Genomic DNA, 57,671 nt, shown 5'->3' with positions numbered 1-57,671 from the left:
CCCGGCCGGCTCACCGCCGCCGCTGATCAGCAGCCGAGGGCGCCGGCGAGCTCCTCGAGGGAGCCGACGTTCAGGTCGGCGTGCGGGTCGGTGGCCGGCGGCACCCGGTGCCCACCGAACTCGCCGGGCCGGTGCACGTACGCCGTCCGCAGCCCCCGCGCCCGCGCGGCGGCGAGGTCGTCGTCGTGGGCGGCCACCATGCACACCGCCGCCGGCGGCAGGTCCAGCAGCCGCGGCGCGGAGTCGTACACCTCGGGGTCGGGCTTGTAGTGCCCGGCGACCTCGGCGCCCAGCACCGCGTCCCACGGCAGGCCACCGCGGCGGGCCAGGTCGACCGACATCCGCACCCCGCCGTTGGACAGCGGCGCCAGCAGGTACGACCGCCGCAGCCGGGTCAGCCCCGCGACGACGTCGGGCCAGGGGTCGAGCCGGTGCCAGGCCAGGACCAGCTCGTCGGCGACGTCGTCGGGCACGCCGTCCACCCCGACCTCGGCCAGTGCCGCCGGCAGCGACTCCCGGTGCAGCGCGTCGAGCACCACCCACGGCCGCTCGCCGGAGCGCACCCGCTGCATCGAGGGCACGTAGCGCGCCCGCCAGGCGTCGGCGAACGCGGCCGCGTCCACGTCCGGGCCGAGCAGCCGCGCCGCCTCGCGGGCCACCCCGCCGCGCCAGTCGACGACGGTCCCGAACACGTCGAACACCAGCGCGTGCACGTCCACGGTCACAGCCCCAGCGCGTGCGCCATCTCACCGCGCAGCTGGTCGAGCTCGTCCATGCCCCGGCCGCGGGCGGCGATGACGCCGGCGTCGTCGTGCACCGGGACGACCGTCTCCAGGTAGGCCTTGAGCTTGGGCTCGGTGCCGCTGGGCCGCACGACCACGCGCACGCCGTCGCCGAGCAGCCGGACGGCGTCGACCGGCGGGTCCTCGTGCCGCAGGTCGGCGGCGCTCACCTCGCGGCCGAGCAGCCGGGCCGGCGGGGCGGCGCGCAGCCGGGCCATGGCGTCGGCGATGACCGAGAGGTCCTCCACCCGCACCGAGAGCTGCCCGGTGGCGAACAGCCCGTGCTCGACGGCCAGCTCGTCGAGCCGGTCGACCAGCGTGCGCCCGTCGGCCTGCAGCTCCGCGGCCAGCAGCGCGACGGCCAGCGCCGCGGAGATGCCGTCCTTGTCCCGCGCGACGCCCGGCGTCACCGCGTAGCCCAGCGCCTCCTCGTAGCCGAAGACCAGCGGCTCGTCGTCGGTGCCGGCCCGGATGATCCACTTGAAGCCGGTCGGCGTCTCGGCGAACCGGACGCCGTGCGCCTCCGTCAGCGCGTGCAGCAGCGAGCCGCTGACCAGCGAGGCCGCGTAGGTGCCGCGCACGCCGCGGCGCAGCAGCCAGTCGGCGAGCAGGGCACCCACCTCGTCGCCGGTGAGCTGGCGGCCGTCGCACACCACCGAGCAGCGGTCGGCGTCGGGGTCCTCGGCGATCGCGACCGCGGCACCGGACCGCTCGGCCAGCGCGAGCAGCAGGTCGACCGCGCCGGGCTCCTCCGGGTTGGGGAAGGCGACCGTCGGGAACGCCGGGTCGGGGGAGTCCTGCTCGGGCACGCTCACCGGCGGCGCGAGCCCGGCAGCGGCGAACACCGCCCGCGTCGTGGCCGCACCGACGCCGTGCATCGCGGTGTAGGCGACGACGAGGCGGTCCCGGCCGGGCACCCGCTCGGGCGCCAGCGCACCCACGACGGCGGCGACGTAGTCGGCCTCGACGTCGTCGCCGAGGGTGTCCCACGCGTCGGAGGCCGGGACCTCCCGCGCCGGGCCGACGGCGGCGATCGCGGCCTCGATCTCGCGGTCGGCCGGCGGCACCAGCTGCGCGCCGTCGGCGAGGTAGACCTTGTAGCCGTTGTCCTGCGGCGGGTTGTGGCTGGCGGTCACCATCACGCCGGCCACGCAGCCCAGGTGCCGGACGGCGAAGGAGAGCACCGGCGTGGGCAGCGGCCGCGGCAGCACCCGGACGGCGAACCCGGCCCCCGCCAGCACCGCCGCCGTGACCCGCGCGAACTCGTCGGAGCGGTGCCGCGCGTCGAAGCCGACCACCACCCCGCCCCCGCCGTGCCCGGCCGCGGTGAGCCAGGCGCCCAGCCCCGCCGCGGCGCGGGTGACGACGGCGGCGTTCATCCCGGCCGGCCCGGCGCGCAGCGGGCCGCGCAGCCCGGCGGTGCCGAAGGTCAGCGGCCCGGCGAAGCGGCGGCCCAGCTCGGCGGTGTCCCCGGCCGCGACGAGCGCCTCGATCTCGGCGCGGTCGCCGGGGTGGGGGTCGTCGGCGGCCCAGGCGCGGGCGGTGTCGAGCAGGTTCACGGCGCCTCCTCCTCGGCGTCGTAGGCCGGCAGCGTGAACTCGCCGCCCACCCGCGCGTGTACCGGGTCGGCCGGGTCGGGCTCGCCGTGCGCGGCGACCAGGGCCGCGGCGAACTGCTCGGCGTCGTCCTGCGGCTGGTAGCCCAGCTCCCGCGCGGCGGCGAGGTCCCACCACCCGCGGGTGTTGGCCGAGGTGCCCCACACCACCCGGAAGCCGGGGGAGGGGGCGCGCAGCGCGGCGTCGACCAGGGCGACGGTGTCGCGCGGCGAGAGCCAGGTGGCCAGCGCGCGCGTCGTCGGCGGCTCGGGGGCCTGCGTGCCGATGCGCAGACAGACGACGTCGAGGCCGTAGCGGTCGGCGTAGAGCGAGCCCAGCGCCTCCCCGGCCACCTTCGTCACCCCGTAGAACGTGTCCGGCCGCGCCGGGCCGTCGTGCTCGCCGAGCGGCCCGGACGCCGGGCGCCGGGTGAAACCGGTGGCGTGGTTGCTGCTGGCCAGCACGACGCGGCCGACGCCGGTGCGCCGGGCGGCCTCGAGCACCGTCCAGGTGCCCTGGATGTTGGCGGAGGAGACGGCGGCCCAGGTGGACTCGCCGGAGACGCCGGCCAGGTGGACGACGGCGGCGGCGCCCGCCGTGGCGGCGGTCAGCGCGCCGAGGTCGGTGACGTCGGCGACCAGCGTCTCCTCGCCCGGCCGCGGCTCGGGCAGCTCGACGACGTCGAGGCTGCGGACCGGCCAGCCGCGCTCGGGCAGCCCCTCCCGCAGCACGGTGCCCACCCGCCCGGCCGCACCGGTCACCAGGACCGGACCACTCACGGCAGGCGGCCCAGCACGTCGACGAGGAAGGTGCCGAGCCGGCCCGCCGCCGCCCGGCCCGCGGCGAGCACCTCCTGGTGGTCGAGCTCCTCGCCGGTGACGCCGGCGGCGGCGTTGGTGACCAGTGACAGGCCGAGCACCTCCATCCCGGCGGCACGGGCGGCGATCGCCTCCAGCGCGGTGGACATGCCGACCAGGTCGGCGCCCAGCGTCCGCAGCATGCGGATCTCGGCCGGCGTCTCGTAGTGCGGGCCGGGCAGCGCGGCGTAGACGCCCTCGGAGAGCTGCGGGTCCAGCGACCGGGCCAGCTCGCGCAGGCGGGCGGAGTAGAGGTCGGTGAGGTCGACGAACGTGGCGCCCACCAGCGGCGAGCGGGCGGTGAGGTTGAGGTGGTCGCTGATCAGCACCGCCTGCCCGACCCGGTGCTGTGGGTCCAGTCCGCCGGCGGCGTTGGTCAGCACCACGGTGCGCACCCCGGCCGCGGCGGCGGTGCGCACGCCGTGGACGACCGGCTCCACGCCGCGGCCCTCGTAGAGGTGCGTGCGGCCGAGGAAGAGCAGCACCTTGCGGTCGCCGGCGCGCACCGAGCGGACCTCCCCGCCGTGGCCGACCGCCGTCGGGGCGGCGAAGCCGGGCAGCTCGCCGATCCGGACGGTGGCGGCGGGCTCGCCGAAGGCGTCGGCCGCGGGCGCCCAGCCCGAGCCCATGACGACGGCGGCGTCGTGCCCGTCGCCCAGCGCGTCGGTCAGGGCGGTGGCGGCGGAGGCGGCCAGGACCGCGGGGTCGGGACCGGGGGACGGTGCGCTCACCCGGGAACGCTAACCCAGCGCCGCGCGCCCCCCACCCGGCGTGGCGCCCGCGGACGCCGGTGGCGACCGGCACCACCGGCACCGTGCAGGCCCCCGGAGGTCGACGGCGTCCCCGTGTTCCACCGGCCCGGCCCGCGGCCCACCACCCTGGCGCTGGTGTCCGGCGTCGGCGGGCGCGACGAGGTGCCCGCGACCCGCGAGGCGGCCCACCTCGTCGAGCACCGGGTGAGGGGGACGCTGCCCGGGCGCACCACCGGTGCAGCGCGGCCACGACGGTCGACGTCACCCACGTCCACGCCACCGGCCGGCCGGCCCGAGGAGGTGCGCGGCGCTGCCGGACCCGTCCCTCGCCGGTCCGGGAGCTCGCCACCGCCGGCTGACCGCCGCCCGACCCACCCGTCCCAGCCGTCCCCGGCCGCGTGTCGGCCGGGGACGGCGGCCGGGACGCCCGGACGATGGCCGGCGTGCAGCGAACGCAGATCGACGGCGTCCCGGTGTTCACCGCGGGGGGCCGGCAGCGGACCACGGCGGCCCTGGTGTTCGGCGTCGGCCTGCGCGACGAGACGTTCGCGACGATCGAGGTGACCCACCTCGTCGAGCACCTGGCGATGGCCGCGCTGCCGCGCACCCACCTGCGCTGCAACGCCGTCACCGACGTCGACAGCACCGCCTTCTTCGCCACCGGCCGGCCCGAGGCGGTCGGCGCCTTCCTGGAGGGCGTCTGCCGCGCGCTGGCCGACCTGCCCACCGGGCGGATGGCCGCCGAGGCCGGCGTGCTGCAGGCCGAGGGCTGCGGCACCGGCTCCTCGACGGTCAGCGCGCTGTGGGCGGCCCGCTACGGGCTCACCGGACCGGGGCTGACCGTCTCGGCCGGCCCCGGTCCCGAGCACCTGGACGAGGAGACCGTGCGCGCGCACGCCGCCCGCTGGTTCGTCCGCGGCAACGCGGCGCTGTGGTGCCACGGCCCGCTGCCCGACGGGCTGCGGCTGCCGCTGCCTGCTGGCCCCCGGCCGGCACGCCGGACGCCGGTGCCGCGGCCGCAGGACGGGCCGGTGTGGACCCGCACCGACGCGCCCGGCGTCGGCCTGCTGCTGGCCACCGACTCCCCCGCGGACGCCGCGCTGGCCGTCGGCGTCGAGGTCCTGCAGGAGCGGGTGCGCGAGCGCGCCCGGCACGCCTCGGGCCTCAGCTACGCCGTCGACTCGCTCACCCTCGACCTGGCCGCCGACCGGCGGGAGGTCGCCGTCGTCGTCGACGCCCGCACGGGCCGCGACGCCGAGGTGGCCGACCTGCTGTGGCGGACCTTCGCGCAGCTGTGCGCCGACGGGCCGGCGCCGGAGGAGGTGGCGCACGCCGTCGCCGGGCTGGAGGCCGAGCTCGACGACGAGGACGCCGCCGGCACCGAGCTCGCCGACGCGGCGTACTGCGCCGCGGTCGGGCTGCCGTTCCGCACCGCCCCCGAGACCCTCGCCGCCTGGCGCGCGGTGACCCCGGCCGCGGTGACCGCGGCGCTGCGCCGGGCCGAGCCCACCGCGGTGCTCACCGTGCCCGACACCGCCGCCTGGGACGGCCCGGACCCGCGGGTGCCGCGTCGGCCGCTGTGCGGCGTGCTGCCGGCGCTGCCCGGCGGCAGGCGGTTCCGCCCGCCGCTGCACCGGCGGCTGCTCGACCCCGCCGCGCGGGTGGTGCTGGTGGTCGCCGAGGACGGGCTGGCCCACCGCGACGCCGACGGCGACGTCCACGGGATCCCGTGGTCGCGGGTGGAGGCGCTGGTGCCCACCGACGACGGCGCGGGCGTGTCCGTGGTCGGCCGCGACCTGTGCTCGGTGACCGTGCACCCGGCGCTGCACGGCCGCCGCGCGGTGGCCGCGGTGCTCGCCGCGGCCACCGAGCGGGTGCACCCGTCGCTGCTGCTGGGCCGGCCGGTGGCCGCCGTGGCGGAGCTGGCCGCGGTCTGACGCCGTTCCAGGGGGTCGCGGGCGCCGGACCTCCCTATCCTCGTGGGGTGCAGATCCCCTTCGCCTCCTCCGAGCGGGCCAGCCTGGGCGTCGAGTGGGAGCTGCAGCTGGTCGACCGCCAGAGCCGGGAGCTGTCCGCCGGCGCCGTCGAGGTCCTCGAGGAGATCCGGCCCGACGGCGCCGAGGAGCACCCCAAGGCCAAGCACGAGCTGCTGCAGTCGACCGTCGAGGTCATCACCGGCGTGTGCACCACCGTCGCCGAGGCCACGGCCGACCTGGCGGGCACCGTCGCCGAGGTCGCCGCCGCCGCCGACCGCCGCGGGCTGGGCCTGCTGTGCGCCGGCACGCACCCGTTCACCGACTGGCAGACGCAGCTGATCTCGCCCAAGGAGCGGTACCTGCAGCTGGTCGAGCGGATGCAGTGGCTGGCCCGGCGGCTGCAGATCTTCGGCGTCCACGTGCACGTCGGCGTCCGCTCGCCGGACAAGGCGATGCCGATCGTCAACGCGCTCACCCAGTACGTGCCGCACTTCCTGGCGCTGTCCGCGTCCTCGCCGTTCTGGGTGGGCTGCGACACCGGGCTGGCCTCGGCCCGCAGCAAGGTCTTCGAGGGCATGCCGACGGCGGGCCTGCCGCACCAGCTGCCCGACTGGGACGCCTTCGAGGCCTACATGGAGACCCTCATCGCCACCGGCGCCATCCAGAGCGTGCGCGAGGTGTGGTGGGACATCCGGCCGCACCCCGGCTTCGGCACCGTGGAGCTGCGCATCTGCGACGGCCTGCCCACCCTCGAGGAGGTCGGGGTGGTGGCCGCGCTGTCGCAGTGCCTGGTCGAGCAGTTCGACACCCAGCTCGACCGCGGCTACACGCTGCCCACGCCGCCGGAGTGGGTGCTGCGCGAGAACAAGTGGCGCGCGGCCCGCTACGGCCTGGACGCCGACGTCGTCGTCGACGAGCGGGGCACCGTGCGCCCGGTGCGCCAGGCCCTGCTCGACCTCGCCGAGGACCTCGCGCCCACCGCCCGCCGGCTGGGCTGCGAGACCGAGCTGGCCGGGGTGGAGCGGGTGCTCGCCGTCGGCGCCTCCTACCAGCGGCAGCGTGCGGCGGCTCTGGAGTCCGGCGGCGACCTGCGCGCCGTCGTCGACGGGCTGCTGACCGAGATGCGCGACGGCCTGCCCGCGACCGGCCCGGCCACCCGGCCCGACGGACCCGTCCCCGGCCCGGCGTCCTGCGCCGGCGGGCACGCCGCATGACCCGCACCCCCGAGGAGCTGGCCGCCGGCCTGGACGCGTGGGTGACCGGCCGCGCCGACGAGCTGGTCGCCGTCCGCAGGCACCTGCACGCGCACCCCGAGCTGGCCTACGCCGAGGTGGACACGACGGCCTACGTCGAGGAGCGGCTCACCGAGGGCGGGCTGGCGCCGCGGCGGCTGCCCGGCGGGACCGGCCTGGTGGTCGACGTCGGCTCGGGGGAGGGGCCGACCGTCGTGCTGCGCGCCGACATCGACGCCCTGCCGCTGGCCGACCTCAAGGACGTCCCCTACGCCTCCACCCGCGAGGGCATGTGCCACGCCTGCGGCCACGACGTGCACACCACCGTGGTGCTGGGCGCCGCGCTGGCGCTCGCCGACCTCGACGACCTGCCCGGCACGGTGCGCTGCGTGTTCCAGCCGGCCGAGGAGACCGTGCCCGGCGGCGCGCTGCACGTGGTCGAGGCCGGCGTGCTCGACGGCGCCTCCCGCGCGTTCGCGCTGCACTGCGACCCGGCCACGCCGGTGGGCGCGGTGGGACTGCGCACCGGCTCGATCACCGCGGCCTGCGACCGGCTCGACGTCACCCTCACCGGCCCCGGCGGGCACACCGCCCGGCCGCAGCTCACCGTCGACCTGGTCGACGCCCTGGGCCGGCTGATCACCGACCTGCCCGGCCTGCTCTCGCGGCAGGTGGACCCGCGGGCGGGCATGTCGCTGGTGTGGGGCGCGGTCAACGCCGGGGTGGCCGCCAACGCCATCCCGCAGCGCGGCCTGCTGCGCGGCACCGTGCGGGTGCTCGACCGCGACCAGTGGAAGACCGCCGAGGCACTGCTGCGCCGGCTGGTCGAGCAGGTCACCGCCCCCACCGGCGCGGAGGTCGACGTCGACTACGTGCCCGGCGTGCCGCCGGTGGTCAACGACCCGCGCACCGTGGCGCTGCTGCGCACCGCGGCGCTGGCCACCGTGGGCCCCGAGGGCGTGCGGCCGACGCCGCAGAGCATGGGCGGGGAGGACTTCGGCTGGTTCGCCGACGTCGTCCCGATCGCGCTGGCCCGGCTGGGCACGCACGGCGGCGGGGCGCCGCTGGACCTGCACCGGGGCACCTTCGACGTCGACGAGCGGGCGATCGGGGTGGGTCTCCGGCTCATGGTCCGCGCGGCGCTGCAGGCGCTGGCGGCCGACGCCGGGACCACCGGCCCGGCTGCCGGCGCCCCCTCCCCGGGGCACCCCGCCCGCCCCCGGCCGGGGGAACGCCGGTAGAACGGTCCCCTACTGGGAGGAGTCCGCCGATGAGTGCCACCCACACGGCCACGCCGGGCGAGGACGAGGTCCCCGCCGAGCACGAGGTGCCCGAGGAGCTCTCCCTGGCGGGGGACTTCCCGCCGGTGGACCGCGACCGCTGGCGCGAGCTGGTCGCCGGGGTGCTGCGCAAGGCCGGCCGCGAGGAGCTGCCCGACCCGGTCGAGGACGCGCTGCGCCGCACGGTGGCCACCGGGGTCGCCGTGGCCCCCCTCTACGACGCCGACGACGCCGGCGACCTGCCCACGGCGGTCGGCGTCCCGGGCCTGCCGCCCTACGTCCGCGGTGCCCGCGCCGGCGCGTCGCCCGAGGGTGGCGTGCCGGCCGGTTGGGACGTCCGGCAGCGGCACGCGCACCCCGACGTCACCGTGACCCGGGAGGCCGTCGCGGCCGACCTGGAGAACGGCGTCACCTCGCTGTGGCTGGTCCTCGGGGAGGGTGCGGTGCCGGTCGAGGCGCTGCCCGACGTGCTGGCCGACGTCTACCTCGACCTCGCGCCGGTCGCCGTCTCCGGTGGCTCCCCGGCCGCCGAGGCGCTGCTGGCGCTGGTCGGGGACCGCACCGACCTCGCGCCCGGCGGCTCGCTGGGCCTCGACCCGCTCGGCGTGCACGCCGCGTCGGGGGAGGAGCAGGACCTCACCGGCCTGGCCGACCTCGCCCGCCGCACGCCCGCGGGCTGGCGCACCGTCGTCGTCGACGCGACCGTGTACGCCGACGCCGGGGCCACCGCGGTCGAGGAGCTCGGCTGCTCGCTGGCCGCCGGCGTCGCCTACCTGCGCGCGCTCACCGGTGCCGGCCTGCCCGTGGACGAGGCGTTCGGCCGCCTGGAGTTCCGCTACTCGGCGAGCGCCGACCAGTTCACGACCGTCGCGGCGCTGCGCGCGGCCCGCCGGTTGTGGGACCGGGTGGGGGAGGTCAGCGGCGCGTCGCCCGCGGCCCGCGCGCAGCGCCAGCACGCCGTGACGTCGTCGGTGATGACGACGAGGCGGGACCCGTGGGTGAACATGCTGCGCACCACCGTCGCCTGCTTCGCCGCCGGCGTGGGCGGGGCCGACGCGGTCACCGTGCAGCCCTTCGACGCCGCCCTCGGCCTGCCCGACGCCTTCTCCCGCCGGATCGCCCGCAACACCCAGAACCTGCTGGTGGAGGAGGCGTCGCTGGCCCGCGTGCTCGACCCGGCCGGCGGCTCCTGGTACGTCGAGTCGCTCACCGAGTCGCTGGCGCAGGCCGCCTGGGCCTGGTTCACCGAGGTCGAGCGGGCCGGCGGGCTGGCCGCCGCGCTGTCCTCGGGGCTGGTTCGCGACCGGCTGGCCGCCGCCTGGGACACCCGGGCGAAGCGGCTGGCCACCCGCGCCGACGCGATCACCGGCGTCAGCGAGTTCCCCAACCTGGCCGAGAGGCTGCCCGAGCGGCAGCCCGCGGCCGACCTGCACCCCACCGGCGGCCTGCCGCGGGTGCGCGCGGCGCAGGAGTACGAGGAGCTGCGCGACCGCGCCGACGCCGCGCCGTCCCGCCCGCGGGTCTACCTGGCCACCCTCGGGTCGGTCGCCCGGCACACCGCGCGGGCCACCTTCGCCGGGAACCTGTTCCAGGCCGGCGGCGTGGAGACCCCGGCCGGCGACGGCACCTCCGGCTTCGCCGACGCCGGGACGACGGTGGCCTGCATCTGCGGCACCGACGGCGACTACGCGCAGTCGGCGGCCGCCCTCGCCGCGGAGCTCCGCGCCGCCGGGGCGGGGCAGGTGTGGCTGGCCGGGAAGCCGTCGCTGGGGGTGGACGGCGTCGACGGGTACGTGTACGCCGGGTGCGACGCGCTCGACGTGCTGAGGACGGTCCACGAGCAGCTGGGAGGAACGGCATGAGCGACATCCCGGACTTCGGCGGCGTCGAGCTGGGCCGCCCGGCCGCGCGGGCCGGCGCGGACGACTGGGCGAAGGCGTTCAAGGAGGCCACCGGCCGCGGCGTGGAGGAGGCGACCTGGGAGACGCCCGAGGGCATCGCCGTCCCGCCGCTGGCCACCCCCGCCGACCTGGCCGGCCTCGATTTCCTGCGCACCTACCCGGGGCTGCCGCCCTACCTGCGCGGGCCCTACCCGACGATGTACACCACCCAGCCGTGGACGGTCCGCCAGTACGCGGGCTTCTCCACCGCCGCGGAGTCCAACGCGTTCTACCGGCGCAACCTCGCCGCGGGGCAGAAGGGCCTGTCGGTCGCCTTCGACCTGCCCACCCACCGCGGCTACGACTCCGACCACCCGCGCGTCGTCGGCGACGTCGGCATGGCGGGGGTGGCCATCGACTCGATCCTGGACATGCGGCAGCTCTTCGACGGCATCCCGCTGGACCGGATGAGCGTGTCGATGACCATGAACGGCGCGGTGCTGCCGGTGCTGGCGCTCTACGTCCTCGCCGCCGAGGAACAGGGCGTGGCGCCGGGGCAGCTCACGGGGACCATCCAGAACGACATCCTCAAGGAGTTCATGGTCCGCAACACCTACATCTACCCGCCGAAGCCGTCGATGCAGATCATCAGCGACATCTTCGCGTTCACCTCGGCGGAGATGCCGCGCTTCAACTCGATCTCCATCTCCGGCTACCACATCCAGGAGGCCGGGGCGACGGCCGACCTGGAGCTGGCCTACACCCTCGCCGACGGCGTCGAGTACCTGAGCGCCGGCAAGGCCGCGGGCCTGGACGTCGACGCGTTCGCGCCCCGGTTGAGCTTCTTCTGGGCCATCGGCATGAACTTCTTCATGGAGGTCGCCAAGCTCCGGGCCGGGCGGCTGCTGTGGGCCCGGCTGGTCAAGGAGGCCGGCGCCACCACGGACAAGTCGCTGTCGCTGCGCACCCACTCGCAGACCTCGGGCTGGTCGCTGACCGCGCAGGACGTCTACAACAACGTCGTCCGCACCTGCCTGGAGGCGATGGCCGCCACCCAGGGCCACACCCAGTCGCTGCACACCAACGCCCTCGACGAGGCGCTGGCCCTGCCCACCGACTTCTCCGCGCGGATCGCCCGCAACACCCAGCTGCTGCTGCAGCAGGAGTCGGGGACCACGCGGGTGATCGACCCGTGGGGCGGCTCGGCGTACGTGGAGAGGCTGACCTACGACCTGGCGCGCCGCGCGTGGGCGCACATCGAGGAGGTCGCCGAGCACGGCGGCATGGCGCAGGCCATCGACGACGGCATCCCGAAGCTGCGCATCGAGGAGGCCGCCGCCCGCACGCAGGCGCGCATCGACTCCGGCCGGCAGCCGGTGATCGGCGTCAACAAGTACCGGGTCGAGGCCGACGAGGCGATCGAGGTGCTGCGCGTCGACAACGCCGACGTCCTCGCCCAGCAGAAGGCCCGGCTCGAGGAGCTGCGGGCCTCGCGCGACGACTCCGCCGTCCGCGACGCCCTGCGCCGGCTCACCGACGCCGCCCGGGCCGCCGCGGAGGGACGGCGCGGGCGCGAGCTGGACGCGAACCTGCTCAAGCTCGCCGTCGACGCGGCGCGGGCCCGGGCGACGGTGGGGGAGATCTCCGACGCGCTCGAGGAGGTCTACGGGCGGCACGCCGGCCAGGTGCGCACCATCTCCGGTGTGTACCGCGACGAGGCCGGCAGCTCGGGCCCGGTGGAGGAGACCCGCCGGATGGCCGAGGCGTTCGCCGACGCCGAGGGGCGCCGTCCCCGGATCCTGGTGGCCAAGATGGGCCAGGACGGCCACGACCGCGGGCAGAAGGTCATCGCCACCGCGTTCGCCGACCTCGGCTTCGACGTCGACGTCGGCCCGCTGTTCCAGACGCCGGAGGAGGTCGCCCGGCAGGCGGTCGAGGCCGACGTGCACGTCGTCGGCGTCTCGTCGCTGGCCGCCGGCCACCTCACGCTGGTGCCGGCGCTCCGGCAGGCCCTCGCCGACCTCGGTGCCGACGACGTGCTCGTCGTCGTCGGCGGCGTGATCCCCCCCGACGACGTCCCGACGCTCAAGGAGATGGGCGCGGCCGCGGTGTTCCCCCCGGGCACGGTCATTGCCGAGGCGGCGCAGGAACTGCTGCGGACGCTGTCGCAGCGCCTCGGTCACTGACGGACCGGGGCACTGATGCCGGCACCGGACGTCCCCGCGCTCGTCGAGGGGGTGCTCGGCGGCGACCGCCGGTCGCTGGCCCGCGCGATCACGCTGGTCGAGTCGCGCCGCGCCGACCACCGCGAGCGGGCGCAGGAGCTGCTCGTCGAGCTGCTGCCGCACGCGGGGTCGGCGCGGCGCGTCGGCATCTCCGGGGTGCCCGGCGTGGGGAAGTCGACGTTCATCGACCAGCTCGGGGTGGACCTCACCGCGCAGGGCCACCGGGTCGCGGTGCTCGCCGTCGACCCGTCGTCGGCGCGCTCGGGAGGGTCGATCCTCGGCGACAAGACCCGGATGGCGCGGCTGTCGGTGGACCCGCACGCCTTCATCCGGCCGGCGCCGACCGCCGGGACGCTCGGCGGGGTGGCGCAGGCGACCCGGGAGTCGATGGTCGTCGTCGAGGCGGCCGGGCACGACGTCGTGCTGGTGGAGACCGTCGGCGTGGGGCAGTCGGAGGTCACCGTCGCCGAGATGGTCGACTCCTTCCTGTTCCTGACCCTGGCCCGCACCGGCGACCAGTTGCAGGGGATCAAGCGCGGCATCCTCGAGATCGCCGACGTCATCGCCGTCAACAAGGCCGACGGCCCGGCCGCCGGCGACGCGCGCAAGGCCGCCCGCGAGCTGGCCGGGGCGATCCGGATGCTGCGCGGGCACACCGAGTGGGACGTGCCGGTGCTCACCTGCGCCGGGCTGACCGGTGACGGGCTGGCCGAGGTGTGGGCCAAGGTGGTCGAGCACCAGGACCGGGCCCGTGCCTCGGGGGCGTTCGACGAGCGCCGCCGCGCCCAGCAGGTGCGCTGGACCTGGCAGCTGGTCCGCGACGGCCTGGAGCACCGGCTGCGCGCCCACCCCGCCGTCCGCGCCGGCGCGCCGGAGCTGGAGAAGGCGGTGCTGGCCGGCGAGCTCACCCCGGCGCTGGCCGCGCAGCAGCTGCTGGAGACCTTCCTGACCGACCCCGACCCCTGACCCGCTGCCCGCCCCGACCGCGATCCCTGCTGCCGTGATCATGGCGCGGTGACCACGCCATGGGCCGCCGCAGTGGTCACGGCGCCATGATCGCGCGACATCCCCAGGTCGGTGCCCGTCCACAGGTCCCCGTCGAACGGCTCCGGCGGAGGTCGGACGCACCAGGGTCGGCGGGTGCGCTCCGGGCTGCTCAGGGTCATCGACCGCCAGGGCGGTGTCCTCACGAGGGACCAGGCGTTGACCGCGGTCACGCCGGCCGAGGTGCGGGCGCTCCTGCGCCGCGGGACGTGGCGGGGAACGCCGTCGCCGGGCGTCTACGTGGACGGCGGCGTCGAGGACCCCGCCGTGGCGGTGGTGCGAGCCGCCGCGCTCTGGCTGGGCGGCGACCTGGTGGCCTGCCACTCGACGGCGGCGCTGCTGTGGGGCTTCGACGTGCACGCCGACGCCCCGCCACGCGATCGCGTGCTGCACTTCCTCGGCCCGCCGGACCTGGACAACCGGCGGCTCCGCGGCCTCCAGGTCCACCCGTCGTCCCTGGGGACGGACGACGCCGTCCGGCGGCACGGTGTCTGGTGCACCCCTCCGGCCCGAACCGCCTGCGAGGTGGTCCGCCTGGGCCGTCCCGTCGACGCCCTCGCCACGCTGGACGCCGCCCTGCGCTCGGGCTGGTGCACCAGGGACGACCTGGTCGCGGCCTGCGCCCGCCAACGGGGGCTGCGCGGCGTCGTCCGGCTCGGCGGACTGGTGCCCCTGGCTGACGGGGGCGCGGAGTCACCGATGGAGTCGCGCATGCGCTGGCGGTTCCTCGTCGCCGGCTTGCCGGTCCCACGCGTGCAGGTGGAGGTCCTCGACGGAGGACGGCGGCACCGCCTCGACCTCGGGTGGGAGGACCACCTGGTCGGTGCGGAGTTTGACGGGCTGGAAGCGCACATGACGCGGTCGCAGCTCGCGGCCGACCGCGACCGGCACAACTGGCTCACCGAGCGCGGGTGGCGCTTGCTGCACTTCACCGCGGTCGACGTCTACCGGCAGCACGAGCGGATGGTCGCGACGGCTCGGCGCCACCTCACCGGGGTGTCCCGCCGGACGATCATGGCGCCCTGACCACGTCCGGAGCCGCCGGAGTGGTCACGACGCCATGATCACGGCGGAGGGGATCGCGGAGGTGACGGGGCGGGAGGAGTCGTCAGAAGCTCGTGCGGCAGTCGCGGGCGCGCAGCTCGGAGAGGTAGTCGTCGGGCGCGCCGGCGGCCTGGGCGGCATCGGCGATCGCCCCGAGGTACCGGGCCGAGGGCAGCCCGCCCTCGAAGGCGTCGAGCGCGTAGACGTAGGCGACGGCGTCCCCGCCGAGGGTGTGCACCCGCAGGTTGAGCTTGCGGTACAGGCCGCGGTCGGCGCCCTCCCAGGCGTCGAGGGTGCGCTCGTCGGCCGGGGTCAGGTCGTAGAGGGCGACGAAGACGCCGGGGGAGTCGTCGTCGGTGGGCGCGAGGGTGGCCAGCGCCCCCTCCCAGCCGTACTCCTCGGCGCCGAAGGTCAGCCGCCAGCCGCGGATCCAGCCGGTGCCGACGTGCGGGGAGGACGGGCAGCGGCGCTGCATCTGCTCGGGGTCCATGTTGGACCCGTAGGCGGCGTAGAGACCCATCGCCGCCCGAGCCTACGGGTCGGTGTGGCCCGCACGACCCGTGAGCCTGCCGACACATCGCGCCCGGGCTGGGACGATGGGAGGCCACACCCGCACCGCGACGCAGGAGACCTCCCATGACCCGCATCGTCATCATCGGCGGCGGCCCGGCCGGCTACGAGGCCGCGCTGGTGGCCGCCTCGCTCGGCGCGCAGGTCACCGTCGTCGAACGCGACGGTCTCGGTGGCGCCAGCGTGCTCACCGACTGCGTGCCGTCGAAGACCCTCATCGCCGCCGCGGGGACGATGACCTCGGTGCGCGACTCCAGCGTCCTCGGGCTGAGGGGCACCGACCTCCGCACGGTCGGCCTCGACCTCGCCACGGTCAACCACCGGGTCAAGGGCCTGGCGGTCGCCCAGTCCGCCGACATCCACGCCCGGCTCTCCGCCGAGGGCGTGCGGATCGTCGCCGGGCAGGGCCGGCTCGCCGACGCCGTCCGCGGCCTCGTGGAGCACCGCGTCGAGGTGCTGGGCCCCGACGGTGCGGTCACCGAGACCCTCGAGTGCGACGTCGTCCTCATCGCCACCGGCGCCGACCCGCGCGTGCTGCCCGGCAGCGAGCCCGACGGCGAGCGCATCCTCGACTGGCGCGACCTCTACGAGCTCGAGGAGATGCCCGACCACCTCGTCGTCGTCGGCTCGGGCGTCACCGGCGCCGAGTTCGCCTCGGGCTACCTCGAGGCCGGCGTGCCGGTCACCCTCGTCTCCTCCCGCGACCAGGTGCTGCCCGGCGAGGACGCCGACGCCGCCGAGGTGCTGGAGGAGGTCTTCCAGGCCCGCGGCGGGCGCATCGCCGAGCGCGGCCGGGCGGCCGGCGTGACCCGCACCGAGAAGGGCGTGCTCGTCGAGCTCACCGACGGCCGCACCGTCGAGGGCTCGCACGCGCTGATGACCGTGGGCACCGTGCCCAACACCGCGGGGCTCAACCTCGAGGCGTGCGGCGTGGAGCTGCGCGAGTCCGGGCACGTCGTGGTCGACCGGGTCTCGCGCACCAACGTGCCCGGGGTCTACGCCGCCGGCGACGTCACCGGGGTCTTCCAGCTGGCCAGCGTCGCGGCCATGCAGGGCCGGATCGCCATGTGGCACGCGCTGGGGGAGGCCGTGCAGCCCATCCGCCTGAAGACCGTGGCGGCCAACGTGTTCACCCACCCGGAGATCGCCACCGTCGGCGTCCAGGAGAAGACGCTGCCAGAGGGCCACGACCTCGACGTCGTCCGGCTGCCGCTGGCCACCAACGCGCGCGCCAAGATGAGCGACCTGCACGCCGGGTTCGTCAAGCTGTTCGCCCGCCGGGCCACCGGCGTCGTCGTCGGCGGGGTGGTCGTCGCGCCGGGCGCCAGCGAGCTGATCCTGCCGATCGCGCTGGCGGTCACCAAGGGCCTCACGGTCAGCGACCTGGCGCAGACCTTCGCCATCTACCCGTCGCTGTCGGGCTCGATCACCGAGGCCGGCCGGCGGCTGATGAGGGCCGACGCGCTGGCGTGACGCGTGGGACGCCCGGGACGGGGCGGGCGGGACCGGTGTGACGGACGGGTCCCCGATGGTGCCCCCGGGGTGCGGGGCCGCCGATGCCGGGGGAGATGTCCCCGCGCCGAGTCCCCGCCCGCCTGTCCCGGTCCCTGGCCGTCGCCGGTGCCGTGCTCGCGCTCTGCGCGGGCCCGTTCGCCCCGTCGGCGCTGGCCGACGGCGGCGAGACCGTCGTCGGGGAGCTGGTGCAGGCCTGGCCCGAGACCTCCCCGGAGGACCAGCACGCCGGTGAGTCGCACGAGCAGCCGCTGACCTTCGTCGAGGGCGAGGACGGCACCTCGGTGCGCGTCCCGACCGAGGCCGTCGGCGACCTCGAGCCCGGCAGCACCGTCGAGGTCACCGTCGGCGCCGCCCGGTCCGACGAGGCCGCCGCGGACGGCTACGAGCCGGCCCGCCAGGTCCTCGGCGCCGAGCTGGTCGCGGCCGCCCCCGCGGCCGCCCCCGTGCCGGCCGGGTCGGTGACCAACCAGGTCACCGTCGTCATGGTCGTCCCGCAGGGCGGCCGCCCGGACGGCACGTCGCTGGCCTCCGTCGTCTCCGCCGTCAACGACCCGGTCGCCCGCTTCTGGTCGGAGCAGACCGGTGGCGCGGTCACCGTCGGCGTCACCCAGGCGCAGGACTGGATCCGCACGACCGCCGGCTGCGTCGACCCGACGGCGCTGTGGGACGAGGCCGCGGCCCGCGTCGGGTTCCAGTCCGGCCCCGGCCGGCACCTGCTGCTCTACGTCAGCAGCGAGCCCCGCGACCTGCCCGGCTGCTCCTACGCGCTGGGCCAGGTGGGGACCTCGACGACGTCCGGCGGCCGGCTCTACGTCCGCGACGACCTGCCCGCCGTCATCGCCCACGAGCTGGGCCACAACTTCGGCCTCGGCCACTCCAGCGGCCTGCAGTGCGACGGCTCGGTGGAGGGCACCGTCGGGGGCGGTGACTGCCGCACCGCGGCCTACCGCGACTTCTACGACGTCATGGGCGTCTCGTGGGACCGGATGGGCAGCCTCACCGCCGCCCAGGCCGACCGGCTCGGCGTGCTGCCCGCCGCCGCGACGCAGACCGCCGGCCAGGGGACGACGACGGTCACCCTCGCCCCGCTGGCCGGCGGCAGCGGCACCCGCGCCGTGCGGCTGACCGACGCCGCGGGCACCGCCTACTGGCTGGAGTACCGCGCGCCCGTCGGCCGCGACGGGTGGCTGGCGACGGACAACCGCTACCGGCTCGACAGCGGCGTGCTGCTGCACCGCGCCGGCGCGCTGCCCGACACCGCGCTGCTGCTCGACGGCTCGCCCTCGCCGCGCGCCGGCTGGGAGGCCGACCTGCAGGCCGCGCTCCGGCCCGGCGTCCCGGTGTCGGTCGCCGGCGGCGAGCTCACCGTCACCGTCGACGCGGTCACCGCCGCGGGCGCCACGGTCACCGTGGTCGGCGGCGCCCCCGCCGCCGGCGCGGTCCCGGCCCGGCCGGCACCGGTGCCGGCCGTGCTGCCCGGCGCGGGCGCCCCCGCACCGGTCCCCGCACCGGCCCCCGCCGCGGCGGCAGGCACGGCGGCCGGCACCGGGACCGCCCCGGCTCCCGCTCCCGTCCCGGCTCCCGCGGCGCCGGCCGTCGCCCCCGCCGCGGAGGTCCCTGCCGAGGCCACCACCCCTGCCGAGGCCACCACCCCGGCCGAGGCCGCCACCCCGGTCGAGGCCGCCGCTGCGGAGCCCGCGGACCCGTCGTGGACCACCCCTGCGCTCGCCGCCGGCGGCCTGCTGGGCGCGGGCGGGACGGTGCTGGCCGCCCGCCGGCTGCCGCTGCTGCGCCGCCGTCCCTGATCCGGGTGACCCGCCGCCCGGCGGACTCCGGTGCGGCCCCGGCACTGCCGATGAGGACCGCGAGGCCCCCCGACCTGGAGAGACCCGTGCCCCTCGCTGCCCGACCCCGCCCCTCGCGGCTGCTCGCCCTCGCCGCACTCACCGTGGCCCTGACACCGGTGCTGCTGGCCGGCCCGGCTGCGGCCGAGGACCCGGCCGCGCCGGCGGAGGTGGCCGCCGGGGACGTCGTCGTCGGCGAGCTGGTCCAGGCGTGGGCCGACCCGGAGCACCCGGGACCGGCCGCCGCCCCGGCCCCTGAGCACACCGACGAGGGGCTGCTGAGCTGGATCGACGTCCCCGACGGCGAGTCGGTGCGCGTGCCGACCGAGGACGTCGCCGACCTCGACGTGGGTGCCACCGTCGAGGTCACCGTGGGCGGCGAGGTCCGGGACGAGGCAGCCGTCGAGCAGGGACTGGCGCCCGCCCGCGAGGTCGTCGACGCCCAGGTCGTGGCCCCGGCGGAGACGGCCGCCACCACCGCCCCGCACACCAACGGCGTGACCGTGGTGATGGTCCAGCCCGGCGGCCAGCCGAGGGACGGCACCACGCTGGCCGACGTCGTCGCGGCCGTGGACGGCCCGGTGCGCCAGTTCTGGCACGAGCAGAGCAACGGCGCGATCACCGTCGCCGTCACGGCCCAGCACGACTGGATCAGCACGACGGCCGACTGCCGCACCCCGTCCGCCCTGTGGCAGGAGGTCGCCGGCCACCCCACGGTCGGCTGGGCCGGCGACCCGGGCGAGCACCTGCTCGTCTACGTCCCCTACGCGACCCCGTACTGCTCCTACGGCCTGGGCACGATCGGCTCGGGCGTGGGCGACGGCGGCCTGGTCTACGTGCAGGACACGACCACCTCGGTGATCGCCCACGAGCTCGGGCACAACTTCGGCCTGGGCCACTCGTCGGCGGTGCAGTGCGACGCCTCCCCGGAGTCGGCTCCGTGCCGGACGACCGAGTACTGGGACTTCTACGACGTCATGGGCATCTCCTGGGACCAGGTCGGCTCGCTCAACGCCCCGCACGCCGAGCGGCTGGGCCTCCTGCCCTCCTCGGCCCAGCGGACGGTGTCCGCGTCCGTGCAGGGCGGGACCTTCGTGCTCGCCCCGATGGGCGGCCGCAGCGGCACCCGCGTGCTCGCGCTGACCGCGGGCAGCACCCGCTACTGGGTCGAGTACCGCGCCGCCGTGGGGCGGGACAGCTGGCTGTCCGACCCGTGGACGAACTACGGCCTGCAGCCCGGCGTCCTCGTGCACGTCGACGGTCCGGGGCCGACCAGCGACACCTCGCTGCTGCTCGACAGCACCCCGGCGGCCCAGGCGGACTGGGACGCCGACGAGCAGACCGTGCTGCCCGAGGGCAGCAGCATCGCGCTGGGCGCCGGCTTCTCGCTCAGCGTCACGAGCGCCTCGGCGTCGGGCGCGACGGTCGACGTGCGGACGGCGGCCGGCGGCCCGGCTCCCGAGACGCCGATCGGCGCGCTCCACCGCCAGCTGGGCGGGGCGAGCGGCCGGCTCGGGTCACCGACCACCGCCGAGCGGTGCGGCCTGCGCGACGGGGGCTGCCTGCAGGAGTTCCAGGGCGGCTCGATCTACTGGTCGCCCGCGACGGGCGCCCGCGTGGTCGACGGTGACATCCGGGCGCGGTGGGGTCAGCTGGGCTGGGAGAACGGCTACTACGGCTACCCGGTCGCCGACGCCCGGTGCGGGCTGCGCGACGGGGGCTGCCTCCAGCTGTTCCAGGGCGGGTCGATCTACTGGACGCCGGCCCTCGGAGCCGTGGCGGTCGACGGCGCCATCCGGGCGCGGTGGGGTCAGCTGGGCTGGGAGAACGGCTACTACGGCTACCCGGTGGCCAACGCCCGGTGCGGGCTGCGCGACGGGGGCTGCCTGCAGCTGTTCCAGGGCGGGTCGGTCTACTGGACGGCCGCGACGGGCGCCGTGGCGATCGACGGCGCCATCCGGGCGCGGTGGGGTCAGCTGGGCTGGGAGAACGGCCGGTACGGCTACGCGGTGGCCAACGCCCGGTGCGGGCTGCGCGACGGAGGCTGCCTGCAGCAGTTCCAGGGCGGGTCGGTCTACTGGACGGCCGCGACGGGCGCCGTGGCGATCGACGGCGACATCCGCACGCGGTGGGGTCAGCTGGGCTGGGAGAACGGCCACTACGGCTACCCGCAGGCCAACGCCCGGTGCGGGCTGGTCGGGCTCGGCTGCGTGCAGCAGTTCCAGGGCGGGTCGGTCTACTGGACGCCCGCGACGGGCGCCGTGGCGATCGACGGCGACATCCGCACGCGGTGGGGTCAGCTGGGCTGGGAGAACGGCCACTACGGCTACCCGCAGGCCAACGCCCGGTGCGGGCTGGTCGGGCTCGGCTGCGTGCAGCAGTTCCAGGGCGGGTCGGTCTACTGGACGCCCGCGACGGGCGCCGTGGCGATCGACGGCGACATCCGCACGCGGTGGGGTCAGCTGGGCTGGGAGAACGGCTACTACGGCTACCCGCAGGCCGGTGCCCGGTGCGGGCTGCGCGACGGCGGCTGCCTGCAGCAGTTCCTGCGCGGGTCGGTCTACTGGAGCCCTGCCACCGGTGCGCAGGCGATCGACGGGGCCATCCGACGACACTGGGGTCAGCGCGGCTACGAGAACGGCCCCCTCGGCTACCCGGTCGCGGGCGCCGTCCGGTTGCCCAACGGCGACGCCTCGCAGCGCTTCCAGGGCGGCACGCTCCTCTGGTCGGCTGCCACCGGCCAGGTGCGGGCGTACTGACCGGCGGCCGGGGACGTCCCGGCCGCCGGTGCGCCGGCTCAGTCCGCGTCGGCGATGGTGCAGAGGACCGCGCCGCTGGTGACGCCGGCGCCGACCTCGGCCGTCAGGCCGGTCACCGTGCCGGCCTTGTGCGCCACGATCGGCTGCTCCATCTTCATGGCCTCGAGGACGACGACGAGGTCGCCGGCCTGCACCGAGGCGCCGTCCTCGACGGCGACCTTGACGATCGTGCCCTGCATCGGCGAGGTGAGGGCGTCCCCGCCGGCGGCCGGCCCGCCGTGCCCGGAGCCCCGCTTGCGCGGCTTCGCGCCGCCGCCCGCGGCCACCGGCGCGCCACCCGCCGCGGCCAGGCCGGCGGGCAGCGAGACCTCCAGCCGGCGGCCGCCGACCTCGACGACGACGGTCTGCCGCGGCGCCTCCGAGTCGGCCTCGGCCGGCGCGGCGGAGTAGGGCGGGACCTGGTTGTCCCACCCGGTCTCGATCCAGCGGGTGTGCACGGAGAACGGCTCGCTGGTGAATGCCTCGTCGCGCACCACCGCGCGGTGGAACGGGATCACCGTGGGCATGCCCTCGACCACCAGCTCGTCGAGCGCGCGGCGGGCCCGCTGCAGGGCCTCGGTGCGGGTGGCGCCGGTGACGATCAGCTTGGCCAGCATCGAGTCGAACGCGCCGGCCACCTCGCCGCCGGTCTCCACGCCGGAGTCCCAGCGCACGCCGGGGCCCTGCGGGATCTCCAGGCGGGTCACCGGGCCCGGGGCGGGCATGAAGTTGCGACCGGCGTCCTCGGCGTTGATGCGGAACTCGATGCTGTGCCCGCGCGGGACCGGGTCCTCGGTGACCTCCAGGGGCAGCCCGTCGGCGATGCGGAACTGCTGGCGCACCAGGTCGATGCCGCTGGTCTCCTCCGACACCGGGTGCTCGACCTGCAGCCGGGTGTTGACCTCGAGGAAGGAGACCGACCCGTCGGCCCCGACGAGGTACTCGACGGTGCCGGCGCCGTGGTAGCCGGCCTCCCGGCAGATGGCCTTGGCCGACTCGTGGATGCGCGCCCGCTGCTCGTCGGTGAGGAACGGCGCGGGCGCCTCCTCGACCAGCTTCTGGTTGCGCCGCTGCAGCGAGCAGTCGCGGGTGCCGACGACGACGACGTTGCCGTGCGTGTCGGCGAGCACCTGCGCCTCGACGTGCCGCGGCTGGTCGAGGAACCGCTCGACGAAGCACTCGCCGCGGCCGAAGGCGGCCACGGCCTCGCGGACGGCGGAGTCGAACAGCTCCGGGATCTCCTCCTCGGTGCGGGCCACCTTCAGGCCACGCCCGCCACCGCCGAAGGCGGCCTTGATGGCCACCGGCAGCCCGTGCTCGCGGGCGAAGGCGAGCACCTCGTCGGCGCCGCCGACCGGGTCCTCGGTGCCCGGGACGAGGGGCGCCCCCACCTTCATCGCGATGTGCCGGGCGGCGACCTTGTCGCCGAGGTCGACGATCGCCTGCGGGGAGGGGCCGATCCAGGTGAGCCCGGCGTCGAGCACGGCCTGGGCGAAGCCGGCGTTCTCCGACAGGAACCCGTAGCCGGGGTGGACCGCGTCGGCGCCGGACCGCTCCGCCGCGTCGAGGACCTTGTCGATCACCAGGTAGGAGTCGCCGGGCGTCGTCCCCCCGAGGGCGAAGGCCTCGTCGGCCGCCCGCACGTGCAGTGCGTCCCGGTCGGGCTCGGCGTAGACGGCGACGCTGACCAGCCCCGCGTCCCGGCACGCACGCGCGACACGGACGGCGATCTCCCCGCGGTTGGCGATCAGGACCTTCTGCACCGACGACTCCCTCGCTCGTGGACCGCCCGGACTGTAACCAGCCGTCCGGTGCGTTCCCGAGCCAGGTCGAGTCCCCGGCCGGGTCACCAGCCCGTGTCGTCGAGCACCTCGGCGAACCAGGGTGCCATGGTCCGGACGTAGCTCGCGCCCAGGTGGTTGCTGTCGTGGTAGACGCGGACGTTGCCCACCGCGACGCTGCACGTCCCGTCCCCGTTGCAGAGCAACGGGACGACGTCGAGGTCGCGGACGAGGTCCCGCGGCGCCGCGGCCGCGGCCAGCGGGTTCTCCGGGGCGTACGCGTCGGCCTCGACGACGTCGCAGGCGCGCACGTCCTCCCCGGCGCGCTCCAGGCAGTCGTTGGGGTCGAGGCCGAAGCGGGCGTTGTCGCGCGCGACCAGGACCGGGATCCCCGCGTCGGTGAGCGCGTCCCAGGCCGCCTGGTAGCCCTCCGGCACCCGCTCGGCGGGGGAGTCCTCGGCGGCCCGGCTGCCCACCGTCACGACGAGGTGCGGCGGGTCCCGGCGCAGGACCTCGACCAGCTCCCGGTTGTGCCGCAGGCAGTCCCGGTAGGCGCCGGGGTCCCCGGCCAGGTGCTCGGGGTCGAGGCTGAACGCGCAGCTGCCGCGGGTGGCGGTGACCACCTCGTAGTCGCGGCTCTCCGCGATCTCGGCCACGGCGTTGGTGAGCTGGTCGGAGTGCGAGTCCCCGACGACGACCACGCGCCGGGCCTGGCTGCCGCCCACCGGGACGGTGCAGTACCGGACGATGCTGCCCGTGGGCGTGCTGCACGACCACCCCGGGACGTGCTCCCGTGCCCACCACGTGGTGTCGTCGCCGGTGGCGGTGGCGGCCGGCACGAGGGTCGCGTCGGCGGCTCCCTCGTAGACGAAACCGTCGGCCAGCGCCAGCGCGCCGGGGTGGTCCGGGTCGTCGGCCTGGACGGAGACCGGACGCCCGTCGACGTGCACGTACCCGGCCCAGACGGAGGTGAGGACCAGCAGTGGCGCGACCCAGCGGGCCGTCGTCCGCACCGCCCCGTGCGGGCGGACGGATCCAGCCGCGGCGGCGGCCCGGGGCCCGGCGGAGAGGCGGTCGACGAGGACGGCGGTGCCCGCGGCGAGGGCGACCGAGAGGGCCACCACGCAGAGGCCGCCGCGGAGGCCGGGCGCGTCGCGGTCGGTCGCCTCGAGGTACAGGACGAGCACGGGCCAGTGCCACAGGTAGAGGGCGTAGGACCGGGCGCCCAACCACTGCGCGGTCCGGGTGTCCAGGACCCGGTCGGCACCCCAGCGGCTGCCCGTCCGGCCGGCCACCAGGACCGCCGCGGCACAGAGCACCGGCCACGCGGCCAGCCAGCCCGGGAAGAGGGAGGACACGTCGACGGAGGCCCCCAGGGCGACCAGCCCCAGGACCCCGGCCCACCCCAGCACCACGCGCGTGCGGCGGCCGGGAGCGAGGGAGGCGGCACCCAGGGCGAGCAGGCCGGCGGCGGCGAACTCCCACAGCCGGGCCAGCGTGTCGAAGTAGGCGACCTCCTGCCGGGCGTCCGTGGTCACCACTGAGTAGGCGAGCGACAGCACCAGGACGACGGCCAGCACGCCGGCGACCGCGCGCCGCACGCCGTACCGGCGGCCCAGCAGTGCCACCGCGGCCGACACCAGGACCAGCCAGAGCAGGTGCACCTGGACCTGCACCGACAGCGACCAGAAGTGCTGCACGGGGCCGGCGGTGCGGTGGTCGGCGCCGTAGTCGACGGCCGCGCGGGCGAGCGCCCAGTTCTCCAGGTGGAACAGCGATGCCGGGAACTGCGGGATCGTCGCCACCCACCGCGACCGCGGCAGCAGCACGACCGACGCGACGAGGGTGACCGTGAGGACCACGGCAGCCGCGGGCGTGAGCCGGCGGGCCAGGCGCGACACGTGTGACCGGACGTCCACACGACCGGATGCGGCCGCCTGGCGCACCAGCGACGTCGTCAGGAAGAAGCCGGTCAGGACGAAGAACACGTCCACGCCACCGGAGACCCGTCCGATCCACACGTGGTAGACGACGACGAGGGAGACGGCGAGAGCGCGCAGTCCCTCCACCTCCGGCCGGGCGAGGGGGACCGGCGGCGCGCCGGTCCTCGGGCGGGTCGAGGTGCTGATCGGCACGAGCGGAGCGTCTCCAGAGCGGGCGGGGGCGTGGCGGTCGGACCGGGCGGCGGCCGGCCAGGCGGAGGTCACGACGAGGACCCCCTGCTCCCCATGATGACCGGCCGCCGCCCGTGTCCGCCCTCGCCGTGGGGGCCGTGCTGTGACGGGTGGACCGGGCGGGACGCACGGGACGGCCTGGACCCCGTCCTCGACCCCTGGCCGGGCGTCGGCCGGCCGACCGGGTCACCGTCGTGACCCTGATCGGCCCGGGCGCCGTTCCCGAGCTGCTGAGACAGCGCTTCGCCGGGCTCGGCGGGTCGACGCCACCCGCGCCCCGACCGCGGAGGGGACCTGCGTCGGGCGGCGTCCCGGGCGCGCCCTGGCCGCCCGGTCGCGGGCGTGTGAGCGCGCTGTCGACCTGCCCGTCGCGTGACCGCCGTGGGCGGTCAGCGCCGCCAGAGGTCGGTGATCGTCAGCCCGCGCCGGCCCAGCTGCTCGCGCAGCGCGGCCAGGGACAGCCCCACCACCGACGCCGGGTCGCCCTCCACCCGCCGGACGAACGGCGCGCCCAGGCCGTCGAGGGTGAAGGCGCCGGCCACCGCCAGCGGCTCCCCGGTGGCCAGGTAGGCGTCCACCTCGGCCGCCGTCGGGGTGGCGAAGTGCACGACCGTCGAGGTGACGACGACGTCGCGGGACGCCACCGACCCGCCCCGGACGTCGAGCAGCGCCTGGCCGGTGTGCAGGGTGCCGCTGCGGCCGGACATCCGCCGCCAGCGCTCCCGCGCCTCGGCCGCGTCGGCCGGCTTGCCCATCGCCTGGCCGCGGAACTCCAGCAGCGAGTCCGCGCCGACGACGAGCGCGTCGTCCTCCCGCCCGGCGACGGCGGCGGCCTTGGCCGCGGCCAGCAGGGCGACCCGTTCGGCGACGCGCGGCGCCGTCACGGTGGACTCGTCGAGGTCGCTGACGACGACCTCGGGCGCGAGACCCGCCTGGCGCAGCAGGGCCAGCCGGGCCGGGGACGCCGAGGCGAGCACCAGCCTCCGCGCTTCGGTCACGCGAACCTCCCGGAGGCCCGCCAGCCGCCGGGGCCCGGCCGCACCGGCTGCCGGTGCGCGTCGCCGTACGAGGCCCAGGCGCCGACCGGGACCGGACGGCGGCGCGGCCGGCCCCGCTGGGCCAGGGCGGCGACCACGACGGTGAGCGCGGCGAGCTCCTCGTCGCTGGGCTCGCCGCGCACGACCCGCAGGAGCGGTCGCTGCTCGGTCACAGCGTCATCCCCCGCTCCGCGAGGCTGCTCGCTCCGCTCCCCGGTCGCCGGCGCTCCCTGCGGTGCTCGCTCACAGGGGGATGTTCCCGTGCTTCTTGGGTGGCAGCGTCTGCCGCTTGTTGGCCAGCAGCCGCAGCGCCTTGGTGATCTCGATGCGGGTCTCCGAGGGGCGGATCACCTGGTCGACGTACCCGCGGTCGGCCGCGACGTACGGCGACAGCAGCGTGTCCTCGTACTCGGTGATCAGCTCGGCGCGGCGGGCGTCGGGGTCCGCCGCGTCGGCGAGCTCGCGCCGGTACAGGATGTTGACCGCGCCCTGGGCCCCCATGACGGCGACCTGCGCGGTCGGCCAGGCCAGGTTGAGGTCGGCGCCCAGGTGCTTGGAGCCCATGACGTCGTAGGCGCCGCCGTAGGCCTTGCGGGTGATCACGGTGATCTTCGGGACGGTGGCCTCGGCGTAGGCGTAGATCAGCTTCGCGCCGCGGCGGATGATCCCCTCCCACTCCTGCGAGGTCCCCGGGAGGAAGCCCGGGACGTCGACGAAGGTGAGCACCGGGGTGTTGAAGGCGTCGCAGGTGCGCACGAAGCGGGCGGCCTTCTCGCTGGCGTCGATGTCCAGCGTGCCGGCGAACTGGGTGGGCTGGTTGGCCACCACGCCGACCGGCCGGCCCTCGACCCGGCCGAAGCCGACGACGATGTTGGGCGCGAACAGCGCCTGCACCTCGAGGAACTCGCCGTCGTCGAGGACGTGCTCGATGACGGTGTGCATGTCGTAGGGCGTGTTCGCCGAGTCGGGGACGACCGTGTCGAGCTCGTGGTCGGTGTCGCTGACACCGTCCGGCGTGGTGTCGGCGGGGGCGACCTCCACGACCGGCAGCGGGTCGAGGTTGTTGCTCGGCAGGTGGGACAGCAGCGCCTTGACGTAGTCGAGCGCGTCGGCCTCGTCCTCGGCCAGGTAGTGCGCGACGCCGGACCTGGTGTTGTGCGTGCGGGCGCCGCCGAGCTCCTCGAGGGAGACGTCCTCGCCGGTCACCGTCTTCACCACGTCGGGGCCGGTGATGAACATCTGGCTGGTCTGGTCGACCATCACGACGAAGTCGGTGAGCGCGGGGGAGTACACGTGCCCGCCGGCCGCGGCGCCCATGACCAGCGAGATCTGCGGGATGACCCCGGAGGCGTGCACGTTGCGCCGGAAGATCTCGCCGTAGAGGCCGAGGGAGACCACGCCCTCCTGGATGCGAGCGCCGCCGCCCTCGTTGATGCCGATCACCGGGCAGCCGTTGCGCATCGCCAGGTCGAGCACCTTGGTGATCTTCTCGCCGTAGACCTCGCCGAGGCTGCCGCCGAAGACGGTGACGTCCTGGGAGAAGACGCACACCGGGCGGCCGTCGACCGTCCCGTACCCGGTGACGACGCCGTCGCCGAAGGGGCGCCTGGCCTCCATCCCGAACGTGGTGGAGCGGTGGCGGGCGAACTCGTCGAGCTCGGTGAACGAGCCCGGGTCCAGCAGCGCCTCGATGCGCTCGCGGGCGGTCATCTTGCCCGCGGCGTGCTGCTTCTCCACCGCCCGCTCGGAGCCGGCGTGCACGGCCTCCTGGACGCGGCGCTCGAAGTCCGCCAGCTTGCCGGCGGTCGTGTGGACGTCGATGTCACCGGGCACGTCCTCGCCGGCGCTCTCCCGTTCAGCCGCAGTCACGGGGCCGTAGCGTAGGGGAGTGCCCGACGCGTCCCTCGCCCGCTGGTCGGAGCTCGACCGCCCGCCCCTGGACGCCCCGACGCTGCAGGCGGCCCTCACCCGCGACAGCCGGCTGTGGCGCTCGGTGGAGGTCGTCGAGGAGGTCGGCTCGACCAACGCCGTCCTCCTCGAGCGGGCCGGCGACGACGCCGGCGAGGGCCTCGTCCTCGTCGCCGAGCACCAGGCCGCCGGCCGCGGGCGGCTGGCGCGCACCTGGGCGTCGCCGCCGCGGGCCGGGCTGACCGTCTCGGTGCTGCTGCGCCCCGACGTGCCCGCGGCCCGGCGCGGGTGGCTCCCGCTGCTCACCGGCGTGGCGCTGGCCGAGGCCGTCGGCGAGGTCACCGGCGTGCGCTCCTCGCTCAAGTGGCCCAACGACCTCCTCGCGGTGGACGGCGCCAAGCTGGCCGGCATCCTGGCCGAGGCGGTGTCGGCCCCCGCCCACCCGGCGGTCGTCGTCGGCACCGGACTCAACGTCTCCACCCGGCGCGAGGAGCTGCCCCCGACCGGGTCGTCGCTGGCGCTGGTGACCGGCGCCCCGGTCGACCGCGCGCCGGTGCTGCTGGCCTACCTGCGGGCCCTGGAGCGGCGCTACCTCGCCTGGACCGCCGCGCTCGGCGACCCGGTCGCCACCGGCCTGGCCACCGACTACCTCGCCTGGTGCTCCACCGTCGGCGCCGAGGTCACCGTCGCCCTGCCGGACGGCTCGACGCTGTCGGGCACCGCCACCGGCGTCGACTGGGACGGCCGGCTGGTGGTGTGCACCCCGGACGGGACCGTGGAGCTGGCCAGCGGCGACGTGCAGCACGTGCGGACACGCCCGCCGGGAGCCTGACGCACCGCCTCCGCTCGGTCATCCTGGCGGGGTGCCCTTCCCCGACAAGCTCCTCGCCGACGACGAGGAGGTCGTGCGCCACCTGCACCCGCACTGGACGACGCTGTTCTGGCCGGTCGTCCGGTTCCTGGTCGTCGTCGGCGCCGGCTCCTACCTGGCGGCGCTGGTGCCCGCGGGCCGCCAGCAGGGCGTGCTGCGGCTGGCGCTGCTCGCCGTCGCGCTGGTCCTGCTCGCGGTGCTCGTCGGCCGGCCGGTGCTGCGCTGGCGGACCACCTCCACCGTGCTGACCACCGAGCGGCTGCTGCTGCGCGAGGGTGTGCTCGCCCGCAGGGGCCGCGACCTGCCGCTCTCGCGCATCACCGACGTGTCGTTCTCCCAGACGCTGTGGGAGCGGCTCGTGCGCTCGGGCACGGTGACCGTCGAGTCGGCCGGCGAGGGCGGCCCCACGGTGCTGCGGAAGGTGCCCGACAGCGCCGGCACCCAGCAGCTGATCGTCGTCCTCGTCGAGGAGGACGCCGACCGCGGTCCTCAGGCCGGCCGGCCGGCCGGGGTCGAGCGGGTGACGACACCCCTGTGACTGCCGTGCACGATTCGTACCCATCTGCCAACGGATCGTCGCGACGCTGTCTCCACTTGGCCTGAAGTCGTGCCCGGTCCGCTCCTAGTGTCCCTCGACAGCGGAGGGCGACGGGCTCCTCCCGAACGGCGAGGAGCGCCATGCCAGCGCGGGACGGTGCGAGGCAGGCCCCACGGTGTGACATCCGGTCGCTCACCGGTCTGCGGTTCGTGGCAGCGACCTGGGTGGTGCTGCTGCACTTCGAGCCCTACGCCGGCGCCTACCTCGACCAGCTGCCCCTCCTCCGCGCGATCGTGAGCGCGGGATGGACCGGGGTCGAGCTCTTCTTCGTGCTCAGCGGCTTCGTCCTCACGCTCAACTACGCCGACCGCATGGGCCGGCGGCTCCGGGTCCGCGCCACGCTCGAGTTCGCCCTGAACCGTTTCGCGCGGGTGTGGCCGGCCTGGGCCGCCGTCACCGTCCTCATGGGGGCGTGGATCTGGGCGGTGCGCGCCGCCGGCTGGTCGAGCGACGTGGTCGTCCCACACCCTCCCGTCGACGTCCGTTCCGTGCTCGAGCAGCTGACCATGACCCAGATGTGGGGCCGTCAGGATCTGCCAGGCGCGAGCTTCGTCCTCCCCGGGTGGTCGATCAGCGCCGAGTGGGCCGCCTACCTCGCCTTCCCACTCGTGGTGTTCGTGCTGTTCCGGTTGCGCCGGCTGCCCGCGACGGTCCTGCTGGCGCTGTCGGTGGCGGCCATGGCGCCGCTGTTCCTCATCGCCGTCAACGAGGGCAGGTCCGACCTCGACCAGCACTGGGGGCTGCGCATCGCCTGCGGGTTCACGGCCGGGGCCCTCGCCGCTCTGGCCGTCCGGCGCACGAGGCGCACCCCGCGGACCGATGCCCTGGCCCCGGTCCTCACCTGGGTGGCGGTGGTCCTGATCGTCGCGGGGGCGCTGTGGGCGTCGTGGCGGCAGGCGGGGGACTGGGGGCACAAGTACTCCGGCGTCGTCGTCGTCCTCTTCCCGCTCCTGGTGGTCGGGCTGTCGCTCACCGACCGTGGGCCCGCCCGGTGGCTGTCCAGTGACACGTGCGTCTACGGCGGGAAGATCTCCTACGCGCTCTACCTGGTCCACTTCGTGGTCCTCGACGTCACGATCACCTGCCTGTGGCAGGACGAGAGCCGCGGGCAGACGACGGCGGAGCTGGCTCTGGCGGTGCCGGCGCTCGTCGTGGGGTCGTTCGTCGCGGCCGCCGCGCTCCACCACGGCGTCGAGGAGCCCGCGCGACGGCTGCTGCTGCGCCGGCTCGGTCGCCGCCTCGTCCCCGCGCCCGCCGTGCAGGTCCCCGCACCGAGGATCGCCGCGGTCCGCGTCCCCGCCCCGCCGGCGACCCTCCTCGCGCCGGCCCTCCTCGCGCCGACCCGGAGTGCCACCGGCCGCCCGCGGCCGGCCTCGGACCGATCCCGCGGCGTCCTGCGGGTGTCCCCCGGTCAGGGGGCCGGATCGGCTGTCCTGACCGACACGGTCGAGCGGCCCGGGCCCGTCCGTGTCCGACCCTCGGCCTAACGTCCGGCGACATGCGGCTGCTGCACACCTCCGACTGGCACATCGGGCGGTCGCTGCACGGCGCCGACCTGCTCGCCGAGCAGGAGGCGGTGCTCGGCGGCCTGGCCGGCGTCGTCACCTCCGAGAGCGTCGACGTCGTCGTGGTGTCCGGTGACGTCTACGACCGCGCGGTCCCCTCGGCCGACGCGCAGGCCGTCCTCGACCGCGTGGTCGAGCGGCTGCTCGCCGCCGGTGCCACCGTCGTCCTCACCCCGGGCAACCACGACTCCGCCCGCCGGCTGGGCACCTTCTCCGGGCTGCTGACCAAGGCCGGCCTGCACGTGCGGGCCGCCACCTCCCGGCTCGACGAGCCCGTGCTGCTCTCCGACGCGCACGGGGAGGTCGCCGTCTACGGGCTGCCCTACCTCGAGCCCGAGATCGCCCGGCACGAGCTCGGGCTCGCCGTCGGGGAGGGCGGGCGGGCTGGTGGCGCCGCGCGCAGCCACGAGGCGGTGCTGCGGGCGGCGATGGACCGCGTGCGCGCCGACCTGTCCCTCCGCCCGGGGGCGCGGTCGGTGGTGCTCGCGCACGCCTTCGTCGGCGGCGGCGTCGCCAGCGACAGCGAGCGCGACATCTGCGTCGGCGGCGTCGACCTGGTGCCGGCCGCGGTGTTCGACGGCGTCGACTACGTGGCGCTGGGTCACCTGCACCGGCCCCAGTCGCTCAGCGACCGGCTGCGCTACAGCGGCTCGCCGATGGCCTACTCCTTCGGCGAGGCGGGGCAGGCCAAGCAGGTGTGGCTGGTCGACCTCGACGCCTCGGGGCTGGCCGGCGTGCGCGCCGTGCCGCTGCCGGAGCCCCGGCCGCTGGTGGTCCTCACCGGCACCCTCGAGGAGCTGCTCGACGACCCGGCGCACGCCGCGGCGGAGGAGGCGTTCGTGTCCGCGCGCCTGACCGACGGCGTCCGCCCGACCGACCCGATGCGCAAGCTGCGCGCCCGCTTCGGGCACTGCGTGCACCTGGAGTGGGTCGGCGGCGGGGGAGGCGGCGACGGCCGCAGTTACCAGGAGCGGCTGCGCGGCCGCGGCGACGTCGACGTCGCCGGCGAGTTCGTCGCGCACGTCCGCGACGGGGTGGGCACCACCCCCGCCGAGCGGGACCTGCTGGCCCGGGCGCTGGGCGCGGCGGCCCGCGAGGAGCCGGCCCGGTGAGGCTGCACTCCCTCACCCTCACCGCCTTCGGCCCGTTCGCCGGGACCGAGACCCTCGACGTCGACGAGGTCGCCCGCGACGGGCTGTTCCTCCTGTGGGGGCCCACCGGCGCCGGCAAGACCACGCTGCTCGACGCGGTGGTGTTCGTGCTCTACGGCACCGTCCCCGGCGCGCGGGGCGAGGCGCGGCGGCTGCGCAGCGACCACGCCGACGCCGCCACCCGCACCGAGGTCTCCTGCGAGCTGACCCTGGCCGGCGAGCGGCTGCTGGTCACCCGCCGGCCGGAGCAGACCCGGCCGAAGCGACGCGGCGCCGGGGAGACCACCGAGCAGGCGCGGCTGACCGTGCAGCGCTGGTCCGGCGGGGGCTGGGCGCCGGTCAGCACCCGCATCGACGAGGGCTCGGAGTACCTGCGGGTGCGGCTGGGCCTGTCGGCCGAGCAGTTCTGCCAGGTGGTGCTGCTGCCGCAGGGCGACTTCGCCCGCTTCCTGCGCGCCGAGCCGGAGGACCGCGGGCGGCTGCTGCGCACCCTGTTCGACGTCGACCGGTTCGCCCGCGCCGAGGAGTGGCTGGCCGGCGAGCGGCGGGCCGCCGACGAGGCGCTGCGGGCCGACCGGCACCGGGTCAGCACGCTGCTGCACCGGGTCGCCCAGATCGCCGACGTCGAGGTCCCCGAGGAGCTGGCGCCCGAGCTGGTCGGCGCGCGCCCCGGCGCGTCGGTGGGGACGTGGGTGCGCGAGGTCCGCGCCCGGGCGGCGGAGCGGCAGGCCCGCGCCGCGGCGGCGGCCGAGGCCGCGGCCGCCGACGGTGCCCGTGCCGACGGGGAGCTGGCCGCGGCCCGGGCGCTGGCCGACCGGCACGCCCGCCGCGACCGCGCCCGCACCGAGCTCGAGCGGCTCACCGCGCGGGACCCGGAGCTGGCGCCGCTGCGGGCCCGCGCCGACGCCGGCCGCCGCGCCGAGGCACTGCGTGACGTCCTGGGCACCGCGGCCCGCACCGCGCCGGCCGCCCGGCAGGCCACCGCCGCGCGGGAGGCCGCCGCGGCGGCGTGGGGTGCGGTCGCCGGTGGGCGGGAGGCCACCGCCGAGACGGCCCGCGAGCTGCGCGACGCCGCCGCCGCGGCCCGGGCGCTGCTGCCCGAGGCGGGCCGGGCCGCCGGGCTCGCCGCCGAGGTCAGCCGCCTGGCGCGGGAGGTCCAGCGCCTCACCACCCGCTGCGCCGACGGCGCCCGCGCCGCCGAGGACGAGCCGGCCCGGGTGGCCGCCGCCCAGGAGCGGCTCGAGGCCGCCCAGGCCGCCGCGGCCCGCCTGCCCGGCGTGGCTGCCGCCGAGGAGGCCGCGGCCGCCGCGCTGGACGCCGCCACCCGCGCCGCCGCGGTCGCCGATCGGCTCGACCGCGCCCGCGCCGACGCCGACGCCGCCCGGCTGGCCTGGATCGCCGCCCGCGAGCGGCTGGTCGACGTGCGCACCGCCCGACTGGAGGGCATGGCCGCGGAGCTCGCCGCCGGGCTCGCCGACGGCGCCGACTGCCCGGTGTGCGGCTCGACCGAGCACCCGCGGCCCGCGGTGCCGGCCGGGTCGTCGGTGACCGCCGACGACGAGGAGCGGGCGCGGGCCGCGGTCGACGCCGCCGACGAGCGCCGCACCGCCACCGGCCGGGTCGTCGAGGAGCGCCGGCGCGAGCTCGCCGTCCTGCGCGAGCGGGCGGGGGAGCGCCCGGCCGGGGAGCTCGCCGCCCTGGCGGCCGCCGCCCGCGCCGAGCGGGCCGGGGTCGCCGCGTGGGCCGCGGACGTCGAGGAGGCCCGCCGCGCGCTCGCCGCGGCCGAGGCCCGGCGCGACGCGGCCGCCACCGCGCTGGCCGCCGACCGCGAGGCCCTGCAGCGGTGCACCGCCGAGCGGGGGGCCCGCGCCGACGCGCTCGCCGAGCTGACCGCCCGGCTCGACGCCGCCCGCGGCGAGGACGCCGACCTGCCCGCCCGGGTCGCCCGGCTCACCGCCTCGGCCGAGCGGTGCGAGGCCGTCGTCGCCGCCGCCGAGGAGGAGCGCCGGGCCCTGACCGCCGACGCCGAGGCGCGGGCGGCCGCCGGGGAGCGGGCCGCCGCGGCCGGCTTCGCCGACGCCCGCGACGCCGCCGCGGCCCTGCTGGCCGGCGGGGAGCCGGCCGCGCTCGACCGCCGGCTGCGCGAGCACGACGAGGCCCGGTCGGTGCTGGCCGCCACCCTCGCCGACCCCGAGCTCGCCGACCTCGGCGAGCGGCCCGACGTCGCGGCGCTGCAGGCCCGCTGCGCGGAGCTGACCACCCGCCGCGAGGAGGCGGTGACCGCGCTGGACCAGTCGCGCCGCTGCGCCGCCGCGCTCGACGGGCTGGCCGGCGAGGTGGTCGCCGCCGAGGTCGAGCTCGCCGAGCGCCGGGCGCGCGCCGACCAGGTGGGCGGCCTGGCCGACCTGGTGGGGGGCCGCGGCGCCAACACCCTGCGGATGCGGCTGCAGTCCTTCGTGCTCGCCGCCCGGCTCGAGCAGGTGGCCGAGGTGGCCAGCCGGCGGCTGCAGGAGATGTCACGCGGGCGCTACACCTTCCTGCACAGCGACGCGCTGGGCCGCCACGGCGCCCGGGGCGGCCTGGGCCTCGACGTGCTCGACGAGTACACCGGCACCCGGCGGCCCACCAAGACCCTCTCCGGCGGGGAGAGCTTCATGGCCTCCCTCGCCCTGGCCCTCGGGCTGGCCGACGTCGTCACCGCCGAGGCCGGCGGCGTGCAGATGGACACGCTGTTCGTCGACGAGGGCTTCGGCACCCTCGACGCGCAGGCGCTCGACGCGGTGATGACCGTGCTCGACGAGCTGCGCCGGGGCGGGCGGACCGTCGGCGTCATCAGCCACCTCGAGGAGCTGCGCACCCGCGTCACGACCCGGCTCGAGGTCGTCGCCGGCCGGTCCGGGTCGCGCCTGGCGGGCTGACCGTCGTCGGGCCCGACGCGGGGATCGGTCGCGCGACGAGGCCACCAGACCACGGTGCGCACGCGTGGAGAAACGTACAGTCAGGTCATGCCCGATCCCGGTGCTCGGCCAGAGCCCTCGACCGATCTGCAGGCGGATCGGGTGGGGTTCGCCGTCGCACCGAGCAGCGGCCAGGTCCTGCCCGCCGTCGTCGAGGTCCTGCTCGAGGGTCACCGCACGGTCTCCTTCCGCACCGACGCCGCGGAGCGCCGTCCTGACGGGAGGGCCTGGTTCCCGTGGCCCACGGCGCTCGCCGAGCGCCTCGCGGGGGTGGCCGCCGTCGTGGTCCGGGACGCGGCGTGCAAGGACGTCCTGGCCTCCGCGGAGGTCGCCTTCAGCCCGGAGCCGGCCCGTGTGGACCTGCGGGACGGGTCGGGGCGCTGGCTCTCGGTGAACAAGTGGGGACGCCTGGCCCCCAGCTTCGACGGGCTCGACCCGGTCCGCCGGCGCGCCCTCCAGGACCGCCTGCTCGACCGCCTGGACGCCGTTCGTCGCGTCCTGGAGGAGGCCGGCCTGCAGCCCTTCGTCTGCTACGGGACGCTGCTCGGGGCCGTCCGCGACGGGGACCTCATCCCGCACGACGACGACGCCGACCTGGGCTACCTCTCGCGTCAGGAGCACCCGGCGGACGTCGTCCGGGAGAACCTCGAGCTGGAGCGGGTGCTGCGCGCACGGGGCTACTCCGTGGTCCGCCACAGCGGCGGTCACCTGCAGCTGGTCTTCACCGACGACGAGGGCGCGCAGGACCACTACATCGACGTCTTCACGGCCTTCGAGGTCGAGGGGTGCACGTATCTGTGCTTCCAGGTCGGCGCCGCCGACCTCGACCTCCGGACGCTGTCCGAGGTGACCCTCCGCGGACGGCGTCACCCCGCACCGGCGGCTGCCGAGCGGCTGCTGGCCGAGACCTACGGACCGGGCTGGCGGACGCCGGACCCGTCCTTCACCTTCACCACGCCGCACGCGGTGCGGTCGCGACTGAGTACCTGGATCGGGGAGTTCGACGTGCACCGCGACTACTGGCAGGACTTCTACTCGAGCACCGATGCCCGCAAGGTCCCGACGGTGGAGTCGGACTTCGCCCGCTGGGTGGCCGAGCGGCTGCCCGCCGGTGCGGCCGTCCTGGACGTCGGCACCGGTACGGCCCGGGACGCCCGCTTCTTCGCCCGGTCCGGCCGTACCGTGCACGCGGTCGACTACTCCGCCGCCGCGGTCGAGCGGGGTCGAGCCCTCGCCCGGCAGGAGGGCTGGGCCGCCGGGTTCGAGGTGGTGAACCTCGCCGACCTGAGCCAGGTCGGCAGCCTCGCCGCTGACCTGGACCCCGCCCTCGACTGGCACCTGTACGCGCGCTTCCTCGTCCACGCCATCGACGACCAGGCGCGCGCCAACCTGTGGCGGCTGGCGGCCGCGGTCGCGCGGCGTGGCGGTGAGTGCTGGTTCGAGTTCCGGACGCACCGGGACGAGCAGGCGGAGCACGCCTTCGGTGAGCACTTCCGGCGCTACCTCGACCCGGCGCAGGTCGTGGTCGAGGCCAAGGAGCACGACCTGCAGGTCCTCGACCTCCTGGAGGACCGGGGCCTGGCCGTCTACGGCGGCGAGGACCCGTGGGTGGCCCGCCTGCGTCTCGGAGCGGCGTGATGACGGCACGCGCGCTCGTCGGCGCGGTCCTCCGTCGCCTGGCTCCCCGGACGGTGCTCGCCCTCGAGACGGTGCCGGTCCTCGACCAGCGCCTGCACGACGTGGAGGCCGCGCTCGCGAGGCTCCGCGAGGACCTGCAGGGACGCTCCCGCCAGGTCGAGGACCTCGAGCGGTCGCTGGCGGAGGTCGAGTCCGGCCTGGCGGAGTCGCGACGGATGTCCCTGCGCGTCGCGCAGATGACCGATCTGGTGTTCGACCGGCTGATGGCCTCCACGGACGGCTCCGGAGGCCACTGATCCCGCGGCGTCAGACCTCGCTGCCCACCTGCTCGAAGCCCCGGCTCCGACCGGTCCGCGGCGTCCCGGCGACCGGGACGGTCTCCCGTGACCCCGCCCGGAACACCCAACGGCGGTAGGCGAACCACCGGACCACCGTGCCCAGCGCGATCGCGGCGACGTTCGCCGCCTGCAGCACGAGGGCGTCCTGCTGGCCGAGCGGGTGGCGCACCAGGGCGACCACCGACAGGCTGAGCAGCAGGGTCGCGCCGTTGACCGTGGCGAACACCGCGTACTCGCGGCCGTAGCCCGAGCGCTCCCGGTGCGCGAAGGACCAGAACCGGTGGCCGGCGTAGGCCGCCGTCGTGGCCAGCAGCGAGGACACCAGCTTCGCCGCCACCGCCTCGACACCCCGGGTGTAGAGCAGCTGGAAGACGCCGACGTCGAGGACGAAGCTGGCCGCGCCGACCACCCCGAAGGCGCCGATCTCCTTCAGCAGGACGCGCCACGTGCCGCCGACGCGACGGCGGAGGGCCGGGAGGGACGGCACGCCCGTCGACTGTACGGACCGGTGGGCGACCGTGAGGCGCGGCGGGCCGGATCGATACGGTGGACGCACCATGCCTGCCCCGACCGACCCGAGGACCGGCCTGCCCGTCGTCGCCATGGTGGGAGGCGGGCAGCTGGCCCGGATGACCCACCAGGCCGCCGTCGCGCTGGGCCAGTCGCTGCGCGTACTCGCCACCGACCCCGCCGAGTCCGCCGCGCTGGTCGCCGCCGACGTGCGGATCGGCGACCACCGCGACCTCGACGCGCTGCGCGCCCTGGCCGAGGGGGCGACGGTGGTCACCTTCGACCACGAGCACGTCCCGACCGAGCACCTGCGGGCGCTGGCCGCCGAGGGCGTCCGCGTCGCGCCCGGCGCCGAGGCCCTGGTGCACGCGCAGGACAAGCTGGTGCTGCGCCGCGCGCTGGCCGCGGCCGGCGAACCGCAGCCCGCGTGGGCCGAGGTGCGCTCGACCGGGGAGCTCGCCGCCTTCGCCGCCGCGCACGGCGGGTGGCCGGTGGTGGTCAAGACCCCGCGCGGCGGCTACGACGGCCGCGGCGTCTTCGTCCTCGACGAGGCCGGTCAGGCGGCCGAGCTGTTCACCGCGAGCCCCGCGCTCCTGGCCGAGGAGCGGGTGCCGCTGGTGCGCGAGCTCGCCGTGCTGGTGGCCCGGTCGCCGTTCGGCCAGGTCGCCGTCTGGCCGGTGGTCGAGACCGTCCAGCGGGACGGGATCAACACCGAGGTGCTGGCACCGGCGCCCGGTCTCGACGACGAGGCCGCCGGCGCGGCGCAGGAGCTCGCGGTGCGGATCGCCGCGCGGGTCGGCGTCGTCGGGGTGATGGCCGTCGAGCTGTTCGAGGTCCCCGGCGGCGTGCTGGTCAACGAACTCGCCATGCGCCCGCACAACTCCGGCCACTGGACCATCGAGGGCGCCCGCACCAGCCAGTTCGAGCAGCACCTGCGCGCCGTCCTCGACTACCCGCTGGGGTCGACGGCGCTCGCCGCGCCGGCCGTCGTCACGGCCAACGTGCTCGGCGGGCGCGCGTCGGCGCCCGACTGGGCCGGTCCCGGCATCGACGAGCGGGTGCACCACCTCATGGCGCACTGGCCGGACGTGAAGCTGCACTGGTACGGCAAGGGCCAGCGCCCCGGCCGCAAGCTCGGCCACGTCACCGCGCTGGGCGCCGACCTCGCCGAGGTGCGCGCCCGCGCCGTCGCCGCGGCCCGCTACCTCGCCGACGGCGAGGTCGACCCGGCGTTCGCCTTCCCCCCTCCCGAGGAGCACTGAGTGGACCAGCCCGTCGTCGGCGTCGTCATGGGCAGCGACTCGGACTGGCCGACGATGGAGCCGGCCGCCCACGCGCTGGCGGAGTTCGGCGTCCCGTACGAGGTGCACGTCCTCTCCGCCCACCGCACGCCCCAGCGGATGCTCGACTACGCGACCTCGGCGGCCGGGCGCGGGCTGCGGGTGCTCGTCGCCGGCGCCGGGGGAGCGGCCCACCTCCCGGGCATGCTCGCCGCCGCGACACCGCTGCCGGTGATCGGCGTGCCCCGCCCGCTGGACCGGCTCGACGGCCTCGACAGCCTGCTGTCGATCGTGCAGATGCCCGCCGGGGTCCCGGTGGCCACGGTGTCGATCGGCGGGGGCCGCAACGCCGGGCTGCTCGCCGTCCGCGTCCTGGCCGCCGGCGACCCGGAGCTGCGGGCCGCCGTCGAGCGGTTCCAGGCCGACCTGGCCGACTCCGTCGTCACCCGCGACGCCGCCCTGCGCGCCCGGCTCGCCGGGGAGCGCACGGCTCCCGGGAGTGCTGGGACGTCCTAGCATCTACTCGTGAGTACGACCGGGCTGTACCAGCTGACCGAGGAGCACGACGCGATCCGGGCCGCGGTCCGCGACATCGCCGAGCGGGAGATCGCGCCCTACGCCGCCGAGGTCGACGCCGACTCCCGCTACCCGATCGAGGCGCAGAAGGCGCTGACCGCGGCCGGGTTCCACGCCACGCACATCCCCGAGGCCTACGGCGGCGAGGGCGCCGACGCGATCGCGACCTGCATCGTGATCGAGGAGGTCGCCCGGGTCGACGTGTCCGCCTCGCTCGTCCCGGCGGTCAACAAGCTCGGGTCGATGCCGATCATCCTGTCGGCGTCCGAGGAGCTCAAGCAGAAGGTGCTGCCGAGCATCGCCGCCGGCGACGCGATGATCAGCTACGGCCTGTCCGAGCGGGAGGCCGGCTCCGACGCCGCCGCGATGAGGACCCGGGCCCGCCGCGACGGCGACACCTGGGTGCTCGACGGCACCAAGGCCTGGATCACCAACTCCGGGGTGTCGGAGTGGTACACGGTCATGGCCGTCACCGACCCGGAGAAGCGGGCCAACGGCATCTCCGCCTTCGTCGTGCACCGCGACGACCCGGGCTTCGCCGTGGGCCCCAAGGAGCGGAAGATGGGCATCAAGGGCTCGCCCACCTGCGAGCTCTACTTCACCGACTGCACCATCCCGGCCGACCGGATCATCGGCGCGGAGGGCACCGGCTTCAAGACCGCGCTGCGGACGCTGGACTTCACCCGCCCGACCATCGGCGCGCAGGCCGTCGGCATCGCCCAGGGCGCGCTCGACGCCGCCGTGGAGTACACCCGCGAGCGCAAGCAGTTCGGCAAGGCCGTCAGCGACTTCCAGGGTGTGCAGTTCATGCTCGCCGACATGGCCGTGCAGATCGAGGCCGCCCGGCACCTGGTCTACGTCGCCGCCGCGCGTGGCGAGTCGGGCCACTCCGGCGGCAAGGTGGACCCCGACCTCGGCCGGCTGTGCGCGGCGGCCAAGGCCTTCGCCTCCGACGTCGCCATGAAGGTCACCACCGACGCCGTCCAGCTCTTCGGGGGCGCCGGCTACACGCAGGACTTCCCGGTCGAGCGCATGATGCGCGACGCCAAGATCACCCAGATCTACGAGGGCACCAACCAGATCCAGCGCATGGTCATCGCCCGCAGCCTCCTGCGGTAGCCGGGGTCTCCGGCGCTCTCCCGGTGGGTGCCGGCTCGTGGCGGGCCACCGTGCGGACGCGTGGTCGGGACGCGCCGGCTACCCGTCCAGGGGGACGGCGGCCAGCTCCACCCGTGAGGTGATGCCGAGCTTCGCGAAGCAGCCGCGCAGGTGGAAGTCGACGGTGCGGGGGCTCAGGAACAACTGCGCCGCGACGTCCCGGTTGGACAGGCCCTGCCGGACCAGCGCGGCGACCTGCCGCTCCTGCGGGGTCAGGTCGGTGGCGGTGGACACGTCGCGGCGACGGGCGGTCTCCCCGGAGGCCCGCAGCTCCGCTGCCGCGCGCTCGGCCCACGGGCCGGCGCCGAGCTCCTCGAACCGCACCAGGGCCGCCCGCAGGTGCGCGCGCGCGTCGACCCGGCGGTGGGCGCGGCGCAGGTGCTCGCCGTACGCCAGCTCGGTGCGGGCCGGTCGGGCAGGCGCGGCGAGCCGGCGTGCGCGGCGAGGGCGCGGCGGAAGTGCTCCTCCGCCCGGTCCCCCCGGCGAGCAGGGCGTGCCCGTGCTCGACGACGGCGACCGCGGCGGGGGCGCCGGTGCCGGTGGCGAACGCGGTCAGCTCCGCCAGCCACGCGCGGGAACACCAGTGGCACCGTGGGCAGCTGCGCCGGCTCGACGCCCACGCCGAACGCCGACGGGTCCGGACCGTGCCGTCGGCGCCGGCGAGCACGGCCTGCTCGGCGCGGGCACCACCGAGGACGGGGCCGAGCAGCTCCGCGCTGCGGCCCGACCCGCCCGGGCGCGTCCGCCGCCCCGCGGGGTCGGCTGCAGCCCACGTCGGCACCCGGCTGGTGTCCGGCGACGGGCCCGCCGAGTGCGCCACCGCGGGCGCCGGAGCAGGCCCCGAGGAGAACCCGTTGACCACAAGCGTCACGTGACGCACAGCAGCCCGCTGCTGTCTCTGTCGACACGGACGGGTGACGGAGGTGGGCTACCCTCGGGAGGACCCGAGAGGTTCTCCGGATCGGTCCCCACCGCGGGCCGGGTCCTCGCCTGAGGCGCCTCTCCCTCGGTCATCGCACCGTCAAGCCCGTCGAGGTACGCACGCCCCGGGCGATCGAGAGGCGCCACGTGTCAACGACGCTCCTGCCGGACGTGCCGGTCCCAGCCGTGTCGGACCCTGCCCCGCGGCGGCGGACGCGCTCGGTGGTGGCGGCGCTCGCCGGTGTGTTCGCCGTGCTGCTGGCCGTGGCACTGCCCTTCGCGCCGGTCGTGGCCGACCGCACCACGGTGACCTGGCCCTCGCAGGGGGAGCAGCCGACCTCCACCACCGCGCTGTTCGTGCCCTACCGCCCGGCCGAGCTGCACGCCGAGGTCCCCTGCACCGCGGTGCAGACCGCCCTGGCCACCGGTGAGCGCACGACGCTGCTCGCCACGGACGTCGTCCGCGACGAGGGTCTGGCCAACGGGCTCGTCGTCGACACCGACGCCGGGCAGGTGCGCGTCCTGGTCAACGGACGCCTCGTGCAGACCGTGGCCCCGGACGCGACCGGCTGCGACGTCCGGGTGGACGCCGACGACACCGCGCTGAGCGTCGTCGTCGGCTCGGGCACCCCGACCGTGCTGGCGGGCGAGCCGGTGCCCGAGGTGTTCGCCTTCACCACCGACCTCGCGCCCGAGCAGGCCGACGGGACGACGGTCACCGCCCGCACCCGCACCTGGTTCGAGAGCACCCCCAGCGGCGTCAAGACCGCGATGATCGGGGCGCACGTCGTCCTCGTGGCGCTCTCCCTGCTCCTGCTCGCCAGGTGGGTCGTCCGGCCGGCGCGGCGGACCGAGGAGCAGCCGGCCAGGCGCGTCCCCGGCCGGGCGTTCGCGCTCGCCTGCGACGCCGCGGTGCTGGCCACCCTGTCGCTGTGGATCGTCATCGCCCCCAACACCGACGACGACGGCTACGCCTCGATGACCATCCGCAACGGCTTGACCAGCGGGGACATCGGGAACTACTACCACTGGTTCAACGCCTCCGAGGCGCCGTTCACGTTCGTGCAGCACATCGTGCAGCCGCTGGCCACGCTGTCGGCCGCGCCGCTGTGGCTGCGCCTGCCCAGCTATCTGGCGGGGGTGCTCACGTGGTTCGCGGTCAGCCGGGGCGTGCTGCCCGTCGTGCTCCCGGGCTCGGTGCGCGGCCGGCTCGCGACGGTGCTCGCGGCGGTGTGCTTCCTCGCCTGGTGGCTGCCCTTCAACACCGGGGTGCGCCCCGAGCCGTGGGTCGCCCTCGGCTCGGTGACCGTGCTCGCGCTGCTGCTGCGGGGCACCGCGCCCACCGCCCGCCGCCCACTGCTGCTCATCGGTGCCGCCGCGCTGGTCGCCGGTCTGTGCCTGTCGGTCACGCCGTCGGGCGTCATCGCGCTCGCGCCGGTGCTGGTGCTCCTCCCACGGATCTGGCGGACGGTGCGCGGCGTCGACGACGCGCACCGGTCCTCCTGGTGGACGACGGCGGGCGTGGCCGCGCTGCTGGCGGGCCTGGCCAGCAGCGGGCTCGTCGTGATGTTCGCCGACCAGTCCTGGCACGGCGTCGCCAAGGCCACCGAGCTGCACACGGCCATCGGGCCGAACCTGTACTGGTACGAGGAGTCCACCCGCTACGGCCTCCTGCTCGGTGCTGGTGCCCAGGGCACGGCCACCAAGCGGCTGGCGGTGCTGCTGACCATCGCGGTGCTGCTCGTCGTCGTCCCGCTGCTCGCCCGTCGGCTGCCGGCGCTGCGCGAGTTCCCGGCGGTCCACGTGCTCACCGGCTCGATGGCGCTGACCTTCGCGCTGCTGTTCACCACGCCCTCGAAGTGGTCGCACCACTTCGGGTCGTTGGCCGGCCTCGGCGCCTCGTTCCTCACCGTGGCCTGCCTGGTCCTCCTGCAGGTCGTCCGGTCCCGGGCACGCGACCGGGTCACCGTGGTCGTCGCGCTGGCCGGCGCCGGCGTCGTCGCGCTGTTCGTCGCCCTGTCGTTCTCCGGCGCCAACTCCTGGTACCTGTACTCGAACCTGGGCGTGCCGTGGAACGACGTCCCGGTCAGCCCCTTCGGCGTCCCGCTGGGCAACCCCGCGACCTGGCTGGTGCTCGCGGCGGCCGCGACGGCCGTCGTCCACCGGGTGTGGTCGCGGCGGTCGGGCGGGGGCGGCGTGGCCGTGCTCGCAGCGGCCCCCGCGCTGATCACCGTGAGCGCGGCCGCCGCGTCGGTCACGGTCCTGCTCGTCGGGTTCACCGTCGCGCCGCTGCGCCAGGCGCAGGCCGGCAGCTACTCGCTGGCCGCCACCAACCTGGGGACCCTGACCGGCGTCAGCTGCGGCATCGCGGAGGACGTCGACGTCCTGCTCGACGACCCCGACGGCCCGCTGACCCCCGCGTCGCCGGAGGAGCCCACCGACGGCGAGACCGCCGACGGCTTCGTGGCCGACGCCGGCTACCTGCCGTCCTCGCCGCCGCCGGGCACCCCCGGGACAGGCCCGGCCACCTACACCTGGGGCAGCTTCGAGGGCGGCGAGCTCGCCACCGGCACCCTGGTGAGCCGCTGGTTCACCCTGCCCGAGCTGACCGACGGACAGGACGTCGCCGTGACCGCCTCCGGGCGGACCGGCGGGGCCAACCGCCTGGAACTGGAGTTCGGCCGCGCCGGCGAGGGCACCGACGTCACCCCGTTGGCCCGGCGGACCGTCGACGACGGGCAGGCCGACCAGCCGGCCTGGCGCCCCCTGGCCGTCGCCGCCGGCGACGTCCCGGACGGCGCCGACCGGGTGCGGGTGCTCGCCACCGACGCGTCCACCGACGTCGGCGGCTGGCTGGCCGTCACCGGCCCGCGGGTCCGCACGACGGAGGACCTGCAGACCTGGCTCGCCGGACGGGGCCCGGTCCTGCCGGACTGGCCGCTGTCCTGGCACGTGCCCTGCGTGGAGAACGTGCCGGTCGTGGCGGACGGTCTCGCCCAGACCCCCACCGTGATCATCGGCGCCCCCTCCGCCTACGGGACCGCCGCCATCGCCTACCTGCACGACCAGGGCGGGAGCTTCGCCGGGGTCTCCCTCGCCGACACGACGGAGGTGCCCAGCCGGCTCGCGGGCGCCCCGCAGGAGGAGTGGGGGCACGTCCTCGAACTGAACTACCCTCTGGGCCGCGACCTGTACGACCGGGTGACGGACGAGGTCACCCTCTGGGGATGGCAGGGGGACCGGTGACCCGGTCCACGCGCGCGACCCGCAGGCGGATCCCCGCCCGGAGGTGCGACTCCTGACCTCTCCGGCCCCTCGTCCCCGCGCAGAGCGGACGACCGGGCCCTGTCCCACGACGCCGAAGACCACGAAAGGCCCCCATGGCGACCCCCGTCATCAAGTCCGACCACGCCGCGCAGCAGCGGCCCCCGGTGTCCGAGCCCGAGCGGCGCCGGCTGGTCTCCTACGTGCTCCCCGTCTACAACGAGGCCGGCGGCATCCAGACCTTCCAGGACCGGCTGCTGGCGGCCTCGCAGACCCGTCCGGACCTGGACTTCGAGTTCATCTACGTGAACGACGGCTCGCGCGACGGGTCGCTGCAGATCCTCGAGCGGATCGCGGAGTCCTGCCCGCTGGTCCGCGTGGTCGACCTGTCCCGCAACTTCGGGCACCAGATGGCCATCACCGCCGGGCTCGACCACGCTCGCGGTGACGCGGTCATCGTCATGGACACGGACCTGCAGGACCCGCCCGAGGTGAGCATGGAGCTCATCGCGGCCTGGGAGTCCGGCGCGCAGATCGTGTACGCGCAGCGGCGCAGCCGCAAGGACACGCCGATGAAGCGGTTCACCGCGCACGCGTACTACCGGCTCCTGCACCGGTTCGCCGACGTCGACATCCCGGTGGACACCGGCGACTTCCGCCTGATGGACCGCGCGACCACCGACGTCCTGCGGGCGCACCGCGAGCGCAACCGCTTCGTCCGCGGCCTGGTCGCCTCGCTCGGGTACAAGCAGGTCGCCGTCCCCTTCGACCGGGACGAGCGCACCTCCGGCCAGACGAACTACCCGATGTCGAAGATGCTCCGCCTGGCAGCTGACGGCGTGACCAGCTTCTCCACGGTGCCGCTCAAGATGATCACCCGGCTCGGCGTGGCCACCGTGGTGCTCGCCCTGCTCGGCATCGTCTACGCCATCGGGCTGCGCCTGTTCTTCCCCGACGTGTCGGTCCCCGGCTGGACCCTCCTCATGATCATGGTCCTGTTCCTGGGTGGCGTGCAGATGCTGTCGCTGGGCGTGATCGGCTCCTACGTGGGCCGGATCTACACCGAGGTCCAGGGACGGCCGCTCTACATGGTGCAGAAGGTGGTGGAACATGACCGCGACGCAGAGCCGCTCCGCAGGGACCGCGCGTGAGCTCTGGGGCCGCTACCGGAGCTTCTTCCTCTACCAGCTGATCGGTGTCTCGGGCGTCCTGCTCGACCTGGTCCTCTTCCTGGTCCTCTACAACGTCCTCGGCATGCACGAGCAGCTCGCGACGGCGATCAGCACGTCGGCCGGGATCACGAACAACTTCCTGCTGAACAGCTACCTGAACTTCCGCAAGCGCGACGGGATGCTGCGCCGCTTCGCGAAGTTCTACTCGGTCGGTCTGCTCGGCATCGGCCTCGTCGCGGTGCTGCTCCTGGTCTTCCACTCCTGGCTCGGGGTGGACGCCAACATCGTCAAGATCGCGTCCATGCCGGTCGTCGCGGTCTTTCAGTTCTTCCTGAACAAGAAATGGAGCTTCTCGTGAACATCGGCATCATCGGCGCGGGCGCCACAGGACTGACCGCCGCCTACGACCTGGTCGAGGACGGTCACGACGTCACGCTCCTCGAGGCTGCCGACGAGATCGGCGGGCTGGCCGGCTCGATCCTCGTGCAGGGCACGCCGCTCGAGCGCTTCTACCACCACATCTTCGAGTCCGACAAGGCGATGATCTCCCTCATCGAGGAGCTCGGGCTCGGGCCGAAGCTGAAGTTCCACTCGACCACGACCGGCATCTTCCACGACGACGCCCTGCACGACTTCTCCACGCCGGTGGAGATGCTCAAGTTCGCGCCGCTGTCGCTGCTGGACCGGCTGCGCTTCGGGGCGTCGTCGGCCTCGCTCAAGCTGATCCGCAACGGCGAGCGCCTGAACGACCGGCGCGCGCTGGCGTGGGTGCGGCGCTGGGCGGGCCGCCGGGCCGCGGAGGTCATCTGGGAGCCCCTGCTGGCCGGCAAGTTCGGCTCGCGCGCGCCGGAGATCTCCATGGCGTGGCTGTGGGCCCGCATCCACTTCCGCACGTTCAAGCTCGGCTACATGGACGGCGGCTTCCACCAGGTCTACACCGCGCTGCTGCACGCGGTCGAGGAGCGCGGCGGGAAGATCGAGACCGGCAAGCGCCTGACCTCGGTGCGCCAGGCCGACCCGGCGGGCCCGGTCGAGGTGCGGACCCAGGACGGCGCCGTCTACGAGTACGACAAGGTGCTGGTCACGGTGCCCCAGCCGGCGTTCGCCGAGGCGACCGACGCCGGTGCCGACGACGTGCTGCAGCGCGCGGAGTACCTCGGCGCGACCTGCTTCGTGCTGGAGTGCGACCGCAGCGTCATCCCGTACTACTGGCTCAACGTGAACGACCCGTCGTTCCCGTTCCTCGCGGTCGTCGAGCACACGAACATGGTGCCGCCGTCCGAGTACGGCGGCCGGCACGTCCTGTACGTCGGCAACTACGTCCCGCGGGACGACTGGCGCTACACGACCGACCCGGCAGAGCTGCTCGAGCGCTACGAGCCGTGGCTCAAGCGCCTCAACCCCGACTTCGAGCTGTCGTGGGTCAAGGACTGGCACTTCTCCCGCGCCGCGTTCGCCCAGCCGGTCGTCACCCCGGACTACCGGGCGTCCATCCCGCCGCACGAGACGTCGATGCCCGGCGTCGTGCTCGCCACCATGTCGCAGATCTACCCGCAGGACCGCGGGCAGAGCTACGCCGTGCAGATGGCGCGCGAGGTCGTGCAGAAGTACTTCCGCTGAGCACCGTGCCCGGCGGGGGCGGTCACCCGGGTCGGGTGGCCGCCCCCGTCCGTCGGGCTCCCGGCCCGCTCGTGACCGTCCTGGCCGCCGGCCTCGCGGTGGCCGCCTGCGGCGGCACGGCCGGGCCGGACCGCGCAGCGGCCGAGGTCCGCGCGGTCTTCCTGGGCGACTCCTACACGGTCGGCGTCGGCACCTCGGTCGGCCCGACCTACGCCGCCCGCACCGCCGACCGGCTCGGCTGGACCGAGGTCGACGCCGGGCAGTCGGGCACCGGCTACGTCGCCGACGGCGGCGGCGGCGACCGGGCGCCGTTCCGGGCGCGGGTGCCGGACGTCGCGCAGGCCGCCCCCGACGTCGTCGTGGTGCAGGGCAGCACCAACGACGCGGGCGTCCCCTCGGTCGAGGTGGGGGCGGCGGCCACCGCCCTCTACGCCGACCTCGCCGCCGCCGTCCCCGGTGCGCGGGTCGTCGTCCTCGGGCCACTGGCGGCACCGGGCGTGCCGCGCGCCGAGATCGAGGCCATCCGCGACGCCCTGGCCGCGGCCGCCGCGCAGGCCGGGCTGCTGTTCGTCGACCCGGTCGCGGGGGACTGGCTGGCACCCTCGCAGGGCCTGTGGGCCGACAGCACCCACCCCGACGACGAGGGGTACGCGGTGGTCGCCGACGAACTGGTCGCCGCGCTCGAGGCCGCCGGCCTCTGAGCACCCGCGGGAGGGCCGGTGACAGCACGACCGTGACCGGCCACGCCCCTCAGCCCAGCAGGCGGGAGACCGCCGACAGCCGCGCGTCCCCGGCCATCGAGGCCAGCCACGCCGACCAGCCCGGCCGGGCGCGGACGGCCTCCAGCGCGGCCCGCGCCGCCGCCCGGTCCCCGCGCCGGGAGGCGGCGAGCGCGGCGTACAGGTCGCGGGCGCCCTCGGGCGCGAACAGCGCGAGGGTCTCGTAGTCGCGCTCGTCGTAGGCGCGCTGCAGGTTGCGCAGCATCCGCAGCTGGGCGACCGGGTCACCGGAGTCGTCGACGCGCAGGTCCACCCGCACGCCGTCGTCCTCCTCCGACGCAGGCTCCCCGCTGACCACCAGCAGCGCCGCGGACTGCCGCCCGCGCAGGTCGCCGCCGGCGTCCTGGCCCGCGGCGAGGGCGGTCAGCAGGCGGTCGGGCAGCGGGCCGCCTGCGGTCTCGCAGGCCCGCGCCATCGCCGGCAGCACGTCGGGTGAGGCGAGCATGTTGCCCTGCACGCTCCACCCGTCGCCGACCTGGTGGCCGCTGACCGGGAACGAGCCCGGCCCGGTGTCGGCGGCCACCGCCCCGGAGACGTCGAGGACGGCGATCTGCCGGTCGACGTCCTCCGCCGCGTGCGCCGCCCGCCGCACCAGCACCGCCGGCGCGGTGCCCTCGGCCAGCCCGGACAGCAGCACCGGCCCCAGGCCGCGGGGGCTGCGCGCCTGGACGGCGACCACGCCCACGCCCGGCCGGGCGCTCGGTACGGCGCGGCCGACGGCGAGGATGCACGAGGAGACCGCGATGCCCATCGCCCCGGTGCCGGGATCGCGGGCGACGACCGAGAACGTCACCGGGGGAGCGGTGGCGCGGTCAGACCGTGGCCGGCAGCGCCATCGTCGGGACGTCGCCGGGGACGGTCAGCGGGGCGCCGGTCTTCTCGGCGACCTCGTCGGCGGTGACGCCGGGGGCGACCTCACGGAGCACGAACCCCTCGGGGGCGACGTCGACGACGGCGAGGTCGGTGACCACCCGGTCGACGCAGGCCCTGCCGGTGAGGGGGAGGGTGCACTCCTCGACCAGCTTCGGCGAACCGTCGCGGGCCACGTGCTCCATCATGATGATCACGCGGCGGGCGCCGTGGACGAGGTCCATCGCGCCGCCCATGCCGTTGACCATCTTGCCGGGGATCAGCCAGTTGGCCAGGTCGCCGCGGGGGTTGACCTGCATGGCGCCGAGGACGGCGAGGTCCAGGTGCTTCCCGCGGATCATGGCGAAACTGGTGGCGGAGTCGAAGAAGCTGGCGCCGGGCAGGATGGTCACGGTCTCCTTGCCGGCGTTGATGAGGTCGGGGTCCTCCTCGCCCTCGATCGGGTAGGGCCCGACCCCGAGCACGCCGTTCTCCGAGTGCAGCACCACGTGCACCCCGTCGGGCACGAAGTTGGGCACCAGCGTGGGCATGCCGATGCCGAGGTTGACGTAGGCGCCGTCGGTGAGCTCCTGGGCCACCCGGGCGGCGAGCTGGTCGCGGGACAGGGTCATCGGGTCTCCTCCGTCGCTTCCTCGCCGCCGGCCGCCGGGGGTGCAGCGGACGGCTCGGCAGCAGTCGGGCGTGGTCGGGTGGTGCGCCGCTCGATCCGCTTGCCCTCGGGGCCGACGACGACCACCCGGTCGACGAACACCCCGGGCAGGTGCACGTGCTCGGGGGTGATCTCGCCGGGCTCGACGAGCTCCTCGACCTCGGCGATCGTGACCCGCCCGGCCATGCCGGCCAGCGGGTTGAAGTTCATGGCCGACTCGTGGAAGACCAGGTTGCCGTGCCGGTCGCCGACGGCGGCGCGGACGAGCCCGAAGTCGGCGGTCAGCGCGGTCTCGAGCACGTACTGCCGGCCGTCGAACTCGCGCAGCTCCTTGGGCCGCGAGGTCTCCACGACGGTGCCCTCGGCGTCGTAGCGCACCGGGATCCCGCCGTCGGCGACCATCGTGCCCACCCCGGTCGGCGTGTAGAAGGCGGGGATGCCGGCGCCGCCGGCCCGCAGCCGCTCGGCCAGCGTGCCCTGCGGGGTCAGCTCGACCTCCAGCTCACCGGAGAGGTAGAGCCGCGCGAGCTCCTTGTTGCCACCGACGAACGAGCTGATCGTGCGCCGGATGCGGCCGGCGTAGAGCAGCACGCCCAGCGCCTGGTCGTCGACACCGCAGTTGTTGGAGATGGTGACCAGGTCGCGGCTGCCCTTCTCCAGCAGCGCGTCGATGAGCCTGACCGGCACGCCGCACAACCCGAACCCGCCGACGGCGAGGGTCGCGCCGTCCCCGATGTCGGCCACCGCCTCCCGGGCGCTCCCGACGACCTTGTCCACCATCTGACCACCGTCCGTCCGTGAGGCGGCCCGGCCGGGCGCCCTCAGGCGGGCCGGCCGAGCTCGCGGAAGCCCTCGATCCGGAGGCCGAGCGTAGCGGTGACCCGTTCGGCCTCCGCCCGGCTCCTCAGCGCGCCGACCACGGCGTTCCGGCACAGCACCAGCGAGGCGCCGGCGGCCAGCGGCGCGAGCAGCCAGGCGACCGGCCCGGCCTCCGCCGCCGTCCGCTCGTCGACCAGCAGCCGGTCGCCGGCCGCGATGCCCAGCCGGCCGGCCAGCTCGCCGGCCGCGGCGACCAGCCCGCCGAGGGTCAGCTGCAGCCCCCCGGCGAGCAGGCCGGGCGCGTCCGGGTCGGCCGGGACGTACGGGGAGAACACGTCGCCGTGCGCGCGCACCTCGAGGGCGAAGTCGCGGGCCGGGCCGCGGTAGTCGGTCATGCCCAGCCCCAGCGGGTGCAGCGAGAGGCCCATCAGGCCGGGCGGGTCCTGCTCCTCGAGCGGGGCGAGGCGGTCCCGCGCGGCCAGGACGACGTCGGCGGAGTCGAGCCGGCCGTCGTCCTCCACGGCGGTGTCCAGGACGGCGGCGCCGCAGCTCCAGACGCCGAGCAGCACCGCGGCGGTCTGCCAGTGCACCGGCAGCGCGACCGCGACGGTGCTGCCCGGGCCGACGTCGAACTCGTCCTGCAGCAGGTTGGCCGTCTTGGCCACCCAGTTGGCCAGCGTCGTGGCCGACAGCTCCACCCGCTCGCCGGTGGCGTCGTCGTAGGAGGTGACCAGCGGGGCGGCGCCACCCCGGCGCAGCGCGGCGCTGAGCAGGTCCGAGGGCGTCCGCGAGGAGGCAGGCATGCCGCCAGCCTCCCAGGCGGTGACGTGCCGGAAGGCGGTCCTCAGTTGATGCAGGAGGTGTCGGCCGCCGTGCGCGGCTCCTCGGCCGCGGCGGTCGGCGCGGGCTCGGGCGCCGCTGGGGTGGTCGGCTGGCCGACGCCGTTGAAGTCCTCGCCCAGGACCAGCTGGACCGTGCCGGGGGAGGGGTCCTCGCTGGCCTCGGTCACCGCGCCGGGGACCTGCGCGGCCAGCGCCGCGGCCAGCGCCTCGTCGCCCGCGGCGTGGCGGATCGTCGTCTGCGTGTGGTCGCTGCTCGAGGCGTTGCCGGTGCTGGTCACGGTGAAACCGGCGTCCTCCAGGGCGGTGCCGGCCTCGGCGGCCAGGCCGGGGATGCCCGAGCCGTTGTAGACCTCCACCGACACCTCCGACGGTGCGACGGTCGGCGGCGCCTCCGCGGTGGGCGGTGCCGCCTGCTCGGGCTCGGCCGACAGGTCGGCGAAGAACGCGTGCAGGTCGTCCTCGTCGGCCAGCCGGAGGATGGAGCGGCCCGCGTCGTCGCGGTCGTCGCCGAGGATGGGCACGGTCTGGAACTCGATGCTGCCGGCGGTGACGGACTGCATCTGCTGGGCCAGCTCGAGCAGCACCAGGTCGCGGTCGATGGTCAGCGACTGCGAGGCCGCCTCCACCAGCTGCCGCTGCTTGCCCAGGTCGAGGAGCACGTCCTCGTCGAGGATCTTGCGCAGCACGCCGGCCATGAACACCTGCTGGCGCACGATGCGGTCGAGGTCGCCGCGGGGCAGGCCGTGCCGCTGCCGGACGAAGGCCAGCGCCTCGGCGCCCGCGATGGTCTGCACGCCGGCGTCGAACACCGCGCCGGAGTAGGCCGAGTCGTCCACGGCCGAGCAGAGGTTGACCTCCACGCCGCCGACGACGCTGCTGAGCTCGAAGAAGCCGAGCAGGTCCACCTCGGCGTAGTGGTCGATCATCAGGCCGGTCAGCTGGCTGATCGTCTGCACCAGCAGCTGCGCCCCACCGGCCGCGCGCTCCTCCTCGGGTGCGGACTCGTCGACCTCGCCGTAGCCGTAGGCGTACGCGGCGTTGAGCTTGTCCATCCCGTGGCCGGGGATCGCCACGTAGGAGTCGCGCGGGAACGACACGAACGAGGCGCGCGACCCGTCGGCCGGGACGTGCACCAGGATCATCGTGTCGGTGTTGATGCCGGAGTCGGTGCCGGCGCTGAGCTCGGCCAGCTGCTCCTCGGACAGCTGCGAGCGGCTGTCGTTGCCCACCAGCAGCAGGTTCATCGCCTCGGTGGCGTCGCCGGCGTTGGAGTTGCCCGCGGTCGGGATGGCGTCGGTGCGGTTGACCGTGGCCTCCGCGACCCGGCCGAGGTACCAGCCCCAGCCGCTGGCGCCGAGCAGCACCACCGACAGGACGGCGGCGACCGCGCGCGCCACGACCGCACCCCGGCGGGTGCCCGAGCCGCCGCGGCCGGGGCTCCCCTCGTCGTCCCGGAGCCCGGCCCGGGCGGGAGCCGCCTGGCCGCGGACGGTGCGGGGAGGACGGCCGGCGCGCGGGTCGAGCCGGGCCGGGAGCGGCCGGCCCGAGGACCCGCCCTGCTCGTTGCGGTCTCGGCTCACGGGACCGAGGTTAGGGGCGCCCGGGGGAGGTGCCGGGCCCGCGACACGGCGGAACGCTCCGTCCCGCCGTCGCCCCCGCCCGTCTGACACCTGGCGCCCGACGAGTCGCGGCCGGCCCCACCCGCCCCAGACGTCACACCGTGGAGGGTGCCCGCGGCCGGTGCCCGAAGGAGGATGCAGCCATGCGCGTGCTGGTGACCGGGGGAGCGGGCTTCATCGGCTCGCACTACGTCCGGACGATGCTGACCGGCGGCTACCCCGGCTACGAGGACGCCGAGGTGACCGTCTTCGACAAGCTGACCTACGCGGGCAACCCCGCCAACCTCGCCCCGGTGGCCGACAGCCCGCGGTTCCGCTTCGTGCGGGGCGACATCTGCAGCCGCGAGGACCTCGACGCCGCCCTCCCCGGGCACGACCTGGTCGTGAACTTCGCCGCGGAGTCGCACGTCGACCGGTCCATCTCCGGCGCGGCCGACTTCGTCCTCACCAACGTGCTCGGCGCCCAGCAGGTCTTCGAGGCGGCACTGCGGCACGGTGTGCGCCGGGTGCTGCACGTGTCCACCGACGAGGTCTACGGCTCCATCGACGAGGGCTCCTGGACCGAGGACCACCTGCTCGAGCCGAACTCGCCCTACTCGGCGGCCAAGGCCGGCAGCGACCTCGTCGCCCGCGCCTACGCCAAGACCTACGGCCTGGACATCTCGGTGACCCGCTGCAGCAACAACTACGGGCCCTACCACTTCCCCGAGAAGGTCATCCCGCTGTTCGTCACCAACCTGCTCGACGGGCAGCAGGTGCCGCTCTACGGCGAGGGCGCCAACGTCCGCGACTGGCTGTTCGTCGACGACCACTGCCGGGGCATCCAGCTCGTCGTCGAGAAGGGCCTGCCCGGCGAGTACTACAACATCGGGGGCGGCCGGGAGCTGTCCAACCGCGAGCTCACCGAGAAGCTGCTCGAGGCCACGGGGCGCGACTGGAGCCACGTGCAGCCGATCGTCGACCCGCGCGGCGGCGGCCACGACCTGCGCTACTCGGTCGACTACTCCAAGACCGCGGCGCTGGGGTACGCGCCGCGGGTGTCCTTCGAGGAGGGCCTGGCGCTGACCGTCCAGTGGTACCGCGACAACCGCGCGTGGTGGGAACCGCTCAAGGCCGCCGCCGCGACGGCGCACCGCGCCCCCGTCGTGCCGGACCCGGAGCCGTGAGCACCGCCTGGCTGGTCACCGGCGCCCGCGGGCAGGTCGGGCGCGACCTGCTCGAGGTGCTCGCCGGCCGGCCCGGCGACGAGGTGACCGCCCTGGGCCGGGCCGAGCTGGACCTCACCGACGAGACGGCGGTCCGCAGCGCCGTCCGGGCCTGGCTCGACGGCGTCCGCGCCGACCGGGCCGTGCTGCTCAACACCGCGGCCTACACCGCGGTCGACGCCGCCGAGACCGACGAGGACACCGCCACCGTCGTCAACGGCCACGCCCCGGGCTGGCTGGCGCAGGAGCTGGCCGGCCGCGCGCGGCTCGTGCACGTCTCCACCGACTACGTCTTCGACGGCACCGCCACCGCGCCCTACCCGGTCGACGCCCCGGTCGCCCCGCGCTCGGCCTACGGGCGCAGCAAGGCGGCCGGCGAGCGCGCCGTCGCCGCGGCCGGCGGGGACGCCACCGTCGTCCGCACCGCCTGGGTGTACGGCCGGCACGGGGCCAACTTCGTGCGGACGATGGCCGGCCGCGCCGCCGCCGGCGCCCCGGTGTCGGTGGTCGACGACCAGGTCGGCTCGCCCACCTGGTCGGCCGGCCTGGCGGCCGGGCTGGTCACCGTCGGGGAGCGGGCCGGGCCGGTCCCGCCGCTGCTGCACCTGACCGACGCCGGTGCGGTCAGCTGGTTCGGGCTGGCGCGGGCGGTCTACGAGGAGCTCGGCGCGGACGCGGGCCTGGTGTCGCCGACGTCGACGGCCGCCTTCCCGCGGCCGGCACCCCGCCCGCCCTGGTCGGTGCTCGACGGCAGCGCCTGGCTCGCGGCCGGACTGCCCGCCCCGCGGCCGTGGCGTGAGGCGCTGGCCCTGGCGGTGCGCACGCTCCGCTGAGCCGCACCGGCCGGCTGGGCGATCGGCCCCGGGATGTGCAGGAACGGGCGCACGGTGCGCCGGTGGTGCGGTGCCCGCGTGGCGTACCGGCGCGAGCCGTCACACGTCGTAATCTCCGGCTCACCGAGGGCTCGACGGATCGACCCGTCACATCGCCCCGGGCACCGTTCCGACACCGAGGACCGGCCTACCGTCGGTCGCCCTGGGAGTTGTCATGTCCCGAGCCGCAACGCGGCGCCGGTCAGTCGTCGTCGCCGTCCTCGCCGTCCTCGCCGTGGGCGGGGCGGGGGTGGCGGTCGCGGCGTCCCGATCCGGGGACGCCGCCACCGGCGACGCCTCCGTCGCCGCGCCGTCGACGCCGGCCGGCGCCTCCTCGACCGCGCCGTCCGCGGGCGCCACCGGAGGCGCGGACGACGGAGCCACGACGGGGTCGCCCGCCGAGCCGACGACGGCCGGGGGGGCGAGCACCCCCACGCCCAGCGGGGGCACGACGACGGCGGGGCGGCAGGCCGACGTCGTGGTGGTCTCCACCTACTCCGGCTGGGACCCCACGGCCTCGGCCGTGGTCACCGGCGGGTACGTCGCCGACCTGGTCGAGGACGGCGGCACCTGCTCGCTCACCCTGAGCCGTGACGGCGTCGTCCTCACCGGCGGGGAGTCGGCCGCCACCCCCGACGTCGCCTCGACCAGCTGCGGCGAGGTGCGCCTCACCGGGGCCGAGCTGACCGCGGGCTCCTGGGAGGCCGTGCTGCGGTACTCCTCGCCCGACGCCGTCGGCGAGTCCGCGCCGTTCCCGGTGGTGGTCCCGTGAGGCTCCGCCCCAGGCTGCTGACCGCCGGGGTCTTCGTCCTCGGCCTGGCCCTCGTGGCCGCCGTCGTGTCGCTGCCCTCCTCCCGGGACCTGCGCGAGTCGGCGAACCTGTCGCTGTTCGACCCGGGCAACATCATCAGCGACGGCGTCTTCTACGACTCCTCGACCATGGGCGTCGACGCCATCCAGACGTTCCTCAACGCCAAGGGCTCGGGCTGCACCGGCAGCACCTGCCTGAAGAACTACCGGCAGGACACCGTGACCCGGGCGGGCGACGGCTACTGCAACGGGTACCAGGGCGTCGGCCAGGAGGGCGCGGCGGCGATCATCCGCAAGGTCGCCGTGTCCTGCGGGATCAACCCGCAGGTCCTCCTGGTCACCCTGCAGAAGGAGCAGGGACTCATCACCTCGACCGGCCCGTCGAGCACGATCCTCCGCAAGGCCATGGGGTTCGGCTGCCCGGACACCCCGGAGGGCTGCGACGCGCAGTACTACGGGTTCCACAACCAGCTCTACATGGCGGCCCGGCAGTTCAAGCTGTACCAGGCACGACCCACCCGGTACGGCTACCGGGCCGGCCTGACGAACACGATCGCCTACTACCCGAACAACCCCGCCTGCGGCAGCGCCCGGGTCTACATCCAGAACCAGGCGACCGCGGGCCTGTACAACTACACCCCCTACGTGCCCAACCAGGCTGCACTCAACGCCGGGTACGGAAGGGGGGACGGCTGCTCCTCCTACGGCAACCGGAACTTCTTCAACTACTTCACCGACTGGTTCGGCACCACCCAGACCAGCGGGGGCGCCGCCGTCCTCGCCAAGTACGAGTCGCTGCGCGCCGCGGGGGTGGACATCGGCGCGCCCACGGCCGACGTGCGCTGTGACCTGCCCGGTGGCGGCTGTGTGCGCAGCTACGCCTACGGCGACATCTACTGGTCCCGCTACACCGGTGCCCACGTCGTGCGGGGCGACATCCTCGCCCGGTACAAGGTCCTGGGCGGCCCCGGGCTGCTCGGCTACCCGACCGGCGACGACACCGCGGCGCCGTGGAACACGGGCTTCTTCGTCGACTTCGAGCACGGGTCGATCTACTGGTCGAGTGCGACGGGAGCGTGGGAGGTCCGCGGCGAGATGCTCGCCAAGTGGCGGTCCCTCGGCGCTCAGGCCGGCTACCTCGGGTACCCCGTCGGTGGCAACACGGCCACGGCCGACGGCGGCTTCAGCAGCGACTTCCAGTACGGCTCGCTGTACTGGTCGTCTGCAACCGGTGCGAGGGTGGTGCGGGGGGAGATCCTGAGGGCCTACCGGGCTGCCGGAGGTCCCGGGGTG

General features: G+C 75.8%; 46 protein-coding genes. 29 read left to right on the top strand and 17 right to left on the bottom strand.

From position 1 onward, the window contains the following. Positions 1–26 precede the first annotated feature (26 nt). From BMZ33_RS05640 to BMZ33_RS05625, 4 genes are read right to left on the bottom strand one after another with little or no spacing between them, the layout of a single operon-like run. Positions 27–725 carry a haloacid dehalogenase type II gene (locus BMZ33_RS05640; RefSeq protein WP_169063937.1) on the bottom strand — a complete coding sequence of 233 codons (699 nt, stop codon included), beginning with the start codon at positions 723–725 and terminating at the stop codon, positions 27–29. Continuing rightward, entirely contained in the window at positions 722–2,341 is a 1,620-nt protein-coding gene (locus BMZ33_RS05635) for a phospho-sugar mutase (protein WP_091108576.1), read from the bottom strand. Before BMZ33_RS05635 ends, BMZ33_RS05640 begins: the two co-directional genes overlap by 4 nt. Continuing rightward, positions 2,338–3,156, bottom strand: a complete 819-nt coding sequence (locus BMZ33_RS05630) for an NAD-dependent epimerase/dehydratase family protein (protein ID WP_091108575.1) — start codon at positions 3,154–3,156, stop codon at positions 2,338–2,340. The genes BMZ33_RS05635 and BMZ33_RS05630 overlap by 4 nt, the downstream gene beginning before the upstream one ends. After that, positions 3,153–3,965, bottom strand: coding sequence for a purine-nucleoside phosphorylase (locus tag BMZ33_RS05625; RefSeq protein WP_091108574.1), 813 nt, complete (start codon positions 3,963–3,965; stop codon positions 3,153–3,155). The genes BMZ33_RS05630 and BMZ33_RS05625 overlap by 4 nt, the downstream gene beginning before the upstream one ends. Before the next feature lie 464 nt (positions 3,966–4,429). Here BMZ33_RS05625 and BMZ33_RS05620 point away from each other — a divergent pair, with 464 nt between their 5' ends. From BMZ33_RS05620 to BMZ33_RS05590, 7 genes are all read left to right on the top strand, one after another. Beyond that, the gene (locus BMZ33_RS05620) at positions 4,430–5,923 is read left to right on the top strand and encodes an insulinase family protein (protein WP_136697203.1); all 1,494 of its coding nucleotides are present in this window, start codon (positions 4,430–4,432) and stop codon (positions 5,921–5,923) included. A 47-nt stretch (positions 5,924–5,970) separates the two neighbouring features. Further along, complete coding sequence (locus tag BMZ33_RS05615) at positions 5,971–7,176, top strand: glutamate--cysteine ligase (protein ID WP_091108572.1); 1,206 nt, start codon at positions 5,971–5,973, stop codon at positions 7,174–7,176. Next, complete coding sequence (locus BMZ33_RS05610) at positions 7,173–8,435, top strand: amidohydrolase (protein ID WP_091108571.1); 1,263 nt, start codon at positions 7,173–7,175, stop codon at positions 8,433–8,435. The genes BMZ33_RS05615 and BMZ33_RS05610 overlap by 4 nt, the downstream gene beginning before the upstream one ends. A gap of 29 nt (positions 8,436–8,464) precedes the next feature. Further along, positions 8,465–10,336 carry a methylmalonyl-CoA mutase subunit beta gene (locus BMZ33_RS05605; RefSeq protein ID WP_091108570.1) on the top strand — a complete coding sequence of 624 codons (1,872 nt, stop codon included), beginning with the start codon at positions 8,465–8,467 and terminating at the stop codon, positions 10,334–10,336. Next, positions 10,333–12,540 (top strand): methylmalonyl-CoA mutase, encoded by a 2,208-nt coding sequence (scpA, locus tag BMZ33_RS05600; RefSeq protein ID WP_091108569.1) that lies wholly within the window; start codon positions 10,333–10,335, stop codon positions 12,538–12,540. Before BMZ33_RS05605 ends, scpA begins: the two co-directional genes overlap by 4 nt. A 15-nt stretch (positions 12,541–12,555) precedes the next feature. Continuing rightward, complete coding sequence (gene meaB / locus BMZ33_RS05595) at positions 12,556–13,545, top strand: methylmalonyl Co-A mutase-associated GTPase MeaB (RefSeq protein WP_091108568.1); 990 nt, start codon at positions 12,556–12,558, stop codon at positions 13,543–13,545. Positions 13,546–13,719: 174 nt separating this feature from the next. Then, the gene (locus BMZ33_RS05590) at positions 13,720–14,649 is read left to right on the top strand and encodes a hypothetical protein (RefSeq protein ID WP_091108567.1); all 930 of its coding nucleotides are present in this window, start codon (positions 13,720–13,722) and stop codon (positions 14,647–14,649) included. 82 nt (positions 14,650–14,731) lie between these two features. Here the strand turns inward: BMZ33_RS05590 and BMZ33_RS05585 are convergent, their stop codons facing one another. Next, entirely contained in the window at positions 14,732–15,187 is a 456-nt protein-coding gene (locus BMZ33_RS05585; RefSeq protein ID WP_091108566.1) for a gamma-glutamylcyclotransferase family protein, read from the bottom strand. A gap of 116 nt (positions 15,188–15,303) precedes the next feature. Between BMZ33_RS05585 and BMZ33_RS05580 the strand changes: the two genes are divergently transcribed. From BMZ33_RS05580 to BMZ33_RS05570, 3 genes are all read left to right on the top strand, one after another. Further along, entirely contained in the window at positions 15,304–16,710 is a 1,407-nt protein-coding gene (locus BMZ33_RS05580) for an NAD(P)H-quinone dehydrogenase (protein WP_091108565.1), read from the top strand. Between the two features lie 95 nt (positions 16,711–16,805). After that, a complete protein-coding gene (locus BMZ33_RS05575) occupies positions 16,806–18,557 on the top strand; it encodes a reprolysin-like metallopeptidase (RefSeq protein ID WP_091108564.1) in 1,752 nt (583 codons plus the stop codon). Between the two features lie 86 nt (positions 18,558–18,643). After that, positions 18,644–21,355 carry a M66 family metalloprotease gene (locus BMZ33_RS05570; RefSeq protein WP_091108563.1) on the top strand — a complete coding sequence of 904 codons (2,712 nt, stop codon included), beginning with the start codon at positions 18,644–18,646 and terminating at the stop codon, positions 21,353–21,355. Between the two features lie 38 nt (positions 21,356–21,393). On the opposite strand, the gene BMZ33_RS05565 is transcribed toward BMZ33_RS05570, so the two are convergent. From BMZ33_RS05565 to BMZ33_RS05545, 5 genes are all read right to left on the bottom strand, one after another. Further along, entirely contained in the window at positions 21,394–23,157 is a 1,764-nt protein-coding gene (locus tag BMZ33_RS05565) for an acetyl/propionyl/methylcrotonyl-CoA carboxylase subunit alpha (RefSeq protein WP_091108562.1), read from the bottom strand. A gap of 83 nt (positions 23,158–23,240) precedes the next feature. Beyond that, positions 23,241–25,310: an acyltransferase family protein gene (locus tag BMZ33_RS05560; protein WP_169063936.1), complete on the bottom strand. Its 2,070-nt coding sequence runs from the start codon at positions 25,308–25,310 to the stop codon at positions 23,241–23,243. 428 nt (positions 25,311–25,738) lie between these two features. After that, entirely contained in the window at positions 25,739–26,347 is a 609-nt protein-coding gene (locus BMZ33_RS05555) for a Maf family protein (protein WP_091108560.1), read from the bottom strand. After that, positions 26,344–26,559, bottom strand: a complete 216-nt coding sequence (locus tag BMZ33_RS05550) for an acyl-CoA carboxylase subunit epsilon (protein ID WP_091108559.1) — start codon at positions 26,557–26,559, stop codon at positions 26,344–26,346. The genes BMZ33_RS05555 and BMZ33_RS05550 overlap by 4 nt, the downstream gene beginning before the upstream one ends. A 70-nt stretch (positions 26,560–26,629) precedes the next feature. Beyond that, positions 26,630–28,255 carry an acyl-CoA carboxylase subunit beta gene (locus tag BMZ33_RS05545; RefSeq protein WP_091108558.1) on the bottom strand — a complete coding sequence of 542 codons (1,626 nt, stop codon included), beginning with the start codon at positions 28,253–28,255 and terminating at the stop codon, positions 26,630–26,632. Positions 28,256–28,274: 19 nt separating this feature from the next. On the opposite strand from BMZ33_RS05545, the gene BMZ33_RS05540 reads away from it, so the two are divergent. The 7 genes from BMZ33_RS05540 (at position 28,275) to BMZ33_RS05510 (ending at position 37,370) form a co-directional block, all read left to right on the top strand. Then, complete coding sequence (locus BMZ33_RS05540; protein WP_091108557.1) at positions 28,275–29,126, top strand: biotin--[acetyl-CoA-carboxylase] ligase; 852 nt, start codon at positions 28,275–28,277, stop codon at positions 29,124–29,126. Between the two features lie 31 nt (positions 29,127–29,157). Next, complete coding sequence (locus tag BMZ33_RS05535) at positions 29,158–29,703, top strand: PH domain-containing protein (RefSeq protein WP_091108556.1); 546 nt, start codon at positions 29,158–29,160, stop codon at positions 29,701–29,703. Between the two features lie 140 nt (positions 29,704–29,843). Further along, entirely contained in the window at positions 29,844–31,250 is a 1,407-nt protein-coding gene (locus BMZ33_RS05530; protein WP_091108555.1) for an acyltransferase family protein, read from the top strand. Between the two features lie 11 nt (positions 31,251–31,261). Next, positions 31,262–32,440 carry an exonuclease SbcCD subunit D gene (locus tag BMZ33_RS05525; protein WP_091108554.1) on the top strand — a complete coding sequence of 393 codons (1,179 nt, stop codon included), beginning with the start codon at positions 31,262–31,264 and terminating at the stop codon, positions 32,438–32,440. Further along, positions 32,437–35,397, top strand: a complete 2,961-nt coding sequence (locus BMZ33_RS05520; protein WP_091108553.1) for an AAA family ATPase — start codon at positions 32,437–32,439, stop codon at positions 35,395–35,397. The genes BMZ33_RS05525 and BMZ33_RS05520 overlap by 4 nt, the downstream gene beginning before the upstream one ends. Before the next feature lie 141 nt (positions 35,398–35,538). Then, positions 35,539–37,074 (top strand): class I SAM-dependent methyltransferase, encoded by a 1,536-nt coding sequence (locus tag BMZ33_RS05515; RefSeq protein ID WP_169063934.1) that lies wholly within the window; start codon positions 35,539–35,541, stop codon positions 37,072–37,074. After that, the gene (locus tag BMZ33_RS05510) at positions 37,074–37,370 is read left to right on the top strand and encodes a hypothetical protein (protein ID WP_136697201.1); all 297 of its coding nucleotides are present in this window, start codon (positions 37,074–37,076) and stop codon (positions 37,368–37,370) included. The genes BMZ33_RS05515 and BMZ33_RS05510 overlap by 1 nt, the downstream gene beginning before the upstream one ends. Positions 37,371–37,380: 10 nt before the next feature. Here the strand turns inward: BMZ33_RS05510 and BMZ33_RS05505 are convergent, their stop codons facing one another. Beyond that, positions 37,381–37,899, bottom strand: a complete 519-nt coding sequence (locus tag BMZ33_RS05505; protein ID WP_169063933.1) for a GtrA family protein — start codon at positions 37,897–37,899, stop codon at positions 37,381–37,383. Between the two features lie 70 nt (positions 37,900–37,969). On the opposite strand from BMZ33_RS05505, the gene BMZ33_RS05500 reads away from it, so the two are divergent. From BMZ33_RS05500 to BMZ33_RS05490, 3 genes are read left to right on the top strand one after another with little or no spacing between them, the layout of a single operon-like run. Beyond that, positions 37,970–39,184, top strand: coding sequence for a 5-(carboxyamino)imidazole ribonucleotide synthase (locus BMZ33_RS05500; RefSeq protein ID WP_091108549.1), 1,215 nt, complete (start codon positions 37,970–37,972; stop codon positions 39,182–39,184). Beyond that, on the top strand, positions 39,185–39,718 hold the full coding sequence (purE, locus tag BMZ33_RS05495) for a 5-(carboxyamino)imidazole ribonucleotide mutase (protein WP_169063932.1): 534 nt from the start codon (positions 39,185–39,187) through the stop codon (positions 39,716–39,718). Between the two features lie 9 nt (positions 39,719–39,727). Further along, on the top strand, positions 39,728–40,897 hold the full coding sequence (locus BMZ33_RS05490) for an acyl-CoA dehydrogenase family protein (RefSeq protein WP_091108548.1): 1,170 nt from the start codon (positions 39,728–39,730) through the stop codon (positions 40,895–40,897). A 78-nt stretch (positions 40,898–40,975) separates the two neighbouring features. On the opposite strand, the gene BMZ33_RS05485 is transcribed toward BMZ33_RS05490, so the two are convergent. Next, complete coding sequence (locus tag BMZ33_RS05485; protein ID WP_169063931.1) at positions 40,976–41,260, bottom strand: helix-turn-helix domain-containing protein; 285 nt, start codon at positions 41,258–41,260, stop codon at positions 40,976–40,978. A 783-nt stretch (positions 41,261–42,043) separates the two neighbouring features. Here BMZ33_RS05485 and BMZ33_RS05475 point away from each other — a divergent pair. The 5 genes from BMZ33_RS05475 (at position 42,044) to BMZ33_RS05455 (ending at position 48,614) form a co-directional block, all read left to right on the top strand. Further along, the gene (locus tag BMZ33_RS05475; RefSeq protein ID WP_136697200.1) at positions 42,044–45,103 is read left to right on the top strand and encodes an arabinosyltransferase domain-containing protein; all 3,060 of its coding nucleotides are present in this window, start codon (positions 42,044–42,046) and stop codon (positions 45,101–45,103) included. A 134-nt stretch (positions 45,104–45,237) separates the two neighbouring features. After that, positions 45,238–46,272, top strand: a complete 1,035-nt coding sequence (locus BMZ33_RS05470; protein WP_091108544.1) for a glycosyltransferase family 2 protein — start codon at positions 45,238–45,240, stop codon at positions 46,270–46,272. Next, complete coding sequence (locus BMZ33_RS05465; protein WP_091108543.1) at positions 46,232–46,651, top strand: GtrA family protein; 420 nt, start codon at positions 46,232–46,234, stop codon at positions 46,649–46,651. The genes BMZ33_RS05470 and BMZ33_RS05465 overlap by 41 nt, the downstream gene beginning before the upstream one ends. Beyond that, positions 46,648–47,913 carry an NAD(P)/FAD-dependent oxidoreductase gene (locus BMZ33_RS05460; protein WP_169063930.1) on the top strand — a complete coding sequence of 422 codons (1,266 nt, stop codon included), beginning with the start codon at positions 46,648–46,650 and terminating at the stop codon, positions 47,911–47,913. Before BMZ33_RS05465 ends, BMZ33_RS05460 begins: the two co-directional genes overlap by 4 nt. 71 nt (positions 47,914–47,984) lie before the next feature. Next, a complete protein-coding gene (locus tag BMZ33_RS05455; protein ID WP_169063929.1) occupies positions 47,985–48,614 on the top strand; it encodes an SGNH/GDSL hydrolase family protein in 630 nt (209 codons plus the stop codon). A 49-nt stretch (positions 48,615–48,663) separates the two neighbouring features. Here the strand turns inward: BMZ33_RS05455 and BMZ33_RS05450 are convergent, their stop codons facing one another. The 5 genes from BMZ33_RS05450 to BMZ33_RS05430 are packed head-to-tail and all read right to left on the bottom strand — an operon-like array spanning position 48,664 to position 53,452. Beyond that, the gene (locus BMZ33_RS05450) at positions 48,664–49,485 is read right to left on the bottom strand and encodes a DUF1028 domain-containing protein (protein WP_091108540.1); all 822 of its coding nucleotides are present in this window, start codon (positions 49,483–49,485) and stop codon (positions 48,664–48,666) included. 19 nt (positions 49,486–49,504) lie between these two features. Beyond that, positions 49,505–50,173, bottom strand: coding sequence for a CoA transferase subunit B (locus BMZ33_RS05445; RefSeq protein WP_091108539.1), 669 nt, complete (start codon positions 50,171–50,173; stop codon positions 49,505–49,507). After that, a complete protein-coding gene (locus tag BMZ33_RS05440; RefSeq protein ID WP_169063928.1) occupies positions 50,170–50,991 on the bottom strand; it encodes a CoA transferase subunit A in 822 nt (273 codons plus the stop codon). Before BMZ33_RS05440 ends, BMZ33_RS05445 begins: the two co-directional genes overlap by 4 nt. A gap of 41 nt (positions 50,992–51,032) precedes the next feature. Beyond that, the gene (locus BMZ33_RS05435; protein ID WP_091108538.1) at positions 51,033–51,833 is read right to left on the bottom strand and encodes a TIGR03089 family protein; all 801 of its coding nucleotides are present in this window, start codon (positions 51,831–51,833) and stop codon (positions 51,033–51,035) included. A gap of 41 nt (positions 51,834–51,874) precedes the next feature. Continuing rightward, positions 51,875–53,452: an LCP family protein gene (locus tag BMZ33_RS05430; protein ID WP_091108537.1), complete on the bottom strand. Its 1,578-nt coding sequence runs from the start codon at positions 53,450–53,452 to the stop codon at positions 51,875–51,877. Between the two features lie 182 nt (positions 53,453–53,634). On the opposite strand from BMZ33_RS05430, the gene rfbB reads away from it, so the two are divergent. From rfbB to BMZ33_RS23090, 4 genes are all read left to right on the top strand, one after another. Next, positions 53,635–54,657, top strand: coding sequence for a dTDP-glucose 4,6-dehydratase (gene rfbB, locus BMZ33_RS05425; protein ID WP_091108536.1), 1,023 nt, complete (start codon positions 53,635–53,637; stop codon positions 54,655–54,657). Then, the gene (gene rfbD, locus BMZ33_RS05420) at positions 54,654–55,529 is read left to right on the top strand and encodes a dTDP-4-dehydrorhamnose reductase (protein ID WP_091108535.1); all 876 of its coding nucleotides are present in this window, start codon (positions 54,654–54,656) and stop codon (positions 55,527–55,529) included. The genes rfbB and rfbD overlap by 4 nt, the downstream gene beginning before the upstream one ends. A 214-nt stretch (positions 55,530–55,743) precedes the next feature. Then, positions 55,744–56,340 (top strand): hypothetical protein, encoded by a 597-nt coding sequence (locus BMZ33_RS05415; protein WP_091108534.1) that lies wholly within the window; start codon positions 55,744–55,746, stop codon positions 56,338–56,340. After that, a partial coding sequence (locus BMZ33_RS23090) for an LGFP repeat-containing protein (protein WP_211202806.1) occupies positions 56,337–57,671 on the top strand: 1,335 nt, incomplete at its 3' end. The genes BMZ33_RS05415 and BMZ33_RS23090, both read left to right, overlap by 4 nt.

This window comes from Geodermatophilus dictyosporus (genome assembly GCF_900115505.1).
In the GTDB taxonomy this organism is placed as follows: domain Bacteria; phylum Actinomycetota; class Actinomycetes; order Mycobacteriales; family Geodermatophilaceae; genus Geodermatophilus; species Geodermatophilus dictyosporus.
Note: the sequence above shows the minus strand (reverse complement) of the source record. Positions and strands in the feature narration are given on the sequence as shown.

Coding starts and splice junctions, on each gene's coding strand:
- BMZ33_RS05580 (WP_091108565.1), top strand. CDS start 15,304: ATGACCCGCATCGTCATCATCGGCGGCGGCCCGGCCGGCTACGAGGCC.
- BMZ33_RS05530 (WP_091108555.1), top strand. CDS start 29,844: ATGCCAGCGCGGGACGGTGCGAGGCAGGCCCCACGGTGTGACATCCGG.
- BMZ33_RS05415 (WP_091108534.1), top strand. CDS start 55,744: ATGTCCCGAGCCGCAACGCGGCGCCGGTCAGTCGTCGTCGCCGTCCTC.
- BMZ33_RS05585 (WP_091108566.1), bottom strand. CDS start 15,187: ATGGGTCTCTACGCCGCCTACGGGTCCAACATGGACCCCGAGCAGATG.
- BMZ33_RS05500 (WP_091108549.1), top strand. CDS start 37,970: ATGCCTGCCCCGACCGACCCGAGGACCGGCCTGCCCGTCGTCGCCATG.
- meaB (WP_091108568.1), top strand. CDS start 12,556: ATGCCGGCACCGGACGTCCCCGCGCTCGTCGAGGGGGTGCTCGGCGGC.
- BMZ33_RS05605 (WP_091108570.1), top strand. CDS start 8,465: ATGAGTGCCACCCACACGGCCACGCCGGGCGAGGACGAGGTCCCCGCC.
- BMZ33_RS05610 (WP_091108571.1), top strand. CDS start 7,173: ATGACCCGCACCCCCGAGGAGCTGGCCGCCGGCCTGGACGCGTGGGTG.
- rfbB (WP_091108536.1), top strand. CDS start 53,635: ATGCGCGTGCTGGTGACCGGGGGAGCGGGCTTCATCGGCTCGCACTAC.
- BMZ33_RS05470 (WP_091108544.1), top strand. CDS start 45,238: ATGGCGACCCCCGTCATCAAGTCCGACCACGCCGCGCAGCAGCGGCCC.
- scpA (WP_091108569.1), top strand. CDS start 10,333: ATGAGCGACATCCCGGACTTCGGCGGCGTCGAGCTGGGCCGCCCGGCC.
- BMZ33_RS05435 (WP_091108538.1), bottom strand. CDS start 51,833: ATGCCTGCCTCCTCGCGGACGCCCTCGGACCTGCTCAGCGCCGCGCTG.
- BMZ33_RS05440 (WP_169063928.1), bottom strand. CDS start 50,991: ATGGTGGACAAGGTCGTCGGGAGCGCCCGGGAGGCGGTGGCCGACATC.
- BMZ33_RS05465 (WP_091108543.1), top strand. CDS start 46,232: ATGACCGCGACGCAGAGCCGCTCCGCAGGGACCGCGCGTGAGCTCTGG.
- BMZ33_RS05510 (WP_136697201.1), top strand. CDS start 37,074: ATGACGGCACGCGCGCTCGTCGGCGCGGTCCTCCGTCGCCTGGCTCCC.
- BMZ33_RS05525 (WP_091108554.1), top strand. CDS start 31,262: ATGCGGCTGCTGCACACCTCCGACTGGCACATCGGGCGGTCGCTGCAC.
- BMZ33_RS05445 (WP_091108539.1), bottom strand. CDS start 50,173: ATGACCCTGTCCCGCGACCAGCTCGCCGCCCGGGTGGCCCAGGAGCTC.
- BMZ33_RS05575 (WP_091108564.1), top strand. CDS start 16,806: ATGTCCCCGCGCCGAGTCCCCGCCCGCCTGTCCCGGTCCCTGGCCGTC.